At 41.0% G+C, this 50,922-nt stretch carries 53 protein-coding genes, 2 tRNA genes and 6 pseudogenes; 1 reads left to right on the top strand and 60 read right to left on the bottom strand.

The window, feature by feature from the left end:
• Positions 1-61 precede the first annotated feature (61 nt).
• The 22 genes and pseudogenes from ACQRCC_RS13160 to ACQRCC_RS13055 all read right to left on the bottom strand — a co-directional run bounded on the left by ACQRCC_RS13160 (position 62) and on the right by ACQRCC_RS13055 (position 17,053).
• On the bottom strand, positions 62-487 hold the full coding sequence (locus tag ACQRCC_RS13160) for a sigma-70 family RNA polymerase sigma factor (RefSeq protein ID WP_427851217.1): 426 nt from the start codon (positions 485-487) through the stop codon (positions 62-64).
• A gap of 94 nt (positions 488-581) precedes the next feature.
• Complete coding sequence (locus tag ACQRCC_RS13155; RefSeq protein WP_105116765.1) at positions 582-1,091, bottom strand: sigma-70 family RNA polymerase sigma factor; 510 nt, start codon at positions 1,089-1,091, stop codon at positions 582-584.
• A gap of 599 nt (positions 1,092-1,690) precedes the next feature.
• Positions 1,691-2,911 (bottom strand): tetracycline efflux MFS transporter Tet(40), encoded by a 1,221-nt coding sequence (gene tet(40), locus ACQRCC_RS13150; protein WP_009247026.1) that lies wholly within the window; start codon positions 2,909-2,911, stop codon positions 1,691-1,693.
• A gap of 50 nt (positions 2,912-2,961) precedes the next feature.
• Positions 2,962-4,881, bottom strand: coding sequence for a tetracycline resistance ribosomal protection protein Tet(O) (tet(O), locus tag ACQRCC_RS13145; RefSeq protein WP_427851216.1), 1,920 nt, complete (start codon positions 4,879-4,881; stop codon positions 2,962-2,964).
• A gap of 366 nt (positions 4,882-5,247) precedes the next feature.
• Complete coding sequence (locus ACQRCC_RS13140; RefSeq protein ID WP_001129922.1) at positions 5,248-5,622, bottom strand: TnpV protein; 375 nt, start codon at positions 5,620-5,622, stop codon at positions 5,248-5,250.
• A complete protein-coding gene (locus tag ACQRCC_RS13135; RefSeq protein ID WP_427851215.1) occupies positions 5,603-5,845 on the bottom strand; it encodes a hypothetical protein in 243 nt (80 codons plus the stop codon). Before ACQRCC_RS13135 ends, ACQRCC_RS13140 begins: the two co-directional genes overlap by 20 nt.
• A 73-nt stretch (positions 5,846-5,918) precedes the next feature.
• Complete coding sequence (locus tag ACQRCC_RS13130) at positions 5,919-6,332, bottom strand: putative toxin-antitoxin system toxin component, PIN family (RefSeq protein ID WP_427851214.1); 414 nt, start codon at positions 6,330-6,332, stop codon at positions 5,919-5,921.
• 14 nt (positions 6,333-6,346) lie between these two features.
• Positions 6,347-6,640 (bottom strand): type II toxin-antitoxin system RelB/DinJ family antitoxin, encoded by a 294-nt coding sequence (locus ACQRCC_RS13125; protein ID WP_427851213.1) that lies wholly within the window; start codon positions 6,638-6,640, stop codon positions 6,347-6,349.
• 150 nt (positions 6,641-6,790) lie between these two features.
• The gene (locus tag ACQRCC_RS13120) at positions 6,791-7,153 is read right to left on the bottom strand and encodes a hypothetical protein (RefSeq protein ID WP_427851212.1); all 363 of its coding nucleotides are present in this window, start codon (positions 7,151-7,153) and stop codon (positions 6,791-6,793) included.
• Positions 7,154-7,156: 3 nt separating this feature from the next.
• A complete protein-coding gene (locus tag ACQRCC_RS13115; protein WP_427851211.1) occupies positions 7,157-7,987 on the bottom strand; it encodes a phage tail protein in 831 nt (276 codons plus the stop codon).
• Positions 7,935-8,615: pseudogene (locus tag ACQRCC_RS13110) on the bottom strand (phage portal protein); the annotation flags it as partial. The pseudogene ACQRCC_RS13110 and the gene ACQRCC_RS13115, both read right to left, overlap by 53 nt.
• 180 nt (positions 8,616-8,795) lie before the next feature.
• Entirely contained in the window at positions 8,796-8,945 is a 150-nt protein-coding gene (locus ACQRCC_RS13105; RefSeq protein WP_427851210.1) for a hypothetical protein, read from the bottom strand.
• A 99-nt stretch (positions 8,946-9,044) separates the two neighbouring features.
• Entirely contained in the window at positions 9,045-10,673 is a 1,629-nt protein-coding gene (locus ACQRCC_RS13100) for a terminase large subunit (RefSeq protein WP_427851209.1), read from the bottom strand.
• Positions 10,673-11,143, bottom strand: a complete 471-nt coding sequence (locus tag ACQRCC_RS13095) for a phage terminase small subunit P27 family (RefSeq protein ID WP_427851208.1) — start codon at positions 11,141-11,143, stop codon at positions 10,673-10,675. Before ACQRCC_RS13095 ends, ACQRCC_RS13100 begins: the two co-directional genes overlap by 1 nt.
• A 140-nt stretch (positions 11,144-11,283) precedes the next feature.
• On the bottom strand, positions 11,284-11,943 hold the full coding sequence (locus ACQRCC_RS13090) for an RloB domain-containing protein (protein WP_427851207.1): 660 nt from the start codon (positions 11,941-11,943) through the stop codon (positions 11,284-11,286).
• Positions 11,933-13,270: an AAA family ATPase gene (locus tag ACQRCC_RS13085; protein ID WP_427851206.1), complete on the bottom strand. Its 1,338-nt coding sequence runs from the start codon at positions 13,268-13,270 to the stop codon at positions 11,933-11,935. Before ACQRCC_RS13085 ends, ACQRCC_RS13090 begins: the two co-directional genes overlap by 11 nt.
• Before the next feature lie 379 nt (positions 13,271-13,649).
• Positions 13,650-14,003, bottom strand: a complete 354-nt coding sequence (locus tag ACQRCC_RS13080; RefSeq protein ID WP_427851205.1) for an HNH endonuclease — start codon at positions 14,001-14,003, stop codon at positions 13,650-13,652.
• Between the two features lie 139 nt (positions 14,004-14,142).
• Entirely contained in the window at positions 14,143-14,562 is a 420-nt protein-coding gene (locus ACQRCC_RS13075) for a DUF1492 domain-containing protein (RefSeq protein ID WP_427851204.1), read from the bottom strand.
• A gap of 156 nt (positions 14,563-14,718) precedes the next feature.
• The gene (locus ACQRCC_RS13070) at positions 14,719-14,994 is read right to left on the bottom strand and encodes a hypothetical protein (protein ID WP_347283192.1); all 276 of its coding nucleotides are present in this window, start codon (positions 14,992-14,994) and stop codon (positions 14,719-14,721) included.
• Positions 14,987-15,949, bottom strand: coding sequence for a ParB/RepB/Spo0J family partition protein (locus ACQRCC_RS13065; RefSeq protein WP_427851203.1), 963 nt, complete (start codon positions 15,947-15,949; stop codon positions 14,987-14,989). Before ACQRCC_RS13065 ends, ACQRCC_RS13070 begins: the two co-directional genes overlap by 8 nt.
• Positions 15,939-16,724, bottom strand: a complete 786-nt coding sequence (locus ACQRCC_RS13060) for a ParA family protein (RefSeq protein ID WP_427851202.1) — start codon at positions 16,722-16,724, stop codon at positions 15,939-15,941. The genes ACQRCC_RS13065 and ACQRCC_RS13060 overlap by 11 nt, the downstream gene beginning before the upstream one ends.
• 2 nt (positions 16,725-16,726) lie before the next feature.
• Positions 16,727-17,053, bottom strand: coding sequence for a SymE family type I addiction module toxin (locus tag ACQRCC_RS13055; protein ID WP_427851201.1), 327 nt, complete (start codon positions 17,051-17,053; stop codon positions 16,727-16,729).
• Positions 17,054-17,158: 105 nt separating this feature from the next.
• Between ACQRCC_RS13055 and ACQRCC_RS13050 the strand changes: the two genes are divergently transcribed.
• Positions 17,159-17,386, top strand: coding sequence for a hypothetical protein (locus ACQRCC_RS13050; RefSeq protein ID WP_427851200.1), 228 nt, complete (start codon positions 17,159-17,161; stop codon positions 17,384-17,386).
• A 337-nt stretch (positions 17,387-17,723) separates the two neighbouring features.
• Here the strand turns inward: ACQRCC_RS13050 and ACQRCC_RS13045 are convergent, their stop codons facing one another.
• From ACQRCC_RS13045 to ACQRCC_RS12860, 38 genes and pseudogenes are all read right to left on the bottom strand, one after another.
• Positions 17,724-18,044 (bottom strand): nucleotide pyrophosphohydrolase, encoded by a 321-nt coding sequence (locus tag ACQRCC_RS13045; protein ID WP_427851199.1) that lies wholly within the window; start codon positions 18,042-18,044, stop codon positions 17,724-17,726.
• A gap of 23 nt (positions 18,045-18,067) precedes the next feature.
• Complete coding sequence (locus ACQRCC_RS13040; protein WP_427851198.1) at positions 18,068-19,822, bottom strand: DNA/RNA helicase domain-containing protein; 1,755 nt, start codon at positions 19,820-19,822, stop codon at positions 18,068-18,070.
• Between the two features lie 55 nt (positions 19,823-19,877).
• Positions 19,878-20,294, bottom strand: a pseudogene (locus ACQRCC_RS13035) (helix-turn-helix transcriptional regulator); the annotation flags it as partial.
• A gap of 18 nt (positions 20,295-20,312) precedes the next feature.
• The gene (locus tag ACQRCC_RS13030) at positions 20,313-21,737 is read right to left on the bottom strand and encodes an AAA family ATPase (protein WP_427851197.1); all 1,425 of its coding nucleotides are present in this window, start codon (positions 21,735-21,737) and stop codon (positions 20,313-20,315) included.
• Positions 21,738-22,150: 413 nt separating this feature from the next.
• Positions 22,151-23,863, bottom strand: coding sequence for an IS1096 element passenger TnpR family protein (locus ACQRCC_RS13025; protein ID WP_427851196.1), 1,713 nt, complete (start codon positions 23,861-23,863; stop codon positions 22,151-22,153).
• Positions 23,864-24,105: 242 nt separating this feature from the next.
• Positions 24,106-24,729, bottom strand: coding sequence for a helix-turn-helix transcriptional regulator (locus tag ACQRCC_RS13020; protein WP_427851195.1), 624 nt, complete (start codon positions 24,727-24,729; stop codon positions 24,106-24,108).
• 76 nt (positions 24,730-24,805) lie between these two features.
• Entirely contained in the window at positions 24,806-27,157 is a 2,352-nt protein-coding gene (gene recD2 / locus ACQRCC_RS13015; RefSeq protein WP_427851194.1) for an SF1B family DNA helicase RecD2, read from the bottom strand.
• Between the two features lie 37 nt (positions 27,158-27,194).
• Complete coding sequence (locus tag ACQRCC_RS13010; protein WP_427851193.1) at positions 27,195-27,755, bottom strand: hypothetical protein; 561 nt, start codon at positions 27,753-27,755, stop codon at positions 27,195-27,197.
• Between the two features lie 21 nt (positions 27,756-27,776).
• Positions 27,777-28,958, bottom strand: coding sequence for an HNH endonuclease domain-containing protein (locus tag ACQRCC_RS13005; protein WP_427851192.1), 1,182 nt, complete (start codon positions 28,956-28,958; stop codon positions 27,777-27,779).
• Positions 28,919-29,515 (bottom strand): class I SAM-dependent methyltransferase, encoded by a 597-nt coding sequence (locus ACQRCC_RS13000; protein WP_427851219.1) that lies wholly within the window; start codon positions 29,513-29,515, stop codon positions 28,919-28,921. The genes ACQRCC_RS13005 and ACQRCC_RS13000 overlap by 40 nt, the downstream gene beginning before the upstream one ends.
• Positions 29,516-29,589: 74 nt before the next feature.
• Complete coding sequence (locus ACQRCC_RS12995) at positions 29,590-30,027, bottom strand: (deoxy)nucleoside triphosphate pyrophosphohydrolase (protein ID WP_427851191.1); 438 nt, start codon at positions 30,025-30,027, stop codon at positions 29,590-29,592.
• Positions 30,024-33,038: a DUF3427 domain-containing protein gene (locus ACQRCC_RS12990; protein WP_427851190.1), complete on the bottom strand. Its 3,015-nt coding sequence runs from the start codon at positions 33,036-33,038 to the stop codon at positions 30,024-30,026. Before ACQRCC_RS12990 ends, ACQRCC_RS12995 begins: the two co-directional genes overlap by 4 nt.
• A 10-nt stretch (positions 33,039-33,048) precedes the next feature.
• Positions 33,049-33,903 (bottom strand): HNH endonuclease, encoded by an 855-nt coding sequence (locus tag ACQRCC_RS12985; protein WP_427851189.1) that lies wholly within the window; start codon positions 33,901-33,903, stop codon positions 33,049-33,051.
• A 54-nt stretch (positions 33,904-33,957) separates the two neighbouring features.
• Positions 33,958-34,047: pseudogene (locus ACQRCC_RS12980) on the bottom strand (helix-turn-helix domain-containing protein); the annotation flags it as partial.
• A gap of 392 nt (positions 34,048-34,439) precedes the next feature.
• Positions 34,440-35,752, bottom strand: a pseudogene (locus ACQRCC_RS12975) (IS30 family transposase).
• A 305-nt stretch (positions 35,753-36,057) separates the two neighbouring features.
• A complete protein-coding gene (locus ACQRCC_RS12970) occupies positions 36,058-36,309 on the bottom strand; it encodes a hypothetical protein (protein WP_427851188.1) in 252 nt (83 codons plus the stop codon).
• 89 nt (positions 36,310-36,398) lie between these two features.
• On the bottom strand, positions 36,399-36,545 hold the full coding sequence (locus ACQRCC_RS12965) for a hypothetical protein (protein ID WP_427851218.1): 147 nt from the start codon (positions 36,543-36,545) through the stop codon (positions 36,399-36,401).
• Positions 36,546-36,630: 85 nt separating this feature from the next.
• A complete protein-coding gene (locus tag ACQRCC_RS12960) occupies positions 36,631-36,975 on the bottom strand; it encodes an HIRAN domain-containing protein (RefSeq protein WP_427851187.1) in 345 nt (114 codons plus the stop codon).
• A gap of 105 nt (positions 36,976-37,080) precedes the next feature.
• Entirely contained in the window at positions 37,081-37,575 is a 495-nt protein-coding gene (locus tag ACQRCC_RS12955) for a hypothetical protein (protein WP_427851186.1), read from the bottom strand.
• A gap of 26 nt (positions 37,576-37,601) precedes the next feature.
• Entirely contained in the window at positions 37,602-37,856 is a 255-nt protein-coding gene (locus ACQRCC_RS12950; RefSeq protein ID WP_427851185.1) for a hypothetical protein, read from the bottom strand.
• 172 nt (positions 37,857-38,028) lie between these two features.
• On the bottom strand, positions 38,029-39,345 hold the full coding sequence (gene ltrA, locus ACQRCC_RS12945; protein WP_427851184.1) for a group II intron reverse transcriptase/maturase: 1,317 nt from the start codon (positions 39,343-39,345) through the stop codon (positions 38,029-38,031).
• A 648-nt stretch (positions 39,346-39,993) separates the two neighbouring features.
• Positions 39,994-40,485 (bottom strand): hypothetical protein, encoded by a 492-nt coding sequence (locus tag ACQRCC_RS12940; protein ID WP_427851183.1) that lies wholly within the window; start codon positions 40,483-40,485, stop codon positions 39,994-39,996.
• 33 nt (positions 40,486-40,518) lie between these two features.
• Entirely contained in the window at positions 40,519-41,814 is a 1,296-nt protein-coding gene (locus ACQRCC_RS12935; protein ID WP_427851182.1) for an ATP-binding protein, read from the bottom strand.
• A 304-nt stretch (positions 41,815-42,118) separates the two neighbouring features.
• Positions 42,119-42,505 carry an AAA family ATPase gene (locus ACQRCC_RS12930; RefSeq protein WP_427851181.1) on the bottom strand — a complete coding sequence of 129 codons (387 nt, stop codon included), beginning with the start codon at positions 42,503-42,505 and terminating at the stop codon, positions 42,119-42,121.
• Positions 42,506-42,828: 323 nt separating this feature from the next.
• Positions 42,829-42,914: transfer RNA gene (locus ACQRCC_RS12925), tRNA-Ser, on the bottom strand.
• Positions 42,915-42,918: 4 nt separating this feature from the next.
• A tRNA-OTHER gene (locus ACQRCC_RS12920) sits at positions 42,919-43,027 on the bottom strand.
• 141 nt (positions 43,028-43,168) lie between these two features.
• Entirely contained in the window at positions 43,169-43,423 is a 255-nt protein-coding gene (locus tag ACQRCC_RS12915) for a helix-turn-helix domain-containing protein (protein WP_427851180.1), read from the bottom strand.
• Between the two features lie 37 nt (positions 43,424-43,460).
• Entirely contained in the window at positions 43,461-44,669 is a 1,209-nt protein-coding gene (locus ACQRCC_RS12910; protein WP_427851179.1) for an RtcB family protein, read from the bottom strand.
• A gap of 387 nt (positions 44,670-45,056) precedes the next feature.
• Positions 45,057-45,212, bottom strand: a complete 156-nt coding sequence (locus tag ACQRCC_RS12905; RefSeq protein ID WP_427851178.1) for a DUF2200 family protein — start codon at positions 45,210-45,212, stop codon at positions 45,057-45,059.
• A gap of 22 nt (positions 45,213-45,234) precedes the next feature.
• Positions 45,235-45,618 (bottom strand): hypothetical protein, encoded by a 384-nt coding sequence (locus ACQRCC_RS12900; RefSeq protein WP_427851177.1) that lies wholly within the window; start codon positions 45,616-45,618, stop codon positions 45,235-45,237.
• A gap of 13 nt (positions 45,619-45,631) precedes the next feature.
• The gene (locus tag ACQRCC_RS12895; RefSeq protein ID WP_427851176.1) at positions 45,632-46,054 is read right to left on the bottom strand and encodes an N-acetyltransferase; all 423 of its coding nucleotides are present in this window, start codon (positions 46,052-46,054) and stop codon (positions 45,632-45,634) included.
• 43 nt (positions 46,055-46,097) lie between these two features.
• A pseudogene (locus ACQRCC_RS12890) lies at positions 46,098-46,588 on the bottom strand (peptide deformylase).
• A gap of 32 nt (positions 46,589-46,620) precedes the next feature.
• The gene (locus ACQRCC_RS12885) at positions 46,621-47,022 is read right to left on the bottom strand and encodes an MmcQ/YjbR family DNA-binding protein (RefSeq protein ID WP_427851175.1); all 402 of its coding nucleotides are present in this window, start codon (positions 47,020-47,022) and stop codon (positions 46,621-46,623) included.
• Positions 47,023-47,545: 523 nt separating this feature from the next.
• A complete protein-coding gene (locus tag ACQRCC_RS12880; protein ID WP_427851174.1) occupies positions 47,546-48,067 on the bottom strand; it encodes an 8-oxo-dGTP diphosphatase in 522 nt (173 codons plus the stop codon).
• 15 nt (positions 48,068-48,082) lie between these two features.
• Positions 48,083-48,475 carry a pyridoxamine 5'-phosphate oxidase family protein gene (locus ACQRCC_RS12875; RefSeq protein WP_427851173.1) on the bottom strand — a complete coding sequence of 131 codons (393 nt, stop codon included), beginning with the start codon at positions 48,473-48,475 and terminating at the stop codon, positions 48,083-48,085.
• A 376-nt stretch (positions 48,476-48,851) separates the two neighbouring features.
• Complete coding sequence (locus tag ACQRCC_RS12870) at positions 48,852-49,424, bottom strand: AAA family ATPase (RefSeq protein ID WP_427851172.1); 573 nt, start codon at positions 49,422-49,424, stop codon at positions 48,852-48,854.
• A gap of 367 nt (positions 49,425-49,791) precedes the next feature.
• Positions 49,792-49,983: a (2Fe-2S)-binding protein gene (locus tag ACQRCC_RS12865; protein ID WP_427851171.1), complete on the bottom strand. Its 192-nt coding sequence runs from the start codon at positions 49,981-49,983 to the stop codon at positions 49,792-49,794.
• Between the two features lie 375 nt (positions 49,984-50,358).
• Positions 50,359-50,694 (bottom strand): annotated as a pseudogene (locus tag ACQRCC_RS12860) (GyrI-like domain-containing protein); the annotation flags it as partial.
• Between the last annotated feature and the right edge of the window lie 228 nt (positions 50,695-50,922).

Here is a 50,922-nt window from a genome sequence, read left to right as displayed (position 1 = left end):
TGAGTGAGGGGATTTCCATCCCTCACCCAGTAGCCCGCAGGATGGCAGGCTGTTTTAGAAGCTATAAAATTTTCCGCAGCTTCTTCCGCAGATGGTCTAACCTCGCATAGATGGCACCAGTCGTCAAATGCACAAGCGGGGCAATCTCCTTTGTGGAATACCCCTGCATTTTCAGCAGGACGATTTTCAAGGTACGCCCGTCCACCGTGACTAATACTTGATAGAGATTTTCGCTCTCAATCTCTTCCAGTAACTCCGCAACCGTACCCACTTCCGCCTGCCGCTCCCTGCCTGCCATGTCCTCAAGATATTCCGCAACGTCATTCGTCCATCGGTAAAACCGCCTGTTGGAATTGAAGTCTGCCCTGTCCGCCATGCGTATCTGCTCAATGGTCACTTCATCAACGCCGCACTCACGCAGCAGCTTTTCCTCCGCTTCTTTCCAGATACGCCATTTCCTGTCCTCCCGTCCGTGGTTGTATGCCATTCTTTCTTCCTCCAATCAGAATTGATTGAGAGGGCAGAGAAAAGCCCCCTCATTTTCCCAAAGGAAAAAACAAGGGGGCTGAACGCCTTAAATTTTAATTTTCTATTATCTTTCTTAGTTTTATTAGGATTCTGGCTTTGCGTTTGTTTACAACGCTCTGGGTTATGCCCAACCTCGCCCCGACTTCACGCTCGGAAAGTCCGTCAAAAAAGATTGCCTGTATCAGCTCCTGTTCACTATCCGACAGCAAAGGCAGGGCGGCTTTCAGCCTGTCCACCATGACCGCATTGACAACGGTTTCTGCAATGTCCACCGCTTCATCAGTGATAAAGTCCAGAGGATTCCCCTCGCTGTCCGTAAATCCGTCGAGAGATAGCAGTCTATTCTTTGTATCTAATTTTTGCAGATAACGCCACCGTTCCTTGTCACGGTAGAAGTCTGTGTATTGCTCCCTCACGACTTCAAGCAGACAGCCTTGAATGGGGATAAACAGCTTGTCCATATAGGTCTGGTCGGATTCCCTGCAACGGCAGAACTCCGTGTAGGATAATTCCACATAGCCGCCACTTTCTCTGATATATACCTTTCTTGGTGCATATTTCACCATAAATACCTCCCATCTGAATTTTTGAAATGTAAAAAATCCAGATGGAGAGGCGGAGAACGACACCGCATATCAGAAACAGCCCTACGGCACTTTCCAACAAAAATCGACAAAAGAAAAACCGCAAAGGCTCTGTGACCTTTACGGTTATAGGAAATAGTAATTCTATTGTATGGAGATTGTACTTCTACTTTCAAGGTGAGAAGTACCGTTGCACTGGCAGAAATTTTTTTAACTGGTTTCCTGCCGTTCTCTGATATGCTATGTATTGATAAATTTTGCTTCGTATGAGCAGATAGATAACTGCCCGAAAAAAGGACATAAAAAAATCCCTCCAAATTTAAAAACAAATTCAGAGGGTAATTTAGGGTATAACAAAATAACCCACCCGAATATCGTTTTTTTTATTTGGTGAGTTTGTTCTTTCAAATACGAAACAAATGCTCATGTACGGTAAAGTATCACAAGAAAATTATGTCGAATTGACAGCCGCCTCCGCTATACCGAATAAGGAAATAAAGAGTCCTCAAATTTTGCGCTACTAAATGAAGACGAGCGGAAGTAATCTCCCGCTCGTCAGTAAACTTAACTATGCCATATCAATCCCGCTTCTTTCCCGCCACCGGCACTAAGAACAGCGCGGGCAACAGCAGGAAAGCGGTACAGACCAGCCCCCAGGGTATGGACACCTGCTGGGCTACCAGCCCCACAATAGGCCCGCCGATGATCTGCCCGAAAGAGTCCAGCTGTCCGCTGGTGGAAAAGACTGTGGCGCGCATTTTCTCATCCACATGGTCGTTCATCCAGGCGGCCAGCACAGGCTCCTTGATGGTGCGCATAAGCCCCGCCAGCAGGAACACCAACAACATGAACCAAAAGCTCCGCCCCACCGCGAAGAGAACCAGGCACAGGATATACCCGGCGCTGGTGGACATGACCACACTGGTTCGGCTGACAGTCCCTTTTTTCTCCATGCGGGCGATGAGCAACTGAGAAGCCAGAATACCTAAGCCGCTGCCGATAAGACTGATAACACCGAACCAAGTGACGCTGTTCAGCGGCCCGATAACGGGTATTACCGTGTCATCCAGAAAATGAGCGGTGGAGAGCCGGTCAAAGCCTTCACTGGCAAGTCCCCCGCATAGTGTGATTGCTAAGAGCGCCAGCAACACAGGTGCGCCTTTCACAAAGCCCAGGTTGAGCTTGAACAGGCAGACAAAGTCTTTAAGCAAGCCCTGCCGTTCCTCAATAGCAGGGGAGAAGTTGGTTTCTGGCATGATGCGAACCAACACCAGCCCCAACAACAAGCACAAACTGCCCCCCAAGATGACAGGCATTTGCAGGTTTATGTTTCCCAGCAGTGTGCCCAGCACCACGCCCAGAACGCCGCCGATTTGCCCCATTTGACTGCCCCGCAGGAACACCTTGTCTATGGGTTTGTCCTCTTCCTCCGAGGCAATCCACGCCTCCAGAGCGCCGGTGATGAAGGTATCACCGCAACCCCAGACAACCTGGGCCAGCAGAACCGGCGCGAACCACGGTAGCGCACCCTCCATCAGAAAGCCCAGGCCGTAGAGGAACATTCCAATCAGCACCGAGCGCCGACGGCTATACAAATCCGCCACCACACCGGTGGGTATCTCGAACAGAAAGCAGGAGGTCTCCAGAACCGTCCCTACCAGGACAAGCTGGAAAGCATCCAGCTGCACCACCTCCAGGTGGTACACGATGGAAAGCACTGTGGACATAGAAACCGCCAGGGAACAGACAAATCGGAACAGCAGGTAGACAGAATATGCCTTTGAATTTTTAGCAAACATGAAGTTACATTCTCCTTTCAAATCTCATTTTATATGACTTTTGCAAGCTGTTAAGCTAACTTGTGGAACATATGCCGAACCTTATCTATACGGCTATTCGGGCGGCGGGGTTGGCAAATAAATTTACCAATAGCTGGCTGGTATCCTTTTAACTCTGTCAAGCAGACTCCCTGCCCATTTGTGAAATAAGTTAAATCGTTCCTGTATTCTTGAATACATCTAGCAGGGATTTCTCCTTTCAGAATGACCTCGTCATTCTTTATCTGAGTACTTACAATATCTGCACAATACCTTGGAGCATCATGATACGCCCGTGAGAGATATTCCTGCGGTGCATAAATTTCAAAGTGGAGATATGGCTCTAATAGTTCTGTCCCTGCTTTTTTTAAAGCCTGCTCCAATACGATAGGGGAAAGCAGCCGAAAGTCTGCGGGGGTACTTACAGGACTATAATACAATCCATATTCAAAACAGATTTTACAGTCTGTCACTTTCCATCCATACAGCCCCTGCTCGCAGCCATAAAGAACCCCCTCCATAACCGCATTTTGGAACGATTGATTTAAATATCCAAGTGAAACTCTGCTTTCATACTGCACTCCGCTTCCAATAGGGAGCGGCTCTATGGACAACCCGACAGAAGCCCAGAAAGGATTTGGCGGGACTTCTATGTGGATGGTATATTCTGCTTTTCTAAGCGGTCTTTCCATATATATAACAGTAGGCTCTTTTATTTCTGCCTCCACATGATATTTTTCCTCAAGGATGGCACAAATGACTTCCATCTGCACATTCCCCAAAAAAGAAAGTATAATCTCATGCGTTGTAGTATCCACATAATATTTTAAAAGAGGGTCTGTATCAGCAATCTCTGCGAGGGCATTTAACAGGGCTTCCCTTTGCTCCGGCTTTTGCGGCTCTACCGTTGTCCGAAGTAATGGCATGGGATTATCAATCCATGTTTTGTGAGGCAGGAGTTTTTCATTTCCCAGAATGTCGTTCAGTTTCAAAGTATCATCAGCTAAAATAACAATTTCTCCCGGACAGGCATGGTCAGCCGGGACGATTTCACCATTTGACGGAACACACATCTCTGTGATTTTTATTTTCTCTTTTTCAGATATTCTAATAACATCCCTCAAATGCAATGTTCCGCTATATATACGCACATAAACAAAACGCCGCCTTTTCTCTGAATATTCAATCTTAAAAACCTGCCCGCATAGTTCAGATTGACCTTCAGGCGTTGATGAATAAAATTTACTGGCAATTACTTCTATAAGCTGCCGAATCCCCAGATTGTTTTTAGCGCTTCCGTGATAAACGGGAAATAACGTTCCGTTTTGGAATCTCCTGTTTTCTTCCTGTTCCAGTTCTGACATTTTAAACGGTTTCCCTGACATATATTTCTCTAATAGTTCATCGTTTCCCATAATTACCGCATCCCACTGTTCCATATCGTCATTGTCCGTTACATTTATATGGGGATGCTGCCCAACCTTTTGCTTCACTATAATTTCCGAAGAAAGCTTTGCTTTCATTTCTTGATATACCATTGGCAAATCAATCCCCTCTTGGTCAATTTTATTGATGAAAAAAATTGTCGGAATCTTCATTGTCTGTAGTGCATGAAACAGTATACGGGTCTGTGCCTGTATGCCATCCTTTGCAGAAACTAATAATACTGCTCCGTCTAATACGGATAAAGAACGGTATACTTCCGCCAAAAAATCCATATGGCCTGGCGTATCTATAATGTTGACTTTTACATCCTCCCACTGAAAAGATGTCACTGCTGTCTGGATAGTGATTCCCCTTTGACGCTCCAAATTCATTGTATCTGTCCTTGTTGTGCCTTTATCTACGCTCCCTGGTTCTGCAATTGCACCACTGGTATACAATAAACTCTCCGTTAATGTTGTCTTTCCTGCGTCAACGTGAGCCAGAATGCCTAAGTTAATTATTTTCATGTGATTTTCCTCCTATCAACACCCAAAAAAGGGCATAAAAATACCCAGTGATAAATACTCCTATCACTGGGTAAATAACTCCAATAGCCCCAAAACACTTATATGTTTTCGGGCATATAAAATTACATGATAAAAGTATTCTTAAACTGGGTACAAAAAACTAAGCCCCATATTAAAAGTGAAACGGGACTGCTACTTTTTGTTCCCACTATCAAATTGACAGTTTATTTAAGAATACCTTGCCGCATATTTATTAACTCCTTGTATAATACTGAATCTAATTATATTCCTTAACCCTTTATTTGTCAAGCTGACAAACTAAAGCAGAAAAAGCGGCAGGATTTCCCCCTGCCACTAATCATCTGTTTATGCAAAAATAATTTCCTTTTCCACAATCTCCCTCGCACAAGCCCTTATGTTATTGAGGCATCCTGTCCATTCTAAGGCGTTTTCTGCCTTTAGCTGTTCCGTTATGCCCTGTGCCTGTTTCATACCCTCTATGAGCCTTTCAAAGCGTTCCTGTGCCTGTCTGTTGATGTCGGCAAGGTAGGCGTTTAGCCTGCCGCTTGTAAGAAGATTGGTGTATGTAACTTTACGGTACTGTTTTAGATAATCTAAATGCCGTTGCCCCCAGATGCCTATTGCCTGTTCTTCTTCGGCGGGTACAGTTAAGCACGGTATCAAATAATCCCCTTGCCTTTCGTATTTGCCGCCCAGTTCCTCAAATAATGATTTTGCCATTGTCTGTTACCTCCACATTCTTTTTTATTTTGAATGTCCGCAAAATCCGTCCTACATCTGACGATCCGCAGCACTGACTGGAAATGTATCCGCTGCCCTTTACGATATCATCAGCACCGAATTCATAAACAACACCTTTAGTCGTTGTAATCTTTCCCGTCCAATAATATCTTCTTGTGTTCTCCTGCACCGCCTGCAGGAATGCCTCACTTACCGGATACAAAAGACCACCTTCCTTCCACGTAAAAGAGCACCGTTTTTTTCCGATGCTCTGTATCTAAACCTATTATATTCCTTTATGCTTTATGCATGATTTCAAGCATTTCCTTTGGCGTAACAATATAGGATTTTGCAGGAAAATGCTTGATATTTCCTGTCACAAGATATGCTTCATCACGCTCCTTGCGACCTTCCATAACCACTTCGTATAAAACGATATCCTTAGGATCAGGAATTATTTCCTCTACTGGAACCGCATCCACAAATATTCCTCTATCAACGATTCCATCAATCAATATCTCCACAGTATTTTGATCGAACTTAAATTTGGGTCGTGCTAAAACCTCCCGGTACTCTGCTATTATTTCATCACTTAACAAAGGAATCAAATCACCCAAAAGTGCCTCATTAGCAATCTGACCTGGAATAGACTGAATTTTTAACATTGCGGAGACCAATACATTTGTATCTATTACTGCATAATACCGCATCGCATTGTCTCCTGTTATTTTGCCTTTCTAACTGCCTCAATTTCAGCATTTATTTCTTCCAATGACATTTCTGAAGTACCATTTTCCACCGCTGCATTGCTTAACTCCTGAAGGGCTCTTGCTGCTCTTTCAGCTTTATAATCGTTCTTTGGCAATGTCATATTAAAAGGAACACCATTTACCAATACCGATCTTTTTAAAAACATTCTCACCGCAGTAGATAAATCAATTCCCAATGCATCATAAACAGCAGTTGCCTGATTTTTTAATTCATCATCAATTCTAACCTGTACTAATGTAGTTGCCATATCAAGCACCTCCTTTATTTGTTTGTACTTCAATTATACTACATTGTATGACATTGTCAATCAGATATGGGTTAAATTCAAAAATTGCTCTTATTTATTATGCGTAAAAGAATCTAAAGTAATTCTTAGAAAGTGCTTACTAAAGCAAAATTACAGTTCTTTCAGAGTAAAACTCACAATCCACAGCCCCTTATAACTCGTATCCTTCTTAAGCTTCGCCTTGAACCCTTCCACATACATTTCTGTCTGTCTCACGCTCGCAGTCTCCGGATCAAAAAATCCAACCCGAATCTTATCCTGCTGTTTATACCCGGTAAGTAGTCTCAGCCACTTCTGGGTAACAGAAAAGGAAACAGAAATAGTCACCACACCGGTACGAACCACATCCCTCTGGACGGTTCCTGCCTCTGTTTCTCCACCACTGTCTGCTTCCTTATCCGTCATATCCACTTCATAACTATCCGGCAGAGGAAGATCCACGCCGTCAAAATTCAAATACTGAAAAAATGCCATCGCTTATCTCCCTCCACTTCTAAGATTTGCCCTCTGCTGGGCATTTACAATCACTTCATCCAGCATCGTACCACCCAGGTACACAGGAATTACAATGTCACCACTACCACCGCCTACTGAAGAAACTGCATCCTTAATCGCTGATACAAAACTACTCATATCTGCACCGGACACAGAACCACCACCAGCCATAGCCATCTGATCTGCATTCACCTGAGGATTTACTACCATATCTGCCGCAAGACCGCTTACCGCATCCTTTACCATGCCCTTGCTCTTCTCAATACCCTTCGCCAGTCCTGACATAAAGTCAGGCATCCAGCTCTCATACTCTGTCAAAGGTCCTTCATCCGGTACAGAGAAATGCAAGAAGGATTTGATTGTATCAGCCACACTGCAAACCGCATCCTTCACCTTTCCAATGCAGGACTTGATACCATTCACAATACCATTGATGATATCTGCTCCCCAGCTGAACGCCGAAGAAGCCAGATTTTTAATGAAATTCACTGCATTGGTAAATCCATTCTTGATGGTGTTGTAGATTCCCGAAATGGTATTCTTAATCCCATTCCACATGGTACTGAAAGCAGTTGACACCGCCGTCTTAATGGCATTCACAACGGTAGTCACGGTATTCTTGATACCATTCAAAACTGTCGTGATAGTATTCTTGATACCATTAACCACTGCGGTAACCACATTTTTGATGGCATTCCACACTGTAGAAAATACCGTCTTGATAGCATTCAGCACAGTCGTAATTACTGTTTTAATAGTATTCCATGGTTCCCGGATGCTCCAGCACACCCGAAGGAGCTGCACCATTGGCAAAGAACTTCGCCCCATACTCTTCGCAGGCAATCGCCATACCAATGGCATTCTTTGCCATCGCAATCGGTGAATATCCGACCAGACCATCAAATCCCAATCCCGGAATATGAAGAACATCGTGTGGCTGTAGCCTCACTGTCGATCCCTTCAAAGTATGCGCATCATCCGTACTCATGTTGTACTCGTAATAAAGCTGTCCATCCCCATCCCGATTCACCGTCATCCTGTCCGGCATCAGCGGATACAAAGCAATGATCTCACCCCTTGCATTTCTGATGATCTGACTGTACGCATTGCCCCATAGAAGCAAATGCGTCATCAAAGTCTCACGAAACACAAAACTTGTCATCTCCGGGTTCGGCTCATCATGGAGCAAAAAATAAAGCGGATGATCCACCGCCTTCTCTTTCCCGCCATCCTTGGTATATCTGTAAAACTGTAATGGAAGTCCAGCCACCGCCTCCGACAGTATCCTCACACAGGAGTACACCGCCGTCATCTGCATCGCTGTTCTTTCATTTACTCTCTTTCCGGAAGTCGAACCACCCATAAAGAACGAATACGCACTCCCCGAAGTCCTGTCTGCGGGAGCATCCCTGCCCCGAAACAATCCACTAAAAAATCCCATACAACCACCTACTTATCTGAAAATATCGCTCCATGCTCTTACCATCTGAATAAAGCCAAGTACTACAACTCCAATGAGCAGTACTATCACTATAAGAACACAAGCAACTATCTTTCCCATAAAAATCTCCATAATAAAAGCACCTACCATTTCTGATAGATGCTTCCACCCTCCATAATACTAAATACCATAATCTCTATTCATTTCAATCTCGATATCATCTGCTGAGTAAATCTTTCCTTCTCTTACATCAGCCATTCCTTTTTCGATTTCTTCATCAAACTGTTCCGCTGTAATTGAACCATATGTCAGTGGCTCTGTCCTTTTCATGTTCATCGCCTCTCTTTCAACTCCATCTTATCATATATGCCATGTAATTGCATTAGACAAATTAAAAAGAAGTTGGGCTAATCAAATAACTCTTTCAGCCTAAAACACCAACAATCCTCTCTCATCATAAACACTTCCCTGCGGCTCACCCTGATTTCTCAAGCATCTGTCCAGAGCCATTATGGAAGCAACAATTCCATCAATCTTTTCCTTCGACTTAGCCTTAGTAACCTTAATATTTTCCGCGGCATCCGTCTCAATCACCACATTACCTGCCATCCATCGAAGCACCGGATGTCCTGCATGAATGATCTGTCCTTCCATCAGAAGTCTGTAGAATTCTTTAGTCGGCGTACTCATACTGGCAAAGCCCTGTCCAAAAGGAACCATTGTAAATCCGGCATCTTCCAGATTCTGAATCATATGAGTCGCATTCCACCTGTCCACAGCTATTTCAAGAATGTGATATTTCTCACCCAGATCGCAAATGAACTTCTCAATGAAATCGTAGTGAATCACATTTCCTTCTGTCGCCATCAAGTCTCCCTGCTTCTCCCATATATCATACGGAACAGAATTTGCCTTCACCCTCTGAGGAATCGTTTCTTCCGGCACCCAGAAGTACGGAACCAGAATGTACTTCTCATCCACATTTCTCGGTGGAAATATAAGAACCAATGCTGTTATATCTCCTGTACTGGATAAGTCCAATCCTGCATAGCAATCTCTTCCTTCTAACAACCTCATGTCAATCGGCTCATTTCCCTTCATAAAGATTGCATCCGGTATCCAGAATGTTGTAGAACTCACCCACATATTCATTCTGAGCCATTTGAAGGTTATTTCATCAGCCGGATTTTGCTTTGCCTCACGATAAGCATCACGAAGCCTTTCAATATCCACTGTATATCCAAGGGAAGGATTAACCTTATACCAGTTGGCCTCATCTTCCCAGTCCTCATCATCCTTCAGACCATAGACCACCGGATAAAATGTCGGATCCACTCGTCTTCCTTCTAAGATATCAATTGCCTTGATATGCAATTCAAAAGCTATGGAATTTCTGTCATTACCGGCAGTCGTGATAATAAAGTGAAGCGGATTCTGACGGGCATCAGAACTATACTTGGTCAGCACATCATATAACTGGCGATTCGGCTGTGTATGAATTTCATCGAACACAAGTCCCGAAATCGAAAAACCATGTTTACTTCCCACTTCTGCAGATAACACCTGATAGAAACCAGCGTTACCATAATTGACAATTCGCTTGGTAGCTGACATCAGCTTACTTCTCTTCATGAGAGCAGGCGACATCTCAACCATCTGTCTTGCAACATCAAATACAATAGAGGCCTGCTGCCTATCTGCAGCTGCACCATACACCTCAGCACTCGGCTCATTATCCGCGTACAATAAGTAAAGAGCGATAGCTGCTGCCAATTCGCTCTTACCCACCTTCTTACATATTTCAACAAACGCTGTACGGAACTGTCTGTTCCCATCAGGTTTCACAATTCCGAAAATATCTCTGATCAATTGCTCCTGCCAAGGCAATAACCAGAATCTCTTTCCAGCCCATTTCCCTTTTGTGTGGCAAAGGTTCTCGATAAAGGTTACTGCTCTGTCTGCTTTCGCCTTATCATAATGTGAAGTAGGAAGCATAAATCTTGTGGGCTGATAATTCTTAAGCTTCGGATAACCTTTTGGCCTTGTTTCCCTTGCCATTAACCATCACCCCCAAGTAATGCCTCCATCTCATCCTCCAGTTCTTTCCCCTGGCTGTTACCAGCGACAATTCTGCTTCGTGAAGATGGAGTCAGTCCAAACTCCGATGCCGCCTGCAGCATCAGCTTCTGATTGGTATTTGCAATTCCAACCCAGGGTGTTTGCTGCTGATATCCTTTATCAGTCTCAAAAGTAGAGCCTCCGGAAGTGATATGTTCCTGTGCTTCCTTCCATCTTGCATAAGACTGACAATAAGCAGCAAAGGCAGCCATGTCCACCTCTGTAAGAACACCCATCTGATTCATCAGCTCAGCCAGGCGTTCCCATTCCTTCTTTGCTTCCGGCATTAACCAGTCAGGACAAGCAGGCATTCCCTTTGCTGGAATTGGTTCTTTTGTATTCAGTTTTCTTTTCCCCGGATTACCTTCCAGCTTCTTAACCGCAGTAGGTTTTGGCTTTCTTCCTGCCATGTTCATCCCCCCTTGCCATCATAATTTCAACTTGATTATTACTTGACCTGCACATACTCAAAGAAAGCGTTCAAATCTTCATATATTTATTTTCTGCAATATAAAAGCGCCTGTATTTCTACAAGCGCTACTAATATATACTATATTAATTTACAATCCTTCAAAATTTTCTTAATTGCTTCCCACACCGCCAAAGAAGGATTCTCCTTGTAATATGAAAAACCTTTATATTTTTGCAGAACATATCCAACGGCTACATTATGTTCCATTATCTTCTCACTTCGCTCTACAGCTTTTATTACATCATCCAATGAAAGCTTTTTAAGACATCTTTTGAAATTATCCTCATGCTTATACTCATCCATGCTTTCAAATTCTTCACCATAAGCTCTGTTAATGTGTGACAAGTAATTCTTTCTATGCGCAAGGGAACCAAAACAATCCGCCTTATGTAAAACAATCCATAAATCAAAAGTAAAGTTGCTGTAACCAAACTTGTAAGTTATTTGTTTTCCAAGCCCCATGGCAGTTTTCATTCGATCCATCGTATCTGTAAACTGTTTCACATGTACTGCTTCATCACTTTCGTAATCCGAAATATGATATATCTCTGTTTTAGTTGTCGTTACTAATCCCTTAGCCCGCTTAAGTGGGTCCTTTTCAATCTTACAATCAATTGCAACCTTAAAAGCAGCCTCTTCTGTTGAATTAATCAAATCTCTCAGCCATAACAAATACCACTCTTCGGTTTCACCCTCTACGCTGAAATAATACTTTTTAGTACTCTTTCTATTCGCCATTATTTCCCTCCTTTGAAAACACATTCTCAAATATAGGAGAAAAATCTATATTTTTTATTGCGCCATATTGACTTACGAAGTAATTCTTCATGTAGTCGTCGCCTTTTCGTACCCCATTTTCACCAGCTGTTCCAAAATCTGATAATGAATATATCTCACTAAGAAGAGAAACATCATCTTTTTCGACAAACTTGATTTCATCACGTCTAAATATATTAGAATTTAAAAAAATAGGGTTATGCGTATTAAAAATGAGCTGTGCATGTTTCTTGTTGATATCATCATTATGGAATATACTAATTATACTCATCAACGCCATTGGATGTATTGATGCATCAAATTCATCAACGACCAATGTTCCACCTGTAGCTATTGCTCTTAATACCAAAGGAAACATATTTACAAATCGAATGGTTCCAAATGACTCAAACACTTCTGCTAAAACTGCTTTAACACTTGATTTATCATTTTTATCTTCAAAAATTGAACAAAGCCTTGCTTCTCCATCATCACCATTAGCGACATAAGCAACTGAGTTGGAATTAATACCAAAAACTTTTGCGGCCTCATTTATTGTCTTTTCAACATATATTGTTTTCTTCTGCGGATCCGAAAAGCGCCTAATTAATTGAATAGCATCTGCTCTATAGATAACCATAAACTTCTCGGTGAACCAATCAATTATAATTTTTGACAAACTTTGCGAAATCAAAAGTTTGAATCCATTCGAAAGAAACAGTTCATCTTTCGATAAACTCTGATTTGCAACCAAGTTTATCGTATCTACATTATCTATGGCCTGAGTTGAGATATATTCTTTTACCTTCTTAAAATCGCCGAATTTGACGATATCTGTTCGTTCAAATACAATTTCATCATTAATCGAAAGTATCTCGGAATTAATAGACCTTTGAGTTGTATCGTCTAAAAACAGTCCAAGTAGTACACTTAATTCATAATCAAACTTTATGCCTTTTTCTACAAATGAAATTCTAAAAGTTACCGGTTTAATTTTGTCAATTAAGTTATTTGGAATCAGTTCTAAATTATATGCTGCCTTATTAGGTGAATTTTGTTCTTCTGCGTTTCGAATATTTCCTCTCAAAACAATAGATCTCAATACATCCATCGCACCAATAATGTTTGTTTTTCCCGAAGCATTGGGACCATAAATAACAGCAGAGCACAAACCTTTTACATTTTTCTTGCCTACTTTTTCTTTAAGAATACTATAGTCTAAACCGTGTTGCTTTGGTGCTGGAATCATGGAAAATTGCGCATTTCCTAAAAATGATTTATAGTTCTCTACCGAGAAATCAAGTAACATATCAACACCCCCTATATATAAATAGTGCACAGCAATATAATACCATCAAATCTATAATCTGTCAAAAGAATTCCACTTCATTTTGCAATATTTTTGCAAAATCATATTTGTTTAATCTCTGTTAATATATATTATGTTCATTGTTTTGCAAATTATTCGCAACTTTGCATTTTAGAATTTATAGAATCATCCCCCTCATCCATTTCGCGACTGCACACGCAGCACCCACCCGCCGTTCTATAGGAGATAGGTCTGTAGAGATTTCGATACCCCCTACCTCGTCCTCACAAGCTTCATATCTCTCGCTTTCATGCAAGCACAAAAGCTCGCTCATTCCGCTGCTCGTCCTCTTCCCACGAAGCAGGCTTCGCGGGAGCCCTTATTTCCATCGATCTCCACGCTTCGCATGAATTTGTGAATGACAGGACTTACACAACGCAATCAGATTGCTCCGATCATGTGTGCCACCTTCACTCAACGGAAGCTTGTGGTGGATCTCTTCCACCGGAACTGCAAGTCCACGTTCAAAACATAGCTCACAGAACGGATGCTCCGTAGCATATTTATCACGAATTCTTTTCCATGCACGGCCATATCTTCTCTTGGTACTTTTATCTCTACTGTATTTCTCATAGTCGCTATTTACTTTTCTCGCATGCGCTTCACAGTATCGCCCGGTAACTAATGCAGGACAGCCCGGATAAGCACACGGTTTCTTTGGTTTGCTTGGCACTGTAACACCTCCACGCCACTCGAAAACAAGTTTTCTGGTGCATAACAAGAGCCCTGAAGAATTTCTCCCTCAAGGCTCTGTTCTATTCTGCTTTCCGCATTTTAACAATATCATATCTATAGACTCTCATTCTATCACATCAGCTCTCCACTTTCAGAAATCCATCGATTTCTTTCAAAGCCTTGTCATGAAGTCTAAACGTATGCTGGGTGATGTAACCCATATCCCCAGAAATCTGCTCCCATGTATCAAAACACAAATATCTCTTCTCAAGAATTGTCCTCTCTGCTCTATTGGATACCCGTTTAATCATATGTGTAATATCAGCCTTCAGAGAAATCAGCTCATGGATATCGGAATTGATTTCATCCTCCAGTGCAATAATCTTCACAATGGCATCCTCCATCTTATGGATATTTCTGTTTGGACTTCCGGGCATATCTGACATGGTACTTGTTGCTTTGGTTGCCAAGTCACGAAGAGAAGCTACCTGCTCCAGCTTGCTGTTGATATCATTATCAATCTTATAGGCCTGACTCAAATATTCTTTTGCTGTCATAAGCACCTCCGAAAAAATGTTTTCCCTCGGCCAGGGTTATACTGATATTAACTCCGCTCAAAAAATGGCCAAAGAATTATACAACAAAAACTAATCATTTCTTTCAATAACAAGTAAAGAGGAGCACATGCCCGGATGTGCCCCTTTCTTTTTACCCTATACGCATTTTCTTACTTCCAACTGATATTTATCATGTCCCTTAATACTTCTCACCGCCTGGTTCAGAGTATTTGCTCTGCCATGCTGATGATAAGGGCACTTGAAGAAGTGCTTGTGAAATATGATGAGCGACTGCTCTGTCGGATACTCCGTACAATGCAGATACCAGTAATGGCCCGTATTCCGGCTCTGAATCGTGATATCTCTATCATCCATCAGAATGATATTAAAGTACCCCGAATCAATCTTTTTTAGGCTACTTTCATCAAACATCGGCACCATCCTTCCCTTTATGGAACCAGGCTTCCAATGCCTGCTCTACAATGCTGTCCACCTTATTGGGATCCATTCCAACAAAGTATTTTTCCACAATTCTTGCAGGCACCTTATAGCATTTCTTCTTTACCGGCTCCGTACTGAGATACCGCCTTACCATTGCATCCGTCAAGGCTCCTGAATGACTGCGAAGCTTCATCACCATTTCAATGGTAATCCTGGTATTCTTCTCCTTCATCACATTTAGCACCATATTTTGTTCTTCCTCTGGAAGGAATGCTAACTGCAGAGCAACCTTTGTATAAAGGGCACCTCTATCCACCATATCCTTAAATGGCTTGATGAGATCATTGAGCTTCAGTAATCTTCCAACAGAACTTCCGGACAGTTCATATTCCTTGCCGATAGAATCTCTGGTAGTCAACTTCTGGTCACTGTGACCAGAAGTTACATCATCTGACTTTCCTTCTAATCTTGCAATCTCCTGAACAATATCATTTCTCTTTCCCTGGCAGGCTCCCTTCTCATATCTCGCCTTCAGCACTGCTGCCTTTTCCGATATCAGCAAATCGGAAAAGGATCTCTGCATCAGATTTGTCTCGATGACATATACATAAGCCTCTTCCTCGGACAAATCTGTTTTCACAATGGCCGGCACTTCCTTTAATCCGGCAAGCTTTGCTTCATTCATTCTGTTGTGCCCGGAAAGCATTTCATATCCGCCATCAATCTTCTGCACGATTACCGGATTAAGAATCCCATGCTCCTTTACACTTGCAATCATATCCTCCAGCCGTTCTCCCTCGTACAAATGAAACGGATGGTCATGGAATGGCTGAATGTTCTTTATCTGAATCAGCTGAACCCCTCTCGGAACTTGTCTTTCCTCAATTTCATCCATCAATAAATCCACTGCGTCACCAAATACTTTTCTTTTATTATTAGCCTTCATAAGCAATCAGCTCCTTTGCAAATTTTCTATACGCGATTCCTGCAGATGCATTTTTACTGTACAGCGCAATCGGCATGGAACAATAAATACTCTCGCCCACCTTTACCGTAGCCGGTATCCTGTTTTCAAAGATCCTTATCTGTCCTTGAAAGCTTCCCGTCACTTCCTCTGTCAGCACCTTACAAAGCGTAGTTCTGCTTTCGCACATGGTAAGCAGAATGCCTGCAACCGTAAGTGTTGGATTGATACGCCTCTTAATCTTGCTGACTGTTCTTAGGAAATCCTGCAATCCCATCATTGCCAGAAGCTGAGGATTCACCGTGATAATGACTTCATCAGCCGCTGCCAGCGCATTGATCGTAAGCATTCCGAGGGAAGGATAAGTATCTATCAGCACATAATCGTATCTGTCCTTAATGGGTTCCAGAGCCTCTGCCAGCATCCTCTCCGCTCCCATTTCCGTTCTAAGCTTCGCATCCACCACTGACAGATAAATGGATGAAGGAATAAAATCCACACCATCCTTACTCTGAATAAATGCATCCGGAGACTCCGGAATCTGTTCCTCAATCTGAGCCATCATCAGATGACCAATCGTATATTCCAGTTCATTGGTGTTCTCTACGCCATAGCAAGTGGTGAGATTTGCCTGACTGTCAAAATCAATTGCAAGAACCTTCTTCCCCATACTATGAAGAGAATATGCCAGGTTCAGAGTGGTCGTGGTTTTACCCACGCCACCCTTCTGTGATCCAATAACAATAACCTTACCCATAATTACTGTACCTCCTTCTCAGCCATGTACTTTGCAGCACCTTCTGCTACAAACTGTGCGTGCAGCTGTTCCTTTTTTTTCCGGAATTTCTTTTGAAGCTTCTTCATTTCCTTTTCCATAAACTCAGTCTCAGCCTTCTCCATTGCCGCCTTTTCCACATCCGGCGTGATAATCAGCTTTCCATTTTCACAGCTGACGGAAATATAGTCACCAATCTCAAATCCCATCTCCTGAAGCCACTGCCCTTTCAAAATGATGGTTGGTGTTGCTTTATAATTACGACCGCTCTGGGAATGTACCTTCATGCTTCTGTTTTTCTGATTCTTCATAAGCTTGTCTCCTTTTCGATATTTGAATTATTACATAGTCTTATGTACCAATCTGTGCTATAATGGCTACAGGCTTTTATGCCAATACACAATCGGAGGACTGCTATGAGTGAAGAAAAAGCCGGTTCCTACAAAGGCCTTACCGAAGCTCGTAAGAGAGCAAATAAGAAATACAATGATCGATTCGTTGAAATAAAAGTTCGTGTCACCCCAGAGAAGCGCTCCATTATTAAGGAACACGCCGAAAGCATGGGGGAAAGTGCAACTGCCTTTATCAATCGAGCCATCGATGAAGCCATGGAGCGAGACCAACAATCCAGCCCGGAAAAATAAAAGAGTCCGGTGACGTATGGATAATTTCCACACATCACCGGACAATTTTTATCCTCATGAATCTACTCATGAACAATCTCCGATATGTTCTTTACATAATTTTCATTGCATACAGGCTCCCATTTGCTTAGTTTTTGTCATGTTTTTACTCATTTCAAATGGTCTAAATGTGGTCTAAATCTAACCACCACTCTCTCTCGAACCCTCGAAAAACCCAGGAAAATCAAGTACTTTACCGACATTGCCAAGGCAGTGTCAGTATATTGCCGTGGCAGATGAAAAATACTTTTATCATTGTTTTGTTTCTCCTTATTTTGCCCATTCGCTTTATTCCATTTTATAGCTGATCGTACTTATCTGCTTTCCCTTTTGCTTTCTTCACTGGATACTTTTCCTCATTCATCGCCATCTTCATATTGACAATCTCATCTGCATCCAACCCGAGTTTATCAAGCAGATTCTGACTATACACCATTACATCAGCAAGCTCTTCTTTGATGTGTTGTAAATCATAATCTTTATCTGACCACTGGAAGCATTCTAATAATTCCGCAGCCTCGATTACAATTGATTTCGCAAGATTAGCCGGTGAATGAAATTGATCCCAGTCCCGATCCTCTGTGAATTTTCTGATTCTATCTATGGTTTCTTGTTTCATAATTACTCTCTATACTTTCTTATTTATTTTGCTGCCTTTAGCAATGCTGCTCGAAGTTCTGGATCACATGCATATATGTACATTCCTTTTACTCCACGTGTCATGAGAACTCTCACCTCATGCTGAATCAATGTTTCACCAAATTTCTTCTTTGTTCCATCCGATAAAGTCCTGTTTCGAATTGCCTTTTCATTATGGCTAACAGACGGATCAAATACTATCTTTCCATCTCTATATTTCACTGAAGGTCCAAGAATTACTCCCGCATAATTTAAGTCAAATCCCTGAATCGTAAATGTAGATCCAACCTCATTAATTGTCTGTGGCTGTTCCGCCCATGCTAATCCTTTTATACTTCGCTTCTCTTTTTTAGAAAGCTCAGCCTCTAATTCTCTATTCCAAGGTTTATGCCATTTTCCTATAAGCACTTCCCAGTATTTCATTATGTGATCTTCTGGCTTATGATTGGAACTGTATTCCCAATCATACGTCGCTATGACTCTTGATAATGCAGAATCATTCTCTTTAGCTCTCTTCTGAATTTCCAAATCAAGCAATTCCGGTTTATCAAAAATTTTTATGCTATATCCACCAAATGTCTTTGGTATCTTCTTCAATTCTCTTTTCTTTGTAAAAGTATCAATCCAGTCCATTGTTGCCGTATCAACCTGCATACGCATCTGTTTATCCAATACGATGTAATTATGAGACGTTTTTGCTTGATTTCGATATTGTTCAAGAATCTGCGACTCCCAAAGTTGCTCTGTTGTAAGAATCTGATTTTCATCGAACATTACAACCGTCACTCGTGCTCTATCAATAATATCTTTCAACTGATTTTCGCCTCTATATGATTGCTTGCCTTGTGTAAGCAACAAGTGCGCTTCGTCAATAAATGCTACATCTATAGGATCTTCCTCTAAATGATTATTAATAAACGTGGTAGGTTTACTTACAACTTTTCCATACTTTTCAGTTAATCCCAGTTTTTCTGCTATTTGCTCATACACAGTAATTTGTTCATCGTGATTAACTAACAAATGGCAATTCAATTCTATATGTTTTTCTTCTGCCTGACAATACAATTCATAAAAAGTACTGCTATTAAGAACAGTCTTTCCTGTACCAGCTTCCCCGTCGATAAAAATTAGTTGTTTGGTTTCTCCATTCTCAAGTGCTTTTGTTACCTTTTGAACAATCAGTTCTCTCGCCTTTTCCTGCTCTTTAGTAAGCTTATGAAGTGGTGAAGCCTTATATATTGCCGAATCCTTTATTGCATTTTCTGTAGGAAACAATTCCTTATTTTCCTTACGCAGACCTCTCCAAATTTTACTAAATATTTCATCCAGTTCTTCCATTGGATAATAACTTGTCTGTGGATTGTCTCGCAAATTATACACATGCTTTACACGTTCTACGCTCATCATGTAATGCATTAAACGATTCTCTATATCAAGTGTTAATGATTTATTAAAATGCTCATGACCGATAATAAATAAACTAGCATCTTTCTCAACTAGTTTACTTTGCCACCTTGATTTGTCTGACGCTGCATCGTAATGTTGACGAGTTCTTTTAAAAATGTCATTTGATTCACCCACATATACTTCGAAATCACCAGATTCCTGCCAATTATGAATATAAACAGTTGGAAAATTTCTAATAATTTCCTGTGTTTTCTCATCCTCTTCTGGTAACGATACTGTTTCAAAGAAGTCTAAAGCATCTCGACTATCTTTTATTTGCTTAATGATCGGCTTTGCTACACTACTGCTCATTTTTATCTTTCCTTTTAGGAACCATGTGTTCCAAACCTTTTGATTTTCCAATTGTCTAATAGTTCTGAAGCACGTCCAGCATATACTCTTTATACTGCTGCTTCACATTATCCGGTCCCGTGATCTTCATTCTTGATCCGATATCAGTTATCCATCCGAAAAACTGCGGACTTACCGATACAAGTACTCTGGTCTTGAAATGATCTTCTCCCTGCGGGATCAACCATACATCATGTCCAAAGCGATCGATGATAACACCTGCCAGTTCATTCTTGCATTCCAGTGTGACTTCCACATCTACACCGCCGTACATTCCAAAGGTCTTCTTAGCGAATGCAGCCAGATCAAAGTTCTTGAAGGACTCTTCCCCTTTACGATCTGTCTTCAGGATCTCTGTATTCTGCATCTTATCTACACGATAATGCTTGATAATTCCGGCCGCTACATCATAAGCCACCAGATAATACGTCTTTGCATCATATACCGGGCTCTATTTTTCAAATAAATCGTCCCCTAAAATAACATTCTGGACAATTCCTGAATATTTTCCCTTTTTATATCCATTTCCACAAATCAGTGTGATATGAATTGCCGATTTCACATTGGTTTCTTTCTGAAACTGTGACATTCTGTTTCTGAGCTTTTCATATTCATCAGCATCCAGCATATAATCATCACTTGTAAATTTCATTTCACAGAGATTGATGACACCATCTTTTCTGCTGATGATCAGATCAATCTGCGCTCCCTTATCGGCTCCACCACTTCTCCATGCAAACTCATTTGTTTCAATTCCACCTATTCTAAGACTTTCCTTAATCTGAGGAATGTGATTTAGACACACAATCTCAAAAGAATTTCCCCTCCAGGAATGATAACCCGGTGAATTAATATACTCGTTCCATGAATCAAACTTTTTATTCTTTATGAATCGGATACTGAATAGAGTAAACGGATCAATCAGTTGATAAAACTGTTCTCCCTCTCCTCTTGTAAAATTACTGAATTTTCGGATAAAACCACACTCCTCCAGTTCTCGCAGATCTTTTGTAAGAACAGAACCTCCTCCAATTTCCTTTTCCCTGGAAAGTTCTGCCCGGGTCAGACCATCTCTGCTTTTCGCAAGTCTCTCAAGGATTGCCAGATGTTTTTCAGGTTTATCATACAGTGAATAAAAAAGGTTGTTGTACTCATCATGAAGGAAGCCATACTCCTTAAAGCAAAGTTCATTTACATTCTGTGCCAGGCTGAGGCGTGAATCGAAAAGATTCAGATAATGCGGTATACCTCCAAAAACCATGTAACTTTCGATCATCTGGCTTCGACTCATAACGATATCATTCAATTCAAACAGTTCTTCGCATTCTGCCAGCGAAAATGGGGCAAGGTGAATGCGCCTTGTAATCCTGTTATGAAATCCTTTTTTATTCGTGAGAAGGTTCGTTATAATCCACGACGTGGCAGATCCGCAGGCAATCAACACCAGATCCTCCTGCGCCGATGCCCAGCTATTCCAGAAATAATCAAGCGCACTTTTAAAATCCGAGCGGGCCGTATCCATCCACGGAAGTTCATCAAGAAATATGACTCTTTTATTATTAATCGGTTCACGATATACCTTATCGCTTTGAAGCAATTCCTTAAGACGCGCAAAAGCCTCAAACCAATCTGCAGGTGCACTTTTTTCTTCATATCGATATGCATTCAGGCTTGCCTGAAAAGCACGCAGCTGTCCCTTCGTCTTTTCATCTGACAGACCAGTCGTATAAAACGAAAACTGCTGATTAAAGTATTCGCGAATCAGGTAAGTCTTTCCCACCCTTCTTCTTCCGTATACGACAACAAATTCCGGTCTCTTTGACAGCAGACACTGCATAAGACTGTCCTTTTCTCTTTTTCTTCCAACAATCTTCATAGAAGCACCACCTTTTCATAAATCGCCACACACCATCTTAAAATAGCTTAGTTGGCGTTTTATATTTCATATTTATATTATAAAACGCCACCAGCTTTTTTTCAAGTTAAAATATACGGTCGAATGTCAAGACTTTTCATCCTCATTTAATTCCCTTCTTCCATTCCACAAGCATCTCTGCCACAAATTTTGGAAGAAGTTCCCGAATGGGTGCTTTGTCTACTCGCTGCACTTCCTTAGAATGTAATACAATCGCGCCATCTCCCTTGGTACTAACACAACTCGTCTGCAGAAAAAGCGCTAGGATGTACATCTCTTGTCCATTTCTGAATTCTCGCTTTCTGTATTTCTTAAGGATTAACCTTTTCAGTTACTAAAATATAGCATAAAGCAATGTGCAAAAATCCCGACAGCTACAGCATGTTTTCCGGTTTTGGCATGCGTCCAGTCCATCCTAAACTCCTTGCCCATGTCTTATAGCTTTTCTTCTCTTTCGGATCATCACCGTTAATCGCCTCAAGGAATTCGCAAAAACCTCCAACACCACCAACATCATCCACAAGACTCATTCCATCCCAGGCAATGCAGATTGGTTTTTCCTTACGCTGAATATCTCTCAACTTGTCCAGAAACTCTCCGTCTATTTGCTGACCAAAGGCATCTACAAACAAAGCTTTCTCAGGAACGAATCCATTTTTATCATGAAGCATATCGCCTTCTTCATCCCTGGCATAAACGGTTTTGTCGTACCAGGCATTGGTGCAGGTGATTTTAATCTCCCACCCATCGCCATAGTCATATCGATAACACAATGCAGATAATGCCGGGATTGGTTCAGGATTATAATCAATACACAGTATTTCCAATTCACGGTCCAGTTCCTCCATCTCCCGGAAATATGGAACCATGTCGATCGTCGGATTTCCTTCTTCGTCAAAATGCGTTCCTGCCTCTTCAACGATCTGGTCCATACGGGCTGTCAGCTGTCTGTATTTTTTGATAATGTCCTTACGTTTTTTCTCAACTTGTTTCAGGGCGACCTCTTTCTCCTGTTTCCATGAATCCCAATCTCCCTGCTCAGCCGGTGTTTTTAGTACAGTCCAAAGCATCAGGCGTTCCAGCATTTCCTCACACTGACCTTCCATGTAGACATTCCACGTTCTCTGATCTGTTGTTTTCTTCTGAATAGCAGGCCAGTCCTTTCGGAATCTGTCTACTTCAATCTGTGCAGGAATGTAATGCTCTCCCACGCCTTCATAGGAGTACGGTCCACAATACTTGGATTTCAGCCAGGTCTTAAAGCTTTCACCTTCCTCATAATCATCGTCCCAATATATATCTTCATAATTCTCACTTGGGAAACGGAAATACATACCAACCTGACGGGTCCACTCTTTTACCAATCCCCCATCTGTCATTTTTTTGAATTCATCCTCATATGGAACATAGCTATGAAGGTGGCTGTTTTGCCATCCAAAAGCTTTCATGATTGCATAATGAAGACCATGCAGTGTCATATTACCCGGAACAATAAAATCTCTGGTAATTCCATCCTTCATTCTTCCGTATCTTCTAAGAATTTCCTTATGTTCATCTGCGAAATATCCCAGATCCAGTTCCAGATGAAGTTGCATTGCCATAGGAATCCGCTTCATCTCTGCTTCGATCATGTCCCATAATTCTTTTTTCTCTTTCAGTAATCGCTCTTTTTCAGCTCTTAATTCTTCAAGAAGGCGCCGCTGCTCCTGAATATCATCCTCTTTCTTTTTTGAACGTGCTTCTGTATTGGTAACTTGATTTTTAGCTGCCTGCTGCATCCGTCCTCTATATTCCTCACTTCGAATCGCTTCGTTACTTCTGCCTTCCCCTCCATACTGCCCACGGGAATAGGGCATATAAGACTGAACATTCTTTTCTGATATAACAAGCTCCTCTGCTATTTCAGCTACACTTTTGCCCAGAGCAAGCAGCTCTGCAACCTGATTACTGGTTTTGCTGTGCCACAGTCCCTCCGTAATCAGAACTCTTCGTACTTTGATCGGATATGTCCCAAGCTCTTCTGCTGTCTTTTTTACAGAACCCGTCTCTTTATAACTATCAATAATCTGCTGATATAACTCATCCATATATCAGGACCTCCTTCATGTATCTTAGGTGGCCTACCTTTTATTTATGATATCAGTATACGGCCGAGCAGTTACCGTGTCAACCTTACCTTTTAGTCGTCAAAGATCCTCAAGACCAATCACCTCATCCTGAACCAACCGAACGAGATCAATCAGCATATCTGATTTGCTGACAGATAAAATAACGCCAGGAGCTTTACGATCCTTTTTGATACTTCTACCATAATCTCACCTATAACCGATCAATAATTCTCAAGCACATTTTGCAGATATGCCTTATATTCAGCCTTCACATTATCCGGTCCCGTGATCTTCATTCCTGATCCAATAGCGGTTACCCATCCGAAAAACTGCGGACTTACCGATACAAGTACTCTGGTTTTAAAGTGATCCTCTCCCTGCGGGATCAACCAGACATCATGTCCAAAGCGGTCGATCACAACACCTGCCAGTTCATTCTTGCATTCCAGCGTGACTTCCGCATCTACACCGCCGTACATTCCAAAGGTCTTCTTAGCGAATGCAGCCAGATCAAAGTTCTTGAAGGACTCTTCCCCTTTACGATCTGTCTTCAGGATCTCTGTATTCTGCATCTTATCTACACGATAATGCTTGATAATTCCGGCCGCTGCATCATAAGCTACCAGATAATAATTCTCATCATCCCAGGTCAGTGCCCACGGGCTGACAACATAAAATGCACCGTCTTTCTTCAGTTTCAGTTCTTTCTTAACAGTCCACTCTGCATAATGAAACTTGATTTCTTTATTCTCGTAGATTGCAGTATGAATGTAGTCTATATTGTAATAAACAGTTTCATTCTCTGTCTTCGGACGATTTACGATGAAAACATATTTGGAAAGCATTGCATCATCTACCAGGAGCTTTAACTATTCCTGATCCAGAATCGTGCATAATTCCGATGCGTTCAGCATGTGCGTATCATCGGTACGTTCCAGAAGGATTCCCATAAGGAGCTTTCTCCTCTGCCACCATCTGCACACCGGCAGCCTGGTTGCCAAAGTCCGGATAATAAACTTTGACAGATTTTCTTGCCTGGATCTCACCGGCCAGTCGCTCCTTCAGAAGGGTATTTCTCCTGGTGACTGTTACATTTCTCACTGCATAAGAAAGAGCCTTCTTCGTGCCTACCATCACCAGAATCTTCCTGGCCCGGGTAATACCGGTATAGATCAGATTCCTCTGCAGCATCACATAATGATTCATCAGCACCGGCATAACAACTATCGGATACTCAGATCCCTGGGCTTTATGAATAGTTGTTGCATAGGCATGCACCAGTTCATCCAGCTCGGTGGTATCGTACTCAATGCTCCGACCATCAAAATTCACCAGAAGGGTACGATCCTGCATGTCTACAGATTCAATGATTCCGATATCTCCGTTGAATACTTCCTTATCGTAATTGTTCTTGATCTGCATGACCTTATCGTTTGGTCGATAGACAAATCCACTCCTTCGAAGACCTTCTCCCTGAGGGTTCAAGGCTTCCTGCAGTGCCATGTTCAGATTGGTAGCACCGACTACACCTCTCTGCATCGGTGTCAGCACCTGAATCTGACTGGCTGGCGTCCGATAATATCCCGGAAGTTTCTTATGTACCAGTTCCACAATCTTCTTCGCTGCTTCCTCCGGATCTTCCTGAGTCATAAAGAAGAAATCCGTATTCTTTCCATTGGATGTATCCGGCATCTGACCGGCATTGATCTTATGTGCATTCATGATAATCCGGCTGGTCTGGGCCTGACGGAAAATCCTGGTCAGACGAACCACCGGAAATACTTCACTGTCGATCACATCACGGAGCACATTTCCTGCGCCAACCGAAGGAAGCTGATCAATATCTCCCACCAGGATCAAACGCATGTGAGGCGGGATGGCTTTCATCAGCGCATTCATGAGAACAATATCAATCATAGAACACTCATCCACGATCAGAACATCACCCTCAAGAGGTGTTTCCTCATTTTTCTGATAGCCTTCCGGCGGTTTGAATTCCAGAAGTCGGTGGATGGTCTTTGCCTCCAGACCGGTAGCTTCCGTCATCCTCTTGGCTGCACGTCCTGTAGGGGCCGCCAGCAATATATTCAGTCCAAAGGCGCGATAGGCTGCGATGATTCCCTGGGTTGTGGTGGTTTTTCCTGTACCCGGACCACCGGTAAGCACCAGGACCTTTGCAGTCGCTGCCCGGCGAATGGCTTCCACCTGCACCTCATCATATTTCATATTTACAGTATGCTGGATTTTCTCAACATCCACAGACAACTCCGGATTACCGGTATCCTGTCTGGCTTTCATAAGAGAAACCCATAGTCTGTCTGTTGCCGGTTCTGCTGCCAGCTTTTTCAATTTATTGGCAACACCAACCTCCGCAAAATAAAACGGCGGCAGGTAGATACATTCTTTTTCAATCTCTTTGGCAGCATCTTCCGGAATAACCTCATCCGGCGCAAACTGCGGAACCCTAATCTTCTCACGGATCAATTCTTCATCCTTCAACATCTGATCCATCGTCATAATGATACTGGTATCCTCCGCCTCCAGAAGTTCTGATGCTTTCTTGATCAACTGATCACGCTCTGCATAAACATGGCCTTCATCTGCCAGCTCACTTAAAGTATACATGATACCGCTGCGCAGACGGATAAATGCCTCCTTGCCGATACCAAGTTTCATGGCAATGCTGTCAGCCGTCTTAAAACCAATTCCCCAGATATCATCCGCCAAGCGGAATGGATTCTCCTTTACCTTCGAAATGCTCTCATTGCCATACTGACGATAGATCTTCGCTGCAAATGCAGTGCTCACGCCATGATCCTGAAGGAAAAGCATAACATTCTTGATCTCCTTCTGTCGTTCCCAACTCTCAGCAATCTTATCGACACGCTTCTTTCCGATACCGGGAACCTCCAGGAGCCGCTGCACATCCGTCTCGATAATCTCCAGTGTATCCGTACCGAACTGCTGCACGATCTTCTTAGCAAACTTCGGTCCCACACCCTTGATCAGGCCAGAGCCAAGGTATTTCTCAATACCAAAAACTGTGGCAGGCATGGTCTCTTCCCAGCTCTCCGCCAGGAACTGTCTGCCGTACCTAGCATCCACCTTCCAATTGCCATCAATCAAAAGCACGGATCCAACATTGGCATCCACGAGGTTACCAACGACCGTAACCAGGTCATTATAGTTCTTTACGGCGCACTTCAAGACAGAATAGCCAGTTTCAGGGCTTTGATAGGTTATACGTTCTACGACGCAGCGAAGCTTAATCATTCTGTCTCACCTGCCTTTATCATGATTTTGCTGATGCCTATATACTGTTATTCACAATCTGTTCCAAATGTGCTGCGATGAATTCCTGCGCTTTCTGAGAATACATAACAATTTGATAAGATTGTCCATATGTCGATGTTCGTTCCTGCATGTAAAGCCCAAAATCTATTCCCGACTCCGTTGCTTCCGGATGGAGCTTTCCTGTGTATTTGTCCTGAACATCGATTAAATATCCTTTCCGTTTCAGCCAGTCTGTTACTGGTTTTGTACCGATTCCCCGCACATTTGGATCAAGTGCCAATCCTTTCAGCCTGTTCATAAAATAAGCAATCGAAGTATCATCCACATATTCAAATCCGGAAAGACATTCAAACGGAAATGGTGGCTTTGACGGTTTAGATGCCCGTCCGCCGATCATACCATTATTTTCCTTAACTGCAGTAAGAACCTCTTTTACAAAATACATACACCGGATCACATTCGGATTGTTTAATACAGAATCCTCTTCCGTAGGTTTATTATTAACAGGATTCTTGCCATCCGCTATACGTTCAATATATTTCATGGCAACTTCCAACTTTTGCATATCAATCTGCATATTCTTACTTCACCACCTTAACTATTCATTTAGATTCCAGATTTCATATCCCTGCCGCCTGGCTGAATCATACACCGGTTGCATATTCTTCTGCAGAATACTATAGAATTCTTCCTTTGAATTTCCCGGTCTGTACAATTCCCGACCTGCCCAGATAGAATGCAAATTATCCCGATAACAGGCCTCAAAAAGCTTATGAAGTCCCTCTCGTTCATGGATCAAAGTATACATGCCGTACTGGTTCTCAGCGAACACCACAAAGAAAGGATCCCATTTTGGAAGCTTATTACTCTTCGACGAATTCAAAGAAGAATCCATCGGCATCAGGTTCCAAAGCTCATCATTCATGACAAAAGACCATGGAATAAAATGATCCACATCATACTGCTTTGTAACAATTGGTTTGCCAGTAAAGACATCCCTGACTTCTCGCACATCCAAAATGCCTTCCCATAGCTTACGCACATTATTCAGCTTCCGCATCTTTTCATCCATTGGTGCCAGTTTGTAAATGAGACCCGGAACTTCTGGATTATTATTCTGCAGCCATTTCACCTTCTCATACTGGATCCATCCCAGAATATTTACCGTATTATCCTGGATCATGCGCATCCAATCGGAATTGAAGTGAACTTCCTTTTTCAGCTTACTGCTATCTCCGAAGGTATAAGGCAGACGAATTACAGTACTATCGATTCGTCTGATATACTCGGTTAATCTACGAATACTACCCCACGGCACTTCTTCTGAGCTTTTTGAGAAAAAACCTGCCAATGCCCGACCAGGAACCATATTGGTTAGCTGTTCCTTAGAAAGTTTCAACTCAGCATTATGTTCTCGGATTGCATTTTTGATTTCCACTTTGGATGCATTTGCCGGAAGGTTACTCAGTTCTGTCAGTTTAAGAACAGCACGTTCCAGACCGTCTCTGACAAGACCATCTGCCTGCATGCCACTAAGGTGAATATGAAATTCCCTTACGGAATACCATGCATTGCAGATCATCTCATCGATAATCACATCAAAGGTTGTATCCTGAGTTCCCTCAGAAATAATATCCACGATTGCTTCCAGCCAGTAAAATTTATAACAGTAGGAAGGATCCTTCATCATCTGCGAAAAGCCCTCAATATCCAAAGTATTGTGATATTCTCCATTGATATTTAACGAATATCCGATTTGCGGAGTATCAAATTGAGCCATTTCTCATCACCCCTTCCTGCTCTGACATCGCTGGTGATCCAGTGGTCTTTTATCGTAAGCTCCGGTATCCCTTTCATAAATTCCTGAAATGTATCTTCCCTAAAATCTGTAAAATAACGCCCGTTACGCTCTCCTTCAAAATCACCGTATTTGAAGGAAGTGTAGATTACTCCGGTGTTTTTAATCGCATCACACATTTTTCGAATCACCAAAAGTAATTCATTCTTTGGCAAATGCAAAATAGAGGAGCATGCCCAGATGCCATCATAAGTGCCCCTATCATCCAATTTCTGAAACAGCATTTCTTTCACTTCAATACCGGTAAAAGCACTGGCCCGTCTACAAAGTTCAGCTGATCCATCGGTTGCAGTAACCCGGTATCCTTTATCCAGAAAATATCTGGTATCGCGACCGGAACCGCAGCCGAAATCGAGAATCAATGCGTTTTCATCCAATAATAGCAGAAATCGATCCTGAGCCTGATGCATATCAACATTCTGCGTATTCTCTATGAAGTTTTCTGCATTAATGTTGTAGTAATCAATCGTAAAATCCATTTTCATACTTCCTCCCGCTCAGTGATAACTATCCTCAACGAAGCCATCCAGGGCAGCCCTCTCTTGTATTTTTTCTAAGTTATTCTCTTCGTCAAAGTAGATCTTGTCACCTTCGTTGATATTACGCTCATACACTCTTTAATCTTCTCAATCAGCGCAATATCAGCCGGTAGCCACGCTACACTATCTAATTCATCTTTTGTAAGCCACTTCGCAGCTTCAGCTTCTTTGAGCTCCAACTCTCCCACTCTTACTTTAGCCCAGAAACAATCCATAGAGAGATGAAAAGTCGGATAATCATATTCAATGGTATCAATCAACTCACCAACGTCGATTTCTGTGTTAAGCTCTTCCATAATTTCTCGTTTAAGCGCCTGTTGCGGTGTTTCTCCTAGCTCCACTTTGCCGCCGGGAAACTCCCACTGCCCTTTAAATTCCCCATAACCTCTGGCAGTTGCAAAAATCTTTTCTTTATCTCGAATAACTGCTGCAACAACTCTTATCGTTTTCATACAGCTTTGTCCTCCTCATCTAGCAGATTACTTTCCAAATATTTCAGCAGATCTTCTCTGACTGGTTGATGCATTTTCATTGTAACCTTCGTGATGTCCTTCATCTTTCCGTTATTATCCATCTTTTTATCACCTACTGCTGATATAATGTCACAAGTTCCCATATAGTAAAAGCTTGTTTCCGCATCACTTTTTTTGACCATTAAATGTTTCCTCTTCGCTCCCATAACATCTTGCATATAGCTGCTTTCTGGTCCCTTACCAATCTGAGAATCCCATCGAAAGATCATACTATCCGTAAATGCATCAGCATAATCCGGTTTACCTTCCGCATACTGTAATTCTTCACTCTCTGCTCCAACCTTATGATAGGTAATGAAAATGAAAACATCCTCTCCAATACGTTTCATTCCATACATTATGGACGACAAATCTCGCCCGCAATTCATCAGCAAACTAACATCTCTTCTGGAATACTTTTCATAAAGCACAAAAGGGCTATCTGCATCCTGTTTTTTAGCAAATTTATCCTGATATCTGCTAAGTCCAACACGAATCAGATCATCCATCTGCTTATAAAATTCTCTGTGCTGGAGTCTTTTGGTATAACTCACCATTCTACGGATAAACTTTGCGTCATGGTCACCAATAATATCTATTTTCTTGTATTTTTGATACTCTGCTTCTTTGCTAACAAAGCGTCCCTCTAATACTTGAATCGCATTTTCAAGGGATGCTTTATCAAAAGAATTCAAATAGGTATTTTTCAACTCATTTGTTAATTCTGACAATGAAATCAGATCTGAATGAAATAAGCGTTTTAATATCTCTAATTCATATGGTCTAACACCACTGAGAACCGTTTTGGATAAATACTCTAATGTGAGCTTTTCCTGATCCGTAATCTTTTCTCTATAGCATTCATTTTCAACCGAAACTAAAAAATCCTGATAAGTTTTATACTCTCTGATAATTACAAGTGGATCTATCTCTCCATTTTCGTAAAAATCCATAAGATATGGAACTCTTCCCAATCTATTTTTTAATGATATATAACTATCTTTAATAATTGTTTTCATTCCACGAATCTTATCAATGGATCTGAAGATTTTTTCCTTTGCTACTGCATCAAAATGAACTGTAGACGCTCCTGGTATCGTACTATTACCACTAATCACGTACTTCCGAATTGTATCAGGATTATATGTACGGTCACCAGAAAGAGCAATCGGAATCATAAAGTTTTTCTCATAATTCCCTATAAAATCCAAAATCACAACAAATTCTTTACCATCCGACTTACGAAGACCACGGCCGAGTTGCTGTATAAAGACAATCGGAGACTGGGTTGGTCGGAGCATAATCACCTGATTCACCTCTATAATATCCACACCCTCGTTCAAAATCTCAACAGAAAAAATATAATCCAAAGGCTGAATATCATCTGTAGCATCCGCCTCATCCATCGCCAACCGTTCAAATGCTTCTGCTCGCTCATTTTCATCGGCATCTCCATTTAAGGCAATGGTTCTGAAATGCTTCCCAGTATTCGGATTAATCGTCTTATTGAATTTGTCCGACAATTCTCTTGATTCTGCAACACGGCTGCAGAAAATCAATCCCTTTACGCGATCCCCACTGTACCCAAAATAGTTTGCCTGCTCTATGATATGTTTTACTCGTTCATCACTGGTAAGAAGATTGAAATCTTCTGTTGTAATTGTCTTATTCCTGCCTTTCCCATCACCAATCATGGATAAATCACTGATACCAAAGTAGTGGAATGGACACAACATATTCTCTTCCATAGCCTGTTGTAGACGAATCTCATAAGCAATCTGATAATGAAAGATTTCATAGATATTTTGACCTTCTATATTGTCATCTCGCTTATCCGGAGTCGCAGTCATACCAAGCCACAGCTTTGGTGTAAAGTAGTTCATGATTCGCTGGTAAGTATCTGCAGCAGAATGATGTGCTTCATCCAAAATAATACAATCAAAATCTGTTGGCTTATAATGGTGCAGATGTTCTTCTCTCCATAAAGTATCTCTGGTCGCAAACACATAATCTGCATCGTAATCATGATTTCCCGCACCCACGATACCCATAGTGACTTGCTTATTAAACACTTTTTCGTAAGAACGTTTCGCCTGTTTTGCCAACTGGTTTCTATGTACCAAAAATAGCACTCTCTTAAATCCCAGTTCACGCATGGCAAATGCGGACGCATAGGTTTTTCCAGTACCTGTTGCCGAGATTAAAAGTGCACGTTTCTCACCTAATGCCAGGATTTTTTTCAGGTTAGTAATAAACCCCACCTGCATCGAATTTGGCTGAAGCTTGTACTTTTCAAGAGAAGTAATCCCTCCATCTTTGGCAACATCTCTTTGATGCTTTACGATTTCATACTGCTGGGCATAATTTTCAATAAAATCCTCATACTCAAGGGCATATTGAGAATTCCAAAGCTGATTGAATTCTGCCAAAATCTGCTCCGCTATCTCTCCCTGTTCTGCAGATACAATTTTTGTATTCCACTCTTTGTTACTTGTGAGTGCAGCACTTGTAATATTGGAACTACCTATAATAATTCGATATATCTCTCTATTTTTGAAAATATATCCCTTTGTATGAAATCCTTCGTCTGCAGTATCTACATCGTACATTTTTATCTGAATATTTTTAAGTTCATGTAACTTCTTTAACGCTCTGGGCTCGCTAAAAGATAAATAATTTGTCGTCAGTATTTCTCCAGGAATATTTCTCTCCTCTAGTTCCTTTAATGTCTGCAGAAGCGGAGTAATGCCGCTCATCGTAATAAATGCCACACTGATCTGAAACTTATCACAGGACAATAGTTCATCCTCAATGGAAGAGATCACCTTTTTCCCTTCCTGATGATTATTTGAGACAAATTGTGGCTTAAAAGCAAGATTTGAAGGAATCCTGCTATCAATATATGCAGTTTCAAATCCCATCCTAAGATTTTCATTTATTTCCCGATTCATAGACTGCCTCCTACAAATGTTGATTCAACACCAGTTTCTCCTCAAATCCGTTTGAATAAATGTATATTAATCTTCCTCTATCAAATACCGGATCCACATCATGGATAATACTGTGATGATTCGGACATACAATAATCTGATTACTTGCATCATTATTCAGACTTTTAACAGAGTAATCAATGTGATGTGCCTCTGCCACATGAGAGCCATATTTCTCACCGATAAGGCGTCCGCAGATTTGACATCGATATCCGTAGAGCCGCTTCAAATTATCACCAATCTTCTTATTCAACTTTCGGATTTTAACAATCTGCTCTTTTTCTTTTAAACCAGCCGTGTCATCTTCGACATCGAAATTGAACTGAGCTTCCATAATCCGCTCTGACTGTCCACTAATAGTGTCGCGTAAAACTTCCATATCAAGAGAACCGATTGTCTCCAGTACATAAGTATCATCATACTCGGTAGTATAAACTGCCAGATATTCCTTATAATTATCTGGAAGAGGAATATGTTTTTTTGATCCTTTTTCTTGCAATTGCTTCATTTTACTTATATATGCATAGCTTCTCTGAAAACAACCACGAAGCGCTTGTGCTAAATCACTGTTCTGTGTATATCGAATCTGAACAATATCTGTATGAGGACCAAACTTCTTATCAATTCGATTATTATTTAGCTTCGCCTTATAAGACTTTCCATTAAGATAAAGATTTACGACCTTGGATTCACCCCGTTGGATAAAGCGTCCAGCAACTTGGCTGAATACCACCTGATGCTCAATCGGTATTGCAAAACCATAATTAAAGAGCGACCAATCAACTTCTTTTTTATACACATATTCATCCGAAATAGTTTTAATCATTTTAGTCACTCCCGTCTATGAAAACTCTTATTCCAAAATCAACTCTTCTTACCTTTTCGCGGTTGTCTGATAAGAAACCAAATCCATCTTTTTCATTTCGTGGTCTATCAAAAGTTTCCAGAGCCCATTGTATGACACCTTCATATTAATACTTCATGTCATGATTTAAACTATAAACGGAACAAAATAACTCTGTTATTATTATAGCCTACACATGAATTTTTGTCATAAGCAACTTTCGATTTTTCAAAACTATCTTGTTATTTTCTACAGTTTTCTATTATTATCAAACATTTACTTAAATGAAAAACTAAATTCCAGCTGTGGATTATCTCAGTAAATATGCGGGATTAAATTCTGTAATGCACCTTAACAATTCTATTTTTTTGCCTTATAATAAACTTGTAAGCACCCATGATTTATGTTTTTATGCATACTAACCGGGCATCTGAAAATAGTGTGCGAGACTAAATTCCACATGCCTTATATGCAAGACTAAATTCTGGTGCAGTGAAATCTGCCTGTGCTTTACTATTTTATTTTATAAGTTTTGGACTAAGCATAACATCATCAGGTGCGATTGCTTTTAATCCTAATGCTTTGTGCAGTTTGTTGTCCAAGAGTAAAAGAGAGAGTTCATATGGGCTATGTCCATTAAGACTGTCTCTTTTTTCGTTGTTTATGTGATTCATCATAAGTCTAACTTTCTCGTCATTTGAATCAGCGAATGAGCTCCCTTTCGGACGGATGTAGCGGATATACTCGTGGTTCTTTTCGCAGGCACCTTTTTGCCAAAAGATATATGGATCACAGTAAAAGACAGTCGTGCTTTTACTTCCGTCACAGAATTCCTCCATCTCTTCACGAGCTGAGAATTCTGAACCTCCATCCGTGAGAATCACCGGAAAAAGCTTTTTGAATGCATCCTGCCCCAACACTGTTTCAAGCCATACAAAGACCTCTAACACGCATTCCTGGTCTTGATATTCCAATAGGAACATAAGCATAAGATTGCAGTTGCGGAATGTAAAGGTCAAGAGGGCGCGGCTTTCGCCTTTCTTTCCTTCCACGCAGTCCATTTCCACAACATTTATATCTGGATGATCTTTCATATAATTCTGGAAATCTTCGTAGTTATGACCTTGACGATAAGAACGATCTTTTGCACTGGTCTGTGTAGGTTTCTTGCGTTTCTTATAACGTACAGAACGCCTTAAGTCACCATTGCGGACATCGAATACACAATCATTGATGTAGGAGTAAAGTGTTCTTCTGGAGCAACCCAATTCTTCTGCATGAGTAGCATAAATATGACCGATGGACTGATGTTTCTCCTTGATCAATGGAACCAATAAATCATTCATGGATTGAATGCTTTCCGGAGTCTGGTTAATGCCGGCTCTGCAATCGACCAGCACGCTACGGTACTCATCATGGGCATACTTGGATGAATAAAACTTTCTGGGCATAAGACAATGGGTCTTTTTACCACAGCCATTACATACGTAGGGTGGTTTATTCAGTTTCTCACATTCAGCTGTCTCATATGCGGGACATATATCAGTGCAGCGAAAGGATGGTTTTCTGCAAAGCTTACAATGAATGCCACACATCTTATCACACAAGCATGTCATCTTACAGTTCTTGCGATGAATACATGGCGGATGAGTGTAACCTGAATCCGGACGTTCTTTTGTATGTGCGTGGAGACGTACTTCCTTTGATATGTAGATGGATTTTTACCAATAATTCGTCCAATTTCAGCGAAGCTTCTATTCTCAGTAAGACCTTTCTCGATATCAACACGCTGTTCAAATGTTAAATGTTTCTGATTGCCTTTATTCTTCATAATTATCTCCAATCTGCACAGGCAGGCAATCAGCTGCAAGTACATTATACGGAGTAATGATTATCAAAGACAATATGGCAAATATGTGTGCAAAAGTAACTTCGACCTATATGGAATTTACTCTTGCATTTGGTCCAAAACCGGAATTTAGTTTTTCATTTAAGTTTTATCTTCACCCCATCAATAACGCACTCGCACCCCGCAATGAACAATAAACACCTGTTCAGTTTTATCCACTACACGAAAAACATAATAGCCGAGACCATTTTGCCAGCCTCAGCTATTTACATTGCTAATATTCTTTTCTAAAAATCAAATTCATCCGGATCCAGTCCTGCTTTTTCCAATACTTCTCTTCTTTCTTCCGGATCCATAAACTCTAACTCATCGTAATCAAGCCCTGCCTCAGCAAAGATATCTTGCTCGTCATCATCATCGAATGAATCTGATTCTCCACTCTTCATCATTTCATCCATAAACCGAAACTGAGCAGCTCTCTCGAATATATCCAAGCGTCCATCACAGTTAAAATCAAACATCTTATCAAATCCAAACATAATTTATCCTCCCAAATCTCTTTATGAAAATGGCAATTCATCATCGATGCCATCCGGAATGTTCATAAATCCCTCTTCATCCGAAGGTGCTACTGATGATCTGCTATAATGACCCTGACCGCCATTACCTGACGCAGATGCTTCTCTGCAAATTCTGCATTGCGCCCGAAGGTAACACAGCCGATAAAATCTGCACTCTGCTCACCGTCTCTTTTGAATCTGCGTTCAACTGCGATGGTATATCTTGTAACTGCAATTGCATTTTCTCCGGTGCCGTATCTTACTTCCGGATCTCAGGTCAAGCGTTCCATCAGGATTACTTTATTCATCGATTGCTTCCTCCATCTTCTTATGTTTGTTTTCAATCAGACTCTTCTTGCTGAGACTGCAGATTGTTCCATGAGGTATCACCAGAACAACCTTTGCCTTTGCAGTGTCACCGATCTTATCATAGATGCGTCCGGCGCTCATGCTTTCTCCGATTACAGTGTGTGCACTATTTGCCACATATCCGATTTCGCCAAGTCCTTCCTTCTTTACAACAATGGCCTCTTTATCGAACTTGTTATCTGGTTCCTTCTTGAGTTTCAGTTTCATTCCCGGCTTCATGAATTCATTGCCGTGATAGTACTTGGTTCCTGTCAGTGTGAAATAAATCTTACTCATTGCCCGTCCTCCTTGATTCCTTTTCTTATGTTACCAGTTTACGCCAAATGGCTATGCAAAAATCCTGACAACCAACCGGTCTCCGAGCGGGTTTTGTGCCCAAATCTATTCTATCCGATTCTTGTAGGTTACATAGACATGTCCCACACCAAATACAAGACCAAATAATATGAGCAGATAATGCCTCATCGTTATTCCACTCAGCAAAAACAGACAGGTTGGCAATATCGCAAGAGTAATCTGCTTGCCAAAACTTTGTTTATAAAAATACAGTATCCAGATAACCCAATAGGACAACATCAGCAATACATTTCCTATGATATAAATCAAAAACGCTCCCACAGATCCAAATCCAAATTCGTCAATCCCGATATTGAATACCATAAGAAACATACAAGCGTATCTTCCGATCTGCTCCAGAATATTCATAAATTTATTCGTGCAAAGGTTCTTCTGATCTTTAACCCTGACTGCATAAGCTATATTCGGAATACGCAGCAGGATTACAAGAATCAGACCAAATACATTCAGCCAATCCATTCCCATCTTTCCTGCTATAAATACAGCTGTCGGTCCATCTGAACCTCCAATAATTGACATGTGACTCACTCCATCTTTCCGATTCTTTACCTTATGATACCACACTCCGATTCCAAAGAGAAGTTTGGCATCCACAATCTTCCGTCTGCAGAAAAACTACAGATGGAACTGGAAGAAGAACTGGCTTCTGCAAGGTAACGAGTTATTTTTACTTCTCCAAAGCCAAGCGCAATTGACAGAGGAGCCTTTCCTAAACTGTAAATCTTGCCCAGTTTTTCAATTTCCTCTAATGAGATGATTCCTTCTTTCGTTTCTTTTACAATGGACTCAATGTTCCGCAAGGGACGCCTGCGGTGTACCGACTGAGCTAACGGAACAAAAAAGATCGCCTACCTTCACCAGATAAGCGATCCTGAAAATCTCTAGTAGATATGGGGATTACTCCCCATACCCCTACTCAAAACCGTACGTGCGCGATTAACGCATACGACTTTTCACTCTATATTTCACACTCTATCTGTAAAACAAACTCACTTTGATTCTTGGTTCAAGTAATGGAAAAGTCCTGAGTAGACCATTAAAGAAAGTATCCATCGTATAACATCTTCTCTGACTTCTCCGATTGAGCCACTTGAACAGTAACCATTTTGTCTGAATCAGAAAGTTCTTCACTTCCATTGTATTGTCGGTCACTCCATAATACTGGTAGTGCCCTCGCAGTTTCGCATTGACTGTTTTGAATATCTGCTCTAGTGGCATTGCTCTGTGTTCCTTTATCCATTCTTTCATTGCCTTGATTTTGCTACGGAATTTCTTCTTACTGATCTTTACCCTACAACGGAAAAACTGCTTCTTTCCGTCCATTCCGCAATAAAACGTGAAACCAAGGAAGTCAAATGTATCTGGTTTTCTTTCTCCTCTTGCTTTTCGGTTTTGCCTGGCAAACCTCCCAAATTCCAGTATCTTCGTCTTTTCCTCCGCCAGTTCCAGTCCATATTTCCCAAAGCGTTCTTCCAGTCTCTGCTTGAATACCTGTGCTTCATATTGATTCTGAAAACAACAGACAAAATCATCACAATAACGAATCAGATAACATTCGCCTTTACATTGTCTCTTTACGATTACATCAAACCAGTTATCCAGTACATAATGCAGATAAATATTTGCAAGTATTGGACTGGCTCCATTTCCCTGTGGGGTTCCCCGTTCGTTGTCAAGAAATTTTCCGTCTTCCATGATTCCCGCTTTCAGAAATTTCTCGATTATCTCAAGAAATCTTCTGTCAGCTATGTCATGTGACAACATCTTCATCAGCCATCCATGGTCTACATTATCAAAGAATCCTCTGATATCTGCTTCCACCACATAGTTTGTCTTCCGATACTGCACCATCTCTATGATTTCCCTCACTGCCTGATGGCAGTTCCTGTTTGGACGGAAGCCAAAGCTCTCATTATAAAACTTCGGTTCGTAAATTTGCTCCAGTATCTGTGCAATCGCATTTTCCACCAGTTTATCCTCATAGCAGGAGATTCCCAATGGTCTCATTTTGCCTTTTGTTTCTTTCGGAATATAGACTCTCCTTGTTGGATTTGGGCGGTAACTTCCACTTTTCATCCGTTTTACAAGATTCGCAAGATTTTCCTCAAGATTCTGTTCATAATCTTCTTTTGTCACTTTATCAATTCCATACGCTTTTCTTTTATCCATCGTTTTATGGATTGCTCTTAAGGTATCTTCATTGATATATGACGCAAGATTTTGAACCTTTCTGTCAGTTCTGTTTGCTTTTGCGATATTGTACTGTATTCCAAGTAACTCGTTCACCATGTTCATCAGCTCTCTTTCGTCTGCATAGTTTCTTATCACTTGAAGCTATAAAGTGCACAGCCCTTTTCTCCATCTGCTTTCACAGACTTCTTCGATACTATGGCTGTGTCGGACTCCCTGTCATTCATTTGGATTCCTAACGCATTCCTTTGTTTTGGTTTCCATACCTCTTTCAAGGAAATGACAGGGTCTCAGCTGTTCCGATAACATACTTCTCATCAACCTCGCCGAGTTCTCAGACTGGGAGATGCCGTCATAACCTCGCCATATCGGTCATAACAGTGTTGTCTGCTGTGACATAGAACACATCGACCATTTCCAACCTTAAAATAATTTCCCAGCTCAATCACTTCACTTTCGTTTCGGCTCTGTTGTTCCCTGTCCTACGCTTAAACCTAATGTTACCATTTCGGTTTCAAGGACTCGGTACAGGCGGCTGGCTAGACCTTACCTGATAGGATTTTCCTACTGTATGATTATCAGCTTACCAAAGTTTGCAGAATTACTTCCGCTCACCAGGGGAAATCAGCTATGCTGATTTCACAGCTCGCACCTATGTATTATTTTACGCGGAGTTTTCTTACTTCTATTACTCCCTGCATTTCCACCATAAGTACAGATTATAAATACCTTTTTAGTATCTGCGTTTCAATATACCATGACACATTTCAAACAGAATTTATATCCCGTTATATATATTCCAATGACAGGCGTAGGAATCGAATACTCAATATTTTCCTTCTGGCTATATATAACAGGAATTATCTCCATGCCATCCTTCATTCCCAATTGTCTGATACTATCTACGAAAAGCTCATACTCTCTTTTTCTTGATTCATCAACTATAATCCTTTTCTTCATAATAGTTCTCGTTTTAAGATTCAGGAATCCTGTTGGTTGCTGTATAGGAACATCATCTTCTTTTACCAGCCTTGCAAGATCATAATGTAGTTCATGGTATAATATAATACGTTTCTTGTCACCAACAACTGAAAACTCCCCTTGTTTTGCCTTGGAAAGCATATATTCTTTTATATTGCAATATTGAAGATAAGCTTCTGTATCCATTCTCTTACGCAACTCTTCATCTACTTCAATAGCACTTTTTGAATTATTAAGAAGTTCATCTCGAAATCCCATAAAAATATCCTTTCTGTGATGATATCAATTCTGTTATTTTTCAAGGCACTCTGGATCGAGCAGAAAGTCATAGATGTTTACGGTCAGGATACCATATTCATCGTAGTGCGGCTTAACAATATCCTTAGTAATGACGATTTTCTTAAAAGAATCGTCAATCTTTCTGAAAGGTCTGATTTCCTGAATCCGTTTTTCTTCATCAGGCAATGAATAAGCCGACTGGATATAATACCTTGCGGAACCAAGATTGCAAACAAAATCAACTTCCAGTTGCTTGCGGATTACCTTGCCATCCTGATTTCTCTCTGCGATTGGTATCACACCTACATCTACACGGTAACCACGCATACGAAGTTCGTTGTAAATGACATTCTCCATGGAGTGGGGCTGTTCAAACTGACGGAAGTTAATTCTGGCATTACGAAGTCCCAGATCAGAAAAGTAATATTTTCTTGGAGTTTCAATATATGCCTTTCCTTTGATGTCATATCTTTGGGCTGATTCAATCAGGAAAGAATCCTCGAAATAATCCAGATATTTTTTTATCGTAGCAGAAGTAATTCTGGATTTTTTCACAGTTTTGAATGTATTCTTTAACTTTTCGGGATTCGTCAGGGAACCAATAGCAGAGGAGAGAATGTTCAGAAGATCTTCCAGTTCTCCAATGTTCTTCACACGGTTTCGCCTGGTAATATCCCGAATATAAATCTCATTGAACAGGTTCTGTAATGCTACAGCTTTTTCATCGGCACCGTCACGAAGAACAACCAGAGGAATGCCGCCGTAGAGCATATACTCGGATAGTCCCATGTATTTGTCGCCTTGATATACGGACATAAATTCCGCAAAGCTCAAAGGATACATATGAACCTCGTCACCACGACCGGCGAACTCTGTTGCAATATCTTTGGACGGTAGTTTTGCATTGCTTCCGGTCACAAATACATCCATATTTTCTTTACGCAGGTAACCATTCAGAACAGCTTCAAAGCAATCCAGCATCTGAATTTCATCAAGAAGCAGATAGTACATTCCTTCATCAATGACCTTGGAACGGATATAAGCCATGAATTTTTCCGGATCAACCCCACGCTTTTCCTTTTCAATCTGAATCAGGCTTTCCCCAATCAGATAAAGGTCATCTGCGGAATCAAATGCGAAACGGATGATATGGTCAGTATCTACTCCTTTTTCCAGCAGGTGGTGATAAAAAATGGTATTCAGTAAGTAGGACTTGCCACATCTGTGGATGCCGGTAATTACCTTGATTAACCCGTTGTTTTTCCTTTTTATCAGTTTATTCAAATAAAAATCTCTGCGAATTTCCATCGTCAAACCTCCTTGCAAAAGATTTGTGCGACTTGTTACACTTTTCTATTCCATTATATTTGAGATCAGTCTAAAATCAATACTTCAAGTATCTCTTAGAATAGATTTTTGCAACTTGTAACATTTTTCTTCTCTATAACATAGTATATGCAAGATGCCGGTTTTAAAATCGTAAATTTGAGTGCGTGGTATTACCAGATTAGAGTATTTAAAAATTAGCCCAGAGCATGGTTTTATGCAAAGCAATGTCGTCACCGGCTCCGCTGCTTTGCTATTTCGTGGCATCATATACCAGACTCTATTTTTAAAATTTAAAATCCGAGCGAGCCGTATCCATCCACGGAAGTTCATCAAGAAATATGACTCTTTTATTATTAATCGGTTCACGATATACCTTATCGCTTTGAAGCAATTCCTTAAGACGCGCAAAAGCCTCAAACCAATCTGCAGGTGCACTTTTTTCTTCATATCCATATGCATTCAGGCTTGCCTGAAAAGCACGCAGCTGTCCCTTCGTCTTTTCATCTGACAGACCAGTCGTATAAAACGAAAACTGCTGATTAAAGTATTCGCGAATCAGGTAAGTCTTTCCCACCCTTCTTCTTCCGTATACGACAACAAATTCCGGTCTCTTTGACAGCAGGCACTGCATAAGACTGTCCTTTTCTCTTTTTCTTCCAATAATCTTCATAGAAGCACCACCTTGTCATAAATCGCCACACAATATCTTAAAATAGCTTATTTGGCGTTTTATACTATATATTTAGATTATAAATCGCCATCATCTTTTTTAAGTCAAAATATAAGGTCGAATGTAAAGACTTTTCATCCTCATTTACTTCCCTTCTTCTGCCAGACTGTGGGACTTATCGCTTATTATACCCTTAGTTACAAAATTAATATTCTAAATACCTTTGCCATAGAAATACCTCACAAATACGAACTCTCCTGTTTCTATCATAACTCTATCATATTTATCTCATAAACTGATGTGCAAAAGTCCGTACTTCCAAACGTTAGCGGATGGATTCGAACCATCGGTACGTTACCGTACACTTCCTTAGCGGGGAAGCACCTTAAACCAACTCGGACACGCTGACAAAGTGGGCAAGGAAGGACTCGAACCTTCGGTGTTTCTGATGTAACGGATTTATCCCTAAAGGGACTAGCTTTGCGTCGCGTCCGCTGCCTTCGCCACTAGGCTTACCTACCCATGGGGTGACTACCGGGGCGCGGTGGTCCAGTGGACCACATCTTTCGCACCGACCGAGACGGCAGTCGAGACTTGTGTCCTAACCTTTAGACCAGGGGACCAGATGCGAACTCACCGCAGTGAATCCGCTTTATTTTTTCTTCATGCACTAATCTGTACCTGAATGGTTGCATCAACCACCAGAATATCATCAATCTTTACTTGTAAGAGCGCAGCCAAAACTACCAGATTATCAATCGTTGGCATTGCAGTTCCGTGCTGCCACTTGTAAATTGCCTGCGGAGTTGCAAAACCAAAGACATCCTGTAAATCTCTCACAGACAAACCTGCTGCCTTTCTCAATCTCTCAATATTCTTTCCAGTCGCAACCATATCAATGGTTGGCATCATAAACATAATATCCTCACTTTCCGGCCTTCCGACCGGCGCAAAGCTAGTCGGATGCCTTATAATTATATATAGGTTTCATAACATCAATGACATCAACAGATTCACGGATCACATCAATAATATCCTCCAGTGATTTGTAAGCCATTGGTGCTTCGTCCAATGTATTTTCATTAACAGAAGTTGTGTACACTCCTACCATTTCTTCTTTGTACTGATCCAGACTAAGTTCATTTTTTGCTTTGGTTCTGGACATAATTCTTCCTGCTCCATGAGGTGCAGAATAATTCCATTCGGGATTTCCTTTTCCTACCGCAAGAACACTTCCATCTCTCATATTGATTGGAATCAGAACTTTTTCACCCTTATGTGCTGCAATTGCACCTTTTCTCAGGATCATTTCATCCGTATCAATATAGTTATGAATCGTGTGAAATCCATCTGCTCCTGTCATTCCGGTTCTTTCAAGAATGATTTCTGCCATCTTCTCTCTGCTTCTGCGAGCAAAACTCTGACAAATCACAACATCATGAAGATAATCCTCAAGATACTTTCCTGACAAAAAACAAAGGTCATCCGGCATGGAAGGCTGACTTTCATAAACTTGGAAATGAAGTTCTTTCAGGGCATCCTGAATTTCTTTTCTTCTGCCTTGTTCTTTATACGTTCTGATGATCTCATCTCTCTTTTCAAAATACTCACCATAACCACGATCACGATCTACAGCCAGTTTCTGATAAAGCTCAGCTACCTGCTTTCCAAGGTTTCTGCTACCTGAATGAATGATCAGATACTTGGTTCCGTCTTCAGCCTCGTCAACTTCAATGAAATGATTGCCACCACCCAAGGTACCCAGAGATCTTTCCAGCCTTCTTGTATCTTTGAGGTTTCTGTAGCATCTAAGTTCTGTCAGATCAAATCTTTCCTGACGCCCCTCCCAGACATTCATTCCGGATGGAATGAAATGACATGCTTCATCAAGCTTTTCAAAATCAATCTGCACTTTTCCAAGATTAACCGTATACATACCACAGCCAATATCTACACCAACCACATTTGGTACTGCTTTATCCACGATTGTCATTGTTGTTCCAATAGTACATCCTTTACCGGCATGAACATCCGGCATAATACGTATCTTTGAACCAACAGTCATATCGTAATCACACATTCTGCGAATCTGATTGATTGCTTCATCTTCTATAACTTTCGCATAGCAGATGGCTGTGTTTACCTTTCCTTTTATTTCTAACATTTGACTATTTCCTTCTTTCACTGTATTTACATTGGACTCAGTGTTCCGCAAGGGTTGCCTGAGGTGCTCCAACTGAGATAACGGAACCAAAAAAGATCGCCCACCTTTACCAGATAAGCGATCCTAAAATCTATGTATCTATTTTGCGCGGAGTCTTCTTTTATTACTCTTCCATTACTCCCTGCGTTTTCTACACAAATCACAATAATGCTTCATCTGGTCCAAGCGCACAGCATCATAGCCCTGCTCGTATGCATGCAGTGCTTCATGTTTAAGTTCGCTATTAAGATAAAACTTACTGATTATTGTGAACATATCTTTTTCCTTTCCGGGTTCTTCTCTCAGAACCGCTTTTAATCTTTCTGTAACATAGGATAACACCTTTTTTCACGATTGTAAATTATACTTGTGGTATAAGATTTCTATTCTCTCAATATTTTCGACTCGAACACCACATACAACGCCGGTAATCTTCTCCCGGTTTGGATTCATTGCCGGTGCCTGTCGGAAGAAATCGCCATAGGTAATCTCACACCTTTTCATTCTCCATGATTCTTTGTCTCCATTACTTGTGTTTTTTGTTTTTCTTCGGTCGGTTATCCATGTACTCATGAGCCAGGATATCCTTCAGAACCAGCATGGCATCCTGTTCTGAATAATTGTAATCTTCCTGCAGTTCCGTGAACATGCGACGGATCTCAGCAGCATACTTCGGAATATCCACTTCCTTCTGATAAGTGGCAAGCACAGGATACTTTGTACTCCAGGCCTTAGTCCAGTCCACCTTTTCCTGTTCTTCTTCGGTTGTATTTCGAATGATTTCTTCTATCTGCTTCATGATATTCCTCCTCATGCATGGTTTCCGGTTTCGTAGCACCACAAGACAATTCTCCACCAGTTTCTTTGTATTTCCATGATGTACAGACGCATAAACAATTACTGTCTTCATTTTTACCTCCCGCCTAACGATGCCATTCCATCGTATATTCTTCTTCTGATGTATTTTCATCTATTTCCTGATTTACAATTTTGAATCCACGATGCTGATAGAACACTACCGCTCTCATATTTTTCTTATACACATTCAGCTTCAAATGATCCTTAAGCTTCATAACGGTGCGAAGCAGTTCTGTTCCGACCCCTTTTGATTGTTCCGTCGTCTTTACAAATATCCCAGCTATATAAGTATCTGTCAAACCGATAAATCCCTGAAGTTCCTCATTTTCTTCTGCCACAAATACTTCTGCTTCAGGAATCAGTTTTCTGACCATATCATAATTCTTTTTCCAATAATCTGCTTCTATAAAAGAATGGCTCTCTATATTTGCATGAAGCCATAAGGCCATTACCTCGTCCAGATCTCTTGTTTCAAATCTTCGAATCATTTTCTTGTACCATAATTACTAAACTTTTTTACAACCCATTTCTTTAAATTAAAATGCCTTCCAGATGATCCAATTCATGCTGACAAATCTGTGCTGTCCAGCCGCTAAGTTTCTGTCGATGCTTTTTCCAGTTCATATCATAATATTCTACTTCGATATTCTCATATCGTGTTGTTTTCCGCACACCAGAAAGAGACAAGCATCCTTCTTCTGTTTCATACGGAGTATCCTTGCTCAACAGAACCGGATTAAACATCACAACATCTACGAATCCCATATTTACAATGATCACTCTCTTTTTCACACCGATCACTTCGTGCTACGCACTCAGTCGCGGGCGCGCTCGCATGCTTACATGCTAGCATGACGCATTCTCACTTTGCCTTCGCGGATATTTGCAGCCATGCCCACGCAACCGGCACGATTTGCCTGTAAGGTGTCCTGTAAATCCTTTCCCACCTGCAGATCTGCCTTTGTGGCAGGTTCTGATTTTTGTCCCAGAAAGAATACATCTTTCATTATCGGTTTTACCATCTATCATTCCTCCATGTCATATTATCTCTTTTTCAATCCCTCCGAACCATATGGTGATTATCTTCCTCCGTCCTCTTCGCCGGACCTTTCAAATGATGTTTTTTCTTTCCTTTCGTCAGATCATAACTTTCCCCAATCATCCGCCGAATATCTTTATCCGGAACAGAACCATCCAGGATAATAGAATTCCAGTGTGTCTTGTTCATGTGATAAGCCGGGACAACAGATTCAAAAGCATTTCTCCAGAATTCTCTCCATTCCGGATCACATTTTACATTTATCCATACATATCCGTCTTTGTCATAAATAAGAGCAAAGGTCTTTTTATTTTTCTTATGACGCATAACACACCAATTATCATCATGAAAAGGATAATCTTCATATACATCTTGAAATGAATGGCAATATTGTATTGCCTCCTGCCTTGTCCTCATCGTTTCCTCTCTTTTTTATCATTATTTATTATTTCCTTTATGGTGATCCATCTATATATTGTACTAGCAGTTGTAAACAAAATCTACAGCATGTCCACATATCTATCTCATAGTCAGCAGGCGCTTCCTGCTTTTTCTGTTCCTTTCTCTTTTTCCGGAAACCTGTTATTTTATCAAAGATGGATTTCATTTCTTCATCCATCTTAATATCATCCGTCCCTAGCTCATTATAGTCGCATAACAGTCGACATCTCTATCAAATATACGCCTACTGCTTAATATTACTCGTACTACATACCATTCCGGTTCACACTTCCAATTGTAGTTTTACAGCACGCACAATGTAAGATTATTTTACCAGATGACTTTTCCTTTAACAACGCCTCTCTTACATGTATTTTTTCCACACATATCACGAAAACAATCAGAAACACAATCAACATCATATTTTAATTATCCTCATATATTTCCTTCCGGGCGCGAAAAAACCGGCATGTATTTCACTGCCGGCAAACGACATAATTTAATATAAAGTTCCTACATATTTTCCGTCTTCAAGATGCATATAGCACTCATTGATCTGTGCAGACTCCATCATCTTCAGAACATATTCCATCCCAGTCGCAAGTTCCTTTTCTTTAAGCTCATCCAACGGAATCCAGTAAACACTTCCTTCCTCAGAGCTATGTAATATTCCTGAATACTGATCTGCCTTATACAGGAATATTACATGATGAATACCCGATTTATTCCAATGATATACGCCACAGAACAGAGGGTTCTCAATCGTAAGTCCAGTCTCCTCGTATACTTCACGGATAACAGCATCTGTAAAGATCTCTCCTTTTTCGACATGTCCACCGGGGAACGTCGTTCCGGTATAACTGTCATTTACTTTATCCAGTGCAAGTACATTCCCTTTTCCATCCTCAACCATACATAGATTCATAAAGCAGACCGTTTCCGTTTTCTGCTCTTCATGCTGGTTAAGGAATCGTCTCACACGTTTGTTGATATCAGCCCTCTTTTTCTTATAATGTTTCACAACTTCTCCATTTTGCTAAAACTTAATTACTTCCGGCTCCGCCTGAAAGCTACTGAATACTGCAGTTGCATTCTGAAAATAGAATACTGCTGTATTGCCATCATCCGCAGAATACATGGATTGAAGAGATGGGTAATCATCCAGCATGGACTGACGTGCTTCCCTTCTGTCATCCTCAATTAATTCGCCGGAGACACGCAGCCATTGATCTTTGATACAGGCACAGATCTCTGCTTTCGAATTCTCTTTGAGCTGTTTATACACTTCTTTTACTTTTCCGGTCTGGATATACAACTTCCCCTCGAAAATATGGGCCGTTCCAAAAGGTCTGACACGTGGCTGGTCACCTTCCATGGTAGCAAGATAATATACGTTCGCATCTTTCAGAAATTTTTCTACTCGTTCCATTTTATCACCCTCCGTTTTTATGGTTATTGCAACAACAGGAAACAACCCTGTACCCTCATTCTACACCTCATAACCTGTCTTGTATATCAAAAGATTACCCGATACACGCTTCTGATTTGTTTGATTTGTTTTGAATCCTTTTCTAACATCATTGATTGTTTCTGTTATATTTCTCCAATTGCATTATACACTTGTCTACACCACATTATCGTTTACTATATGTAACATCCTTCCTTCCATTAGAATCCCTTCAGTAATTTTAGTCCCACAAGGAAAAGGATTCCTCCCGGACCCGTACAGTATTTCACAATAATTACAATACTTTAATCTTATCAACTTCTATTACGGTTGTCATTCTACACGTAGTATAATCGACTCACTCCTCATCATCCTCAGCAAGCAATCTCTTCAACATATATTCCCTGTTATCCAGGAACATCTTTGTAATCTGATAGCTTTCCGTATCCTCATACCTGATCTGCTGAAGACTTCCTTCATCAAAGGAAAAGATATCTGCATCCGGAATGGCCAGAAGGATAGGTGAATGTGTCACAATCACAAACTGCGCGCCTTTCTGGGCCATCTTCACCAAGTGAATCAATAATGTAAGCTGCCTTTGCGGCGAAAGAGCAGCCTCCGGCTCATCCATGATATAGAGTCCCGGCTGATCTGCTCTCTGAATAAAATCCAGAAAGCTTTCCCCATGAGATCTGGCATGCAAATCCTGCATTTTGCCATCATCGTTGTACTTTGTCATCAAAGCAGATGCTACAGCAAATGCCTCCAGCAATGTGGATTTACCGGATCCATTCTCTCCAACAAAAAATGTAATATTACTCCTAAATTCAAAATGGTCAATATTCGCAATTGCCGGAATCTTATACACATAGGAATCCAGTAATTCCTCATTCCATCGAATATCAAAACCTCTGATAAATAAATCGTCCAAATCAATTCTCCTGTTCTTCTCTATCTGTTTCTGAAACATATGCATCACGATCATTCAAAATAGCCAGCATCTCATCGACAATCATATCCATGCTGCAATTCTCTGCTTTTTTCTGATGGTCTCAAGGAATTCACCTTCAACCTGTTGATCAAAAGCATCTACAAATGAAACCTTCTCCATAATCATAGCGGTAACACAAAGCAGATAATGCCGAAATCCGTTCGGGCTTATAATCGATACATAAGGTACTCAGTTCGTAGTCCAGTCTATCCATCCTTCTAAAAAATGCATTCCCCTGGATCCAAGTCCAGAGAAATGCAAAAACGGTTACCACCGCCGGATCATAAATTCAATTCGTTCCCGCACATCATCGCTGCAAGTCCTCCAGAATATCTCTTACTAAATACTGAATAAATTCCTTACATTTTCCACATCCGGTTCCAAATCGAAGCATCTTTTCCACTTCGTCGTAGGATTTTGCACCTTTAAGCTTAATTGCATCTTCAATCATTCCGTACGTAACATTTTTGCATGTACAGGCTTTCTTTTCTCTTTTCATTAATTTCACCGTCCCTTTTTCTCATACACTTTTAGTAATTCCATATCTCGTATCCCTGCCGTAAGGATCCCATTGGAGAAGCTTATTGCTCTTAGATGTATTCAGAGAAGAAACCATCCTGAGCCTGTTGCATATCAACATTACTTCCTTTCGCTCAGTGATGACTATCCTCAGATTTGTATTTTTAAATAAATCATCAGATTCTTTCGATGGCATGCCAAATCCCCCGCAAGTTACGGGTCATTATGTTGTATTTATTCCATACTATTCTCATTTTAAGAAACAGATAAACTGAAATTATACTTCAACCTTTTTTAATTAAGAACCCAATACCATTCTCAGTATAGAGTTCAGTTCTATTATTTTGATTTTTCTTTACACTTTCTTTTTACATATTGGATGCCTGATTACAGTCCTCCATTTCTCAGGATCAACCTTTCTTGCATCGGACATATATATCTCATGGTGAAGTCTGCCATGGCTAAAGTCATTACGATATCCATGATCTTCCAGATATTTATCCATAATTGCAACCGTAGCGGGCTCATCATCAAAAGGTCCGTGATGCATAATCTGAACACACAAACCCTCATCAACTGTAAAGAATTCGGCTCTGGAACAGTCCATTTTCTTCTTCGCAGATGCCGTCTCCACTGCCCAATCACAATCCTTCTTTGTCACAAAATCCGGAAGTCTTATTACTGATATCCAAGTGACGTGCTCCCACCACTTAACTTTGTTTGAAGTGGGGGCTTCTTACTCAATGCCCCTAATGGGGCAAGTATCAATAAGCTATCCCCGCCTGCCCGGCGGTTCGATTTTTAGCCCGGAAACGGGCGTAACAATTATATTTTGTCCAGATATGGACATAAATTCAGTCTGGATACAGACATATTTTATGCAGAGAGCAGGCGTAATGCTTCTTCCCGGATATTGATC

The sequence above is a fragment of the Sporofaciens sp. SGI.106 genome, assembly GCF_050314255.1.
Taxonomy (GTDB): domain Bacteria; phylum Bacillota; class Clostridia; order Lachnospirales; family Lachnospiraceae; genus Claveliimonas.
This window is presented reverse-complemented; position numbering and strand designations above follow the sequence as displayed.

What these genes read in the sequence shown, in the direction of transcription:
- ACQRCC_RS13160 (WP_427851217.1), bottom strand. Translation starts at nt 487, where the DNA reads ATGGCATACAACCACGGACGGGAGGACAGGAAATGGCGTATCTGGAAA.
- ACQRCC_RS13140 (WP_001129922.1), bottom strand. Translation starts at nt 5,622, where the DNA reads ATGGCAAAATCATTATTTGAGGAACTGGGCGGCAAATACGAAAGGCAA.
- ACQRCC_RS13130 (WP_427851214.1), bottom strand. Translation starts at nt 6,332, where the DNA reads ATGCGGTATTATGCAGTAATAGATACAAATGTATTGGTCTCCGCAATG.
- ACQRCC_RS13125 (WP_427851213.1), bottom strand. Translation starts at nt 6,640, where the DNA reads ATGGCAACTACATTAGTACAGGTTAGAATTGATGATGAATTAAAAAAT.
- ACQRCC_RS13120 (WP_427851212.1), bottom strand. Translation starts at nt 7,153, where the DNA reads ATGGCATTTTTTCAGTATTTGAATTTTGACGGCGTGGATCTTCCTCTG.
- ACQRCC_RS13105 (WP_427851210.1), bottom strand. Translation starts at nt 8,945, where the DNA reads ATGAAAAGGACAGAGCCACTGACATATGGTTCAATTACAGCGGAACAG.
- ACQRCC_RS13100 (WP_427851209.1), bottom strand. Translation starts at nt 10,673, where the DNA reads ATGGCAAGGGAAACAAGGCCAAAAGGTTATCCGAAGCTTAAGAATTAT.
- ACQRCC_RS13095 (WP_427851208.1), bottom strand. Translation starts at nt 11,143, where the DNA reads ATGGCAGGAAGAAAGCCAAAACCTACTGCGGTTAAGAAGCTGGAAGGT.
- ACQRCC_RS13090 (WP_427851207.1), bottom strand. Translation starts at nt 11,943, where the DNA reads ATGGCGAATAGAAAGAGTACTAAAAAGTATTATTTCAGCGTAGAGGGT.
- ACQRCC_RS13085 (WP_427851206.1), bottom strand. Translation starts at nt 13,270, where the DNA reads ATGTTACTTGATTTCTCGGTAGAGAACTATAAATCATTTTTAGGAAAT.
- ACQRCC_RS13075 (WP_427851204.1), bottom strand. Translation starts at nt 14,562, where the DNA reads ATGACAGCAAAAGAATATTTGAGTCAGGCCTATAAGATTGATAATGAT.
- ACQRCC_RS13070 (WP_347283192.1), bottom strand. Translation starts at nt 14,994, where the DNA reads ATGTTTGATGAAAGTAGCCTAAAAAAGATTGATTCGGGGTACTTTAAT.
- ACQRCC_RS13065 (WP_427851203.1), bottom strand. Translation starts at nt 15,949, where the DNA reads ATGAAGGCTAATAATAAAAGAAAAGTATTTGGTGACGCAGTGGATTTA.
- ACQRCC_RS13060 (WP_427851202.1), bottom strand. Translation starts at nt 16,724, where the DNA reads ATGGGTAAGGTTATTGTTATTGGATCACAGAAGGGTGGCGTGGGTAAA.
- ACQRCC_RS13055 (WP_427851201.1), bottom strand. Translation starts at nt 17,053, where the DNA reads ATGAAGAATCAGAAAAACAGAAGCATGAAGGTACATTCCCAGAGCGGT.
- ACQRCC_RS13050 (WP_427851200.1), top strand. Translation starts at nt 17,159, where the DNA reads ATGAGTGAAGAAAAAGCCGGTTCCTACAAAGGCCTTACCGAAGCTCGT.
- ACQRCC_RS13045 (WP_427851199.1), bottom strand. Translation starts at nt 18,044, where the DNA reads ATGAAACAAGAAACCATAGATAGAATCAGAAAATTCACAGAGGATCGG.
- ACQRCC_RS13040 (WP_427851198.1), bottom strand. Translation starts at nt 19,822, where the DNA reads ATGAGCAGTAGTGTAGCAAAGCCGATCATTAAGCAAATAAAAGATAGT.
- ACQRCC_RS13030 (WP_427851197.1), bottom strand. Translation starts at nt 21,737, where the DNA reads ATGAAGATTGTTGGAAGAAAAAGAGAAAAGGACAGTCTTATGCAGTGT.
- ACQRCC_RS13025 (WP_427851196.1), bottom strand. Translation starts at nt 23,863, where the DNA reads ATGGATGAGTTATATCAGCAGATTATTGATAGTTATAAAGAGACGGGT.
- ACQRCC_RS13020 (WP_427851195.1), bottom strand. Translation starts at nt 24,729, where the DNA reads ATGCTTTCCAAATATGTTTTCATCGTAAATCGTCCGAAGACAGAGAAT.
- recD2 (WP_427851194.1), bottom strand. Translation starts at nt 27,157, where the DNA reads ATGATTAAGCTTCGCTGCGTCGTAGAACGTATAACCTATCAAAGCCCT.
- ACQRCC_RS13010 (WP_427851193.1), bottom strand. Translation starts at nt 27,755, where the DNA reads ATGCAGATTGATATGCAAAAGTTGGAAGTTGCCATGAAATATATTGAA.
- ACQRCC_RS13005 (WP_427851192.1), bottom strand. Translation starts at nt 28,958, where the DNA reads ATGGCTCAATTTGATACTCCGCAAATCGGATATTCGTTAAATATCAAT.
- ACQRCC_RS13000 (WP_427851219.1), bottom strand. Translation starts at nt 29,515, where the DNA reads ATGGATTTTACGATTGATTACTACAACATTAATGCAGAAAACTTCATA.
- ACQRCC_RS12995 (WP_427851191.1), bottom strand. Translation starts at nt 30,027, where the DNA reads ATGAAAACGATAAGAGTTGTTGCAGCAGTTATTCGAGATAAAGAAAAG.
- ACQRCC_RS12990 (WP_427851190.1), bottom strand. Translation starts at nt 33,038, where the DNA reads ATGAATCGGGAAATAAATGAAAATCTTAGGATGGGATTTGAAACTGCA.
- ACQRCC_RS12985 (WP_427851189.1), bottom strand. Translation starts at nt 33,903, where the DNA reads ATGATTAAAACTATTTCGGATGAATATGTGTATAAAAAAGAAGTTGAT.
- ACQRCC_RS12970 (WP_427851188.1), bottom strand. Translation starts at nt 36,309, where the DNA reads ATGTTTGGATTTGATAAGATGTTTGATTTTAACTGTGATGGACGCTTG.
- ACQRCC_RS12960 (WP_427851187.1), bottom strand. Translation starts at nt 36,975, where the DNA reads ATGAGTAAGATTTATTTCACACTGACAGGAACCAAGTACTATCACGGC.
- ACQRCC_RS12955 (WP_427851186.1), bottom strand. Translation starts at nt 37,575, where the DNA reads ATGTCAATTATTGGAGGTTCAGATGGACCGACAGCTGTATTTATAGCA.
- ltrA (WP_427851184.1), bottom strand. Translation starts at nt 39,345, where the DNA reads ATGGTGAACGAGTTACTTGGAATACAGTACAATATCGCAAAAGCAAAC.
- ACQRCC_RS12940 (WP_427851183.1), bottom strand. Translation starts at nt 40,485, where the DNA reads ATGGGATTTCGAGATGAACTTCTTAATAATTCAAAAAGTGCTATTGAA.
- ACQRCC_RS12935 (WP_427851182.1), bottom strand. Translation starts at nt 41,814, where the DNA reads ATGGAAATTCGCAGAGATTTTTATTTGAATAAACTGATAAAAAGGAAA.
- ACQRCC_RS12930 (WP_427851181.1), bottom strand. Translation starts at nt 42,505, where the DNA reads ATGAAGATTATTGGAAGAAAAAGAGAAAAGGACAGTCTTATGCAGTGC.
- ACQRCC_RS12915 (WP_427851180.1), bottom strand. Translation starts at nt 43,423, where the DNA reads ATGTTTATGATGCCAACCATTGATATGGTTGCGACTGGAAAGAATATT.
- ACQRCC_RS12910 (WP_427851179.1), bottom strand. Translation starts at nt 44,669, where the DNA reads ATGTTAGAAATAAAAGGAAAGGTAAACACAGCCATCTGCTATGCGAAA.
- ACQRCC_RS12905 (WP_427851178.1), bottom strand. Translation starts at nt 45,212, where the DNA reads ATGAAAAGGTGTGAGATTACCTATGGCGATTTCTTCCGACAGGCACCG.
- ACQRCC_RS12900 (WP_427851177.1), bottom strand. Translation starts at nt 45,618, where the DNA reads ATGAAGACAGTAATTGTTTATGCGTCTGTACATCATGGAAATACAAAG.
- ACQRCC_RS12895 (WP_427851176.1), bottom strand. Translation starts at nt 46,054, where the DNA reads ATGATTCGAAGATTTGAAACAAGAGATCTGGACGAGGTAATGGCCTTA.
- ACQRCC_RS12885 (WP_427851175.1), bottom strand. Translation starts at nt 47,022, where the DNA reads ATGAGGACAAGGCAGGAGGCAATACAATATTGCCATTCATTTCAAGAT.
- ACQRCC_RS12875 (WP_427851173.1), bottom strand. Translation starts at nt 48,475, where the DNA reads ATGGAACGAGTAGAAAAATTTCTGAAAGATGCGAACGTATATTATCTT.
- ACQRCC_RS12865 (WP_427851171.1), bottom strand. Translation starts at nt 49,983, where the DNA reads ATGAAAAGAGAAAAGAAAGCCTGTACATGCAAAAATGTTACGTACGGA.